34 protein-coding genes, 1 tRNA gene and 1 pseudogene are annotated in these 41,332 nt (G+C 63.8%); 14 read left to right on the forward strand and 22 right to left on the reverse strand.

The features are described 5' to 3' along the window. The first annotated feature begins 199 nt into the window (after nucleotides 1–199). Nucleotides 200–487, forward strand: a complete 288-nt coding sequence (locus BTO32_RS17245) for a hypothetical protein (RefSeq protein ID WP_076725906.1) — start codon at nucleotides 200–202, stop codon at nucleotides 485–487. Nucleotides 488–526: 39 nt separating this feature from the next. Here BTO32_RS17245 and BTO32_RS17250 read toward each other — a convergent pair. Both BTO32_RS17250 and BTO32_RS17255 read right to left on the reverse strand, forming a co-directional pair. Continuing rightward, nucleotides 527–766: pseudogene (locus BTO32_RS17250) on the reverse strand (integrase core domain-containing protein); the annotation flags it as partial. Nucleotides 767–885: 119 nt separating this feature from the next. Beyond that, nucleotides 886–962: transfer RNA gene (locus BTO32_RS17255), tRNA-Arg, on the reverse strand. Nucleotides 963–1,045: 83 nt separating this feature from the next. On the opposite strand from BTO32_RS17255, the gene BTO32_RS17260 reads away from it, so the two are divergent. Next, entirely contained in the window at nucleotides 1,046–1,756 is a 711-nt protein-coding gene (locus BTO32_RS17260; RefSeq protein WP_076725907.1) for a TIGR04283 family arsenosugar biosynthesis glycosyltransferase, read from the forward strand. Next, nucleotides 1,740–2,408, forward strand: a complete 669-nt coding sequence (locus BTO32_RS17265) for a TIGR04282 family arsenosugar biosynthesis glycosyltransferase (RefSeq protein ID WP_076725935.1) — start codon at nucleotides 1,740–1,742, stop codon at nucleotides 2,406–2,408. Before BTO32_RS17260 ends, BTO32_RS17265 begins: the two co-directional genes overlap by 17 nt. Here the strand turns inward: BTO32_RS17265 and BTO32_RS17270 are convergent. Both BTO32_RS17270 and BTO32_RS17275 read right to left on the reverse strand, forming a co-directional pair. Beyond that, nucleotides 2,384–5,203, reverse strand: coding sequence for an insulinase family protein (locus BTO32_RS17270; protein WP_076725936.1), 2,820 nt, complete (start codon nucleotides 5,201–5,203; stop codon nucleotides 2,384–2,386). The genes BTO32_RS17265 and BTO32_RS17270 overlap by 25 nt on opposite strands. A 38-nt stretch (nucleotides 5,204–5,241) precedes the next feature. Next, nucleotides 5,242–5,541: a hypothetical protein gene (locus BTO32_RS17275; RefSeq protein WP_076725908.1), complete on the reverse strand. Its 300-nt coding sequence runs from the start codon at nucleotides 5,539–5,541 to the stop codon at nucleotides 5,242–5,244. A gap of 382 nt (nucleotides 5,542–5,923) precedes the next feature. Between BTO32_RS17275 and BTO32_RS17280 the strand changes: the two genes are divergently transcribed. Then, entirely contained in the window at nucleotides 5,924–7,909 is a 1,986-nt protein-coding gene (locus BTO32_RS17280) for an SDR family oxidoreductase (RefSeq protein ID WP_076725909.1), read from the forward strand. A 50-nt stretch (nucleotides 7,910–7,959) separates the two neighbouring features. Here BTO32_RS17280 and rnt read toward each other — a convergent pair whose 3' ends face one another. After that, the gene (gene rnt / locus BTO32_RS17285; protein ID WP_076725910.1) at nucleotides 7,960–8,619 is read right to left on the reverse strand and encodes a ribonuclease T; all 660 of its coding nucleotides are present in this window, start codon (nucleotides 8,617–8,619) and stop codon (nucleotides 7,960–7,962) included. Nucleotides 8,620–8,630: 11 nt separating this feature from the next. Beyond that, nucleotides 8,631–9,689: a dihydroorotase gene (gene pyrC / locus BTO32_RS17290; protein ID WP_076725911.1), complete on the reverse strand. Its 1,059-nt coding sequence runs from the start codon at nucleotides 9,687–9,689 to the stop codon at nucleotides 8,631–8,633. Nucleotides 9,690–9,835: 146 nt separating this feature from the next. Here pyrC and BTO32_RS17295 point away from each other — a divergent pair, with 146 nt between their 5' ends. Continuing rightward, nucleotides 9,836–10,747 (forward strand): flagellar protein MotY, encoded by a 912-nt coding sequence (locus BTO32_RS17295; protein WP_076725912.1) that lies wholly within the window; start codon nucleotides 9,836–9,838, stop codon nucleotides 10,745–10,747. A 14-nt stretch (nucleotides 10,748–10,761) separates the two neighbouring features. Here the strand turns inward: BTO32_RS17295 and BTO32_RS17300 are convergent, their stop codons facing one another. Continuing rightward, complete coding sequence (locus BTO32_RS17300) at nucleotides 10,762–11,688, reverse strand: histone deacetylase family protein (protein WP_076725913.1); 927 nt, start codon at nucleotides 11,686–11,688, stop codon at nucleotides 10,762–10,764. 207 nt (nucleotides 11,689–11,895) lie between these two features. On the opposite strand from BTO32_RS17300, the gene BTO32_RS17305 reads away from it, so the two are divergent. Next, nucleotides 11,896–14,646 carry a bifunctional acetate--CoA ligase family protein/GNAT family N-acetyltransferase gene (locus BTO32_RS17305; RefSeq protein ID WP_076725914.1) on the forward strand — a complete coding sequence of 917 codons (2,751 nt, stop codon included), beginning with the start codon at nucleotides 11,896–11,898 and terminating at the stop codon, nucleotides 14,644–14,646. Nucleotides 14,647–14,648: 2 nt separating this feature from the next. Here the strand turns inward: BTO32_RS17305 and rdgC are convergent, their stop codons facing one another. The 8 genes from rdgC to BTO32_RS17345 form a co-directional block, all read right to left on the reverse strand. After that, nucleotides 14,649–15,575: a recombination-associated protein RdgC gene (gene rdgC, locus BTO32_RS17310; RefSeq protein WP_076725915.1), complete on the reverse strand. Its 927-nt coding sequence runs from the start codon at nucleotides 15,573–15,575 to the stop codon at nucleotides 14,649–14,651. Between the two features lie 99 nt (nucleotides 15,576–15,674). Further along, nucleotides 15,675–15,875, reverse strand: a complete 201-nt coding sequence (locus BTO32_RS17315) for a DUF2788 domain-containing protein (RefSeq protein WP_076725916.1) — start codon at nucleotides 15,873–15,875, stop codon at nucleotides 15,675–15,677. Between the two features lie 24 nt (nucleotides 15,876–15,899). After that, nucleotides 15,900–16,670 carry a peroxide stress protein YaaA gene (gene yaaA / locus BTO32_RS17320; RefSeq protein WP_076725917.1) on the reverse strand — a complete coding sequence of 257 codons (771 nt, stop codon included), beginning with the start codon at nucleotides 16,668–16,670 and terminating at the stop codon, nucleotides 15,900–15,902. A 12-nt stretch (nucleotides 16,671–16,682) separates the two neighbouring features. Next, nucleotides 16,683–16,916 (reverse strand): glutaredoxin family protein, encoded by a 234-nt coding sequence (locus tag BTO32_RS17325; RefSeq protein WP_076725918.1) that lies wholly within the window; start codon nucleotides 16,914–16,916, stop codon nucleotides 16,683–16,685. Further along, complete coding sequence (locus BTO32_RS17330; RefSeq protein ID WP_076725919.1) at nucleotides 16,916–17,668, reverse strand: YciK family oxidoreductase; 753 nt, start codon at nucleotides 17,666–17,668, stop codon at nucleotides 16,916–16,918. The genes BTO32_RS17325 and BTO32_RS17330 overlap by 1 nt, the downstream gene beginning before the upstream one ends. Before the next feature lie 59 nt (nucleotides 17,669–17,727). Next, complete coding sequence (gene gph, locus BTO32_RS17335; RefSeq protein ID WP_076725920.1) at nucleotides 17,728–18,402, reverse strand: phosphoglycolate phosphatase; 675 nt, start codon at nucleotides 18,400–18,402, stop codon at nucleotides 17,728–17,730. Then, on the reverse strand, nucleotides 18,383–19,102 hold the full coding sequence (ubiG, locus tag BTO32_RS17340; RefSeq protein WP_076725921.1) for a bifunctional 2-polyprenyl-6-hydroxyphenol methylase/3-demethylubiquinol 3-O-methyltransferase UbiG: 720 nt from the start codon (nucleotides 19,100–19,102) through the stop codon (nucleotides 18,383–18,385). The genes gph and ubiG overlap by 20 nt, the downstream gene beginning before the upstream one ends. A 32-nt stretch (nucleotides 19,103–19,134) precedes the next feature. Further along, nucleotides 19,135–20,478, reverse strand: a complete 1,344-nt coding sequence (locus BTO32_RS17345) for a TRZ/ATZ family hydrolase (RefSeq protein ID WP_076725922.1) — start codon at nucleotides 20,476–20,478, stop codon at nucleotides 19,135–19,137. 168 nt (nucleotides 20,479–20,646) lie between these two features. Here BTO32_RS17345 and mtnA point away from each other — a divergent pair, with 168 nt between their 5' ends. Further along, a complete protein-coding gene (gene mtnA, locus BTO32_RS17350; protein ID WP_084206899.1) occupies nucleotides 20,647–21,705 on the forward strand; it encodes an S-methyl-5-thioribose-1-phosphate isomerase in 1,059 nt (352 codons plus the stop codon). Here the strand turns inward: mtnA and BTO32_RS17355 are convergent. The 5 genes from BTO32_RS17355 to BTO32_RS17375 all read right to left on the reverse strand — a co-directional run bounded on the left by BTO32_RS17355 (nucleotide 21,694) and on the right by BTO32_RS17375 (nucleotide 30,853). Further along, nucleotides 21,694–22,458, reverse strand: coding sequence for a helix-turn-helix domain-containing protein (locus BTO32_RS17355; protein ID WP_139339140.1), 765 nt, complete (start codon nucleotides 22,456–22,458; stop codon nucleotides 21,694–21,696). The two genes, mtnA and BTO32_RS17355, sit on opposite strands and share 12 nt — an antisense overlap. A gap of 15 nt (nucleotides 22,459–22,473) precedes the next feature. Next, a complete protein-coding gene (locus BTO32_RS17360; protein WP_076725923.1) occupies nucleotides 22,474–24,660 on the reverse strand; it encodes a carboxy terminal-processing peptidase in 2,187 nt (728 codons plus the stop codon). A 218-nt stretch (nucleotides 24,661–24,878) separates the two neighbouring features. After that, nucleotides 24,879–27,029 (reverse strand): 3-hydroxyacyl-CoA dehydrogenase NAD-binding domain-containing protein, encoded by a 2,151-nt coding sequence (locus BTO32_RS17365; protein ID WP_076725924.1) that lies wholly within the window; start codon nucleotides 27,027–27,029, stop codon nucleotides 24,879–24,881. A gap of 27 nt (nucleotides 27,030–27,056) precedes the next feature. Then, nucleotides 27,057–28,265 (reverse strand): acetyl-CoA C-acetyltransferase, encoded by a 1,209-nt coding sequence (locus tag BTO32_RS17370; RefSeq protein ID WP_076725925.1) that lies wholly within the window; start codon nucleotides 28,263–28,265, stop codon nucleotides 27,057–27,059. A gap of 122 nt (nucleotides 28,266–28,387) precedes the next feature. Next, complete coding sequence (locus tag BTO32_RS17375) at nucleotides 28,388–30,853, reverse strand: DUF349 domain-containing protein (protein WP_076725926.1); 2,466 nt, start codon at nucleotides 30,851–30,853, stop codon at nucleotides 28,388–28,390. 190 nt (nucleotides 30,854–31,043) lie between these two features. Here BTO32_RS17375 and BTO32_RS17380 point away from each other — a divergent pair, with 190 nt between their 5' ends. Further along, complete coding sequence (locus BTO32_RS17380; RefSeq protein ID WP_076725927.1) at nucleotides 31,044–31,529, forward strand: regulatory protein RecX; 486 nt, start codon at nucleotides 31,044–31,046, stop codon at nucleotides 31,527–31,529. A 6-nt stretch (nucleotides 31,530–31,535) separates the two neighbouring features. Here BTO32_RS17380 and mltF read toward each other — a convergent pair whose 3' ends face one another. Continuing rightward, nucleotides 31,536–33,062: a membrane-bound lytic murein transglycosylase MltF gene (mltF, locus tag BTO32_RS17385; RefSeq protein WP_084206900.1), complete on the reverse strand. Its 1,527-nt coding sequence runs from the start codon at nucleotides 33,060–33,062 to the stop codon at nucleotides 31,536–31,538. 280 nt (nucleotides 33,063–33,342) lie between these two features. Between mltF and purL the strand changes: the two genes are divergently transcribed. Continuing rightward, on the forward strand, nucleotides 33,343–37,248 hold the full coding sequence (gene purL / locus BTO32_RS17390; RefSeq protein ID WP_076725928.1) for a phosphoribosylformylglycinamidine synthase: 3,906 nt from the start codon (nucleotides 33,343–33,345) through the stop codon (nucleotides 37,246–37,248). 427 nt (nucleotides 37,249–37,675) lie between these two features. Next, on the forward strand, nucleotides 37,676–37,987 hold the full coding sequence (locus BTO32_RS17395; protein ID WP_076725929.1) for a YqfO family protein: 312 nt from the start codon (nucleotides 37,676–37,678) through the stop codon (nucleotides 37,985–37,987). Here BTO32_RS17395 and BTO32_RS17400 read toward each other — a convergent pair. Beyond that, a complete protein-coding gene (locus BTO32_RS17400) occupies nucleotides 37,957–38,541 on the reverse strand; it encodes an NUDIX hydrolase (protein WP_076725930.1) in 585 nt (194 codons plus the stop codon). The two genes, BTO32_RS17395 and BTO32_RS17400, sit on opposite strands and share 31 nt — an antisense overlap. Before the next feature lie 95 nt (nucleotides 38,542–38,636). Between BTO32_RS17400 and BTO32_RS17405 the strand changes: the two genes are divergently transcribed. Genes BTO32_RS17405 through purT form a run of 4 tightly spaced genes read left to right on the forward strand, consistent with a single transcriptional unit; the run spans nucleotide 38,637 to nucleotide 41,135 of the window. After that, nucleotides 38,637–39,224 (forward strand): NUDIX hydrolase, encoded by a 588-nt coding sequence (locus BTO32_RS17405; protein ID WP_076725931.1) that lies wholly within the window; start codon nucleotides 38,637–38,639, stop codon nucleotides 39,222–39,224. A gap of 1 nt (nucleotide 39,225) precedes the next feature. Beyond that, nucleotides 39,226–39,753 carry a gamma carbonic anhydrase family protein gene (locus BTO32_RS17410; protein ID WP_076725932.1) on the forward strand — a complete coding sequence of 176 codons (528 nt, stop codon included), beginning with the start codon at nucleotides 39,226–39,228 and terminating at the stop codon, nucleotides 39,751–39,753. Between the two features lies 1 nt (nucleotide 39,754). After that, complete coding sequence (locus BTO32_RS17415; protein WP_076725933.1) at nucleotides 39,755–39,937, forward strand: DUF1289 domain-containing protein; 183 nt, start codon at nucleotides 39,755–39,757, stop codon at nucleotides 39,935–39,937. A 1-nt stretch (nucleotide 39,938) separates the two neighbouring features. Further along, a complete protein-coding gene (gene purT, locus BTO32_RS17420; RefSeq protein WP_076725934.1) occupies nucleotides 39,939–41,135 on the forward strand; it encodes a formate-dependent phosphoribosylglycinamide formyltransferase in 1,197 nt (398 codons plus the stop codon). The last annotated feature ends 197 nt before the right edge of the window (nucleotides 41,136–41,332 follow it).

Raw genomic sequence — 41,332 nt, forward strand, 5'->3', positions numbered from 1 at the left:
TGCTTTTATAACAGCCAACGGCTGCACAGTGGCCTTGGCTACCGGACTCCGATAGAGTTCGAGGGAATTAAATGATGGGGCGTGTCCAATTTATTGGGGGAAGTCCATTCCGGTCCTCGCGGACCTCCACCGGACCGGTTTGCTACGCTACGCTTCACAACCCGGCCGCTGAACATTGGCGTTAAATTTGAGGGAGCCTGTGCAAGACAATAGTTCGGGATTCGTCAGCACGCTGGAGTCACTTGCCCAAGCTTTTGTTGTTGCTTCGGTGCTGTGGATACTCTTTCTGGTCGTGGCTTGGCCCTTCATTCAAGTGTCGAGACTTGTTTTTTACGTAGTTTCCCTTGGAGCTATCAAACCGACGTATCGACAATCTCTGGAGCATCAGGGGATCGTGGGTTTGGCGATTCTGATTTTTGTGCCGCTTCTTTTCTATGTGCACATCGTTTACGGGGCAAGGCTCTATGGCAATCAGTCTGTACAGTGACAGTATTCACCTGACACATGCCCCCAGCGGGCACCCTATTTAAGCAGCTTTTTCGGCTGCTTTCGTGTTTCCAATTTTTGGCGGTTTCGGCAGGCCTTTTTTGAACACGGTGTAAGGCACGCGACCGTTCATATTCCGGCCCTGGTGTGGTCGCTTGGTGTTGTACTGGATGAGGTCGTCAGCCAGGTCTGCCTGCATCTCCTCGATGCTCTCATACCATTTCACGCGCCCCTGAACGCGGAAGTGTTCGTCCAGTAACGTCCGGTGAAGGCGTTCGATGATCAGCACCGTGGCGGAACCTGCCGCGATGGCTCGTGGGCGGGGCGGGTGTTTGGGCTTGGAGTGGGGGGGAGAATCCCTTGTACCCGAGGTGCCATCGCGGGTACTGGGCCACCCAATGGTACCCCCGGCAGGACTCGAACCTGCTACCTTCCCCTTAGGAGGGGGACGCTCTATCCAGATGAGCTACGGGGGCAAAACGACGGGAAGGCCGGTATCATAGCGGGCCTGGGCCTATGGCTCAAGTTGCGGCCTGGTGGGGTGTTTGCGGAGGGTGTTGTGTCCGAGACGGTGTCGTTGAGCATCATTGTGCCGGTGTGGCAGGAGGCCGCGGGAATCGTGGCTTCGCTGTCCGCGTTACAGCCCCTGCGCGAGGCGGGGCACGAGGTGATCGTGGTGGACGCCGGCAGTCCCGATGGCACGGCCGGGTTGGCGCGTCCGTTGTGTGACCGGGTGGTGACGTCGGGCCGGGGTCGGGCGGTGCAGATGAATGCCGGCGCCGGGGTGGCGCGGGGCAATGTGTTGCTGTTTCTGCACGCGGACACCCGGCTGCCGGCCTCGGCACCGGCCTGGCTGGCGCGTTTCGTGGCCAGTCCCCGGGCGTGGGGCCGGTTCGACGTGCGGCTCAGCGGCCGCCGGCCGCTGTTTCGGGTCATTGCCTGGTTTATGAACCGGCGGTCCCGGCTGACCGGCATTTGCACCGGTGATCAGGCCCTCTTTGTGCGCCGCGAGGTGTTCCAGGCGCAGGGTGGTTTTCAGCCCATTCCGCTGATGGAGGACATCGAGTTGTCCCGGCGCCTCAAGCGGGTGTCGCCACCGTTCTGCATCGCCGATCCCGTGGTCACGGACAGCCGCCGCTGGGAAACGTTGGGTCCCTGGCGTACGATCGTCCTGATGTGGCGGTTGCGCTGGCGTTACTGGCGCGGCGAATCGCCGGAGTCCCTGGCCCAGATTTACCGCTCGGATGTCCGTCATGCATCAAAATCCTGATACCGTCACCTCCGCCGTTTTTCTTCAGTTCGCGAAGTGGCCGGAGGCCGGCAGAGTGAAGACGCGCCTTGTTCCGGCGCTGGGCGTGGCGGGCGCGCTGCAGGCCCATGTGACCTTGGTGCGGGCGGTGCTCGACAATCTTTGCGCCACGGGCTACCCGGTGCAGTTCTGGTGGGACCGGGAGGTTCTGGACGCCGACCCCGGGGCGGAGCTCATCCTGGACGATGTGCGTGCGGCCGGTATCGGGCAGTGGGTGCAGCAGGGGGATACCCTGGGCGAGCGCATGACGGCGGCGCTGGGGGAGGCTCTGGCGACGTTCGAGCGGGCCGTGGTGGTGGGCAGCGACTGCCCGTCGGTGGATCCGGGCTATGCCCGGGATGCGGTATCGGCCCTGGCCACGCATGACGTGGTACTGGGCCCTTCGGACGATGGCGGATATGTGCTGATTGGCGCCCGCCGGGTGGTGCCGGACATGCTGGCGGGCATCGAGTGGGGGACCCCCGCCGTGCTGCGCCAGACCTGCGAGCGCCTGGAGCGTCTGGGGCTCCGTTACTGCCTGCTGGAGCCCCGCTGGGATGTGGACGAGCCCGAGGACTGGGCCCGCTTTCTGAAGATGGCGGGCGAAACTCAGCCCGCCGGCACCGCCGGCTGACGGGTCAGCTGCTCCAGGGCTGCCGTCTCGTCAAGCCCCTCGCCCCCGGTGGTGACCCGCAGGGCGTGCTGGCGTTCCAGCAGTGAACGACGCAGGGTATCGACCAGCTCGTCCCGGGTCACCGCCCGGATGGCTTCGGCCAGCCGCTGCCGCGAATCAAACCCGGTGGCCTGACGGTCGATTTCCCGCCAGTACCGGCCTGAGACGTCGCCCAGTTGCCGCTCCTTCTCCAAAAGTCGACTGATCACCGCCTGTTTTTCCCGTTGCAACTGAGCCTCGTCCAGATTCGACAGTCGGGCTTCGAACTGCTCCGCGAACGCCCGGACCGCGGCATCGATCTGTTCCGGGCCGGTGGCCGGTGATTGCACCACCAGTCCGAGTGCTGGTGTTTCCAACATTTCAAACGGAGTGGCGTAGACGATGTAGCCCAGCTGACGGTTGGTCCGGATGTCCTCGTAGAACGGGCTGCTGATCAGCTGTGCCAGTAACCGGAAGCGGGCCCGTTCCGCGAACCCGGTGTCGTCGCCCTGGAGATACAGGGTATAGCCGGTGTCCGGATGATCCACCGTCAGCGACACCCGGGTTTCACCCGGCGGCAGGCGCCGGACGTGGGACCGGGGAACGTCGGTTGTCCGGCTGCCCGACAGCGCCAGGGCGCGCACCTGTTGGGCTAGGTTCAGGGCCGAGGCTTCGGTGAGGTTGCCGTGGGCGAGGATCACCGGGTCTACCTCAGTCAGCAGGTTGTCGGCGAACGAGCGCAGCTCGTCGAAGGTGACCTCCCGGGCGGCCCTGAGTTTTTCCTCGGTACTCCAGGCGCCCTCGATCAGCGCGGTTTGCACGAACTCAGACGTCTGGTCCACGGGCTTGTCTTTGGCCCGGTTCTCGAGGCCGTCGATCAGGTTGCGCCGGGCGATCTCGAAACGCGATTCGGTCAGTCGCGGATGCGCCACCTGACCGAGGATGCGGGACACCAGGGTGTGCAGCTTGTCGCTGTAGCCGCCCACCCGGACGGTGATCCCCCGGAGGTGGGGGTACACGCTGTAGTTCAGGCCGGCCAGCCGTGCCGGATAGGCCCAGGCGTTGAGGTTGGTATTGATGGCATCGACCAGCAGCTGGGTGAGCACCGCGCTGCGGGCACTGGCCCGGGCCGCCGGTGTGCGCAGGCCGATGAAGACGTTGGCCTTGGGGGTGTCAAAACGGGTATCCCGGGCGAACCACAAGGCCAGGCCCTCGGGCGCGCCGAGGCGGACGGGATGGGGCATGCTGGCGCCGGCCACCAGATCCAGGTTGTCCGGGATGAATGGGTTTGCGTCGGGCAGATGGAGCTGTTCAGCCAGTGTTTCGGGGGCACCCTGCGTCAGTGCCGCTGGGTTCAGCGGCTCCCGTTGCCAACGGGTGTCGTACCAGCGGGTGACCTGGGGATCGGACAACGTTGGATTCGGCGCCAGCACGAACACCATGACGTTGTCGGGCGTGAGTCGGTCGAGGATGGCCCGGTACTGCTCCGGCGCGTACCGTTCCATCATCCAGGGAGCCCGGAGCAGGTCCCGTACCGGGTAGTCCTGGAGCTGGCTGGCCAGACGCATGGCTTCATTGACTGGCTCTCCCTTTTCCCGGAAACGGTAGTCGATCCTCGCCAGCTGCTGCATTTCCCGGAACCGCTGCTCGCTGATGCCCTCGGTTCGGATCCGGTCGATGTAGTCGAATACCAGGGCCAGGATGTCGTCCTGCCGCGACAGACCCTCGGGAGTCAGGGCCAGGCTCACCTCGAGGGTGGCGCCATAGCCGGTATCCATGCCCAGACCCGCGGACAGGCTTTCCGCCAGGCCGGCCCGCTTCAGCACGTCGAACAGGCTGCCCGGGCCTTCATGGCCCAGCAGATTGGCCACGTAGCTGGCGGGTTTAGTCTCGTACAGGGCCTTCTGGGAGGGAATGGGGAAGCTCAGGGTCAGCCTGCGGATGTCCCGGAGCGCTTCGGCGGTCACCTTGGACGGCAGCTGGTCGGGGCGGTACAGCGGCTGGTCGTGCCGCTTGGGCGCCAGGTGCCGGTTCGCGATGGCGCCAAACCGCGGGCGGACCATGGCTTCCAGTTCGTCCAGAGATTGCGGACCATAGACTGCCAGGGTCATGAGGTTGGCGGAGTAGTGGGTTTCCCAGAAGTGCACCAGGTCCGGGCGCAGCGGCCGTTCGTCGGTGTTGGCCAGGGTGGTGAGATTGCCCACCGCGAAGTGGCTGAAGGCGTGCTCCGGATTGCTGACGGCTTTCTCCACGGAGTAGAAGCGGCGGCCGTCGTCCCGTCGCTTGGCGGTGAATTCGGAATGCACAGCGTGACGCTCCCGGTCCACCAGCCCCGGGGTGAACCGGGGCGCGGCGAACTGCTGGGCGAAGCGGTCCAGGGCCGGTTCCAGGAAACGGGCGTCCACATCGAAGAAGTAGTTGGTGTCCTGGAATGCGGTAAAGGCGTTGTGGCTGCCGCCGTGGCTCTTGATGAACTGCTGATACTCCCCAGGTTCGGGGTACTTTTCGGTGCCCAGGAACAGCATGTGTTCCAGAAAGTGGGCCAGACCTTCCCGGTCCTCGGGGTCATCGCCGCTGCCGACGCTTACGTTCAGGGCGGCGGCCGCCTTATCGGCGGAGGGGTCGGACACCAGGATGGCCCTCAGGCCATTGTCCAGTTCCAGATAACGGTATTCGTTGGGGTCGTTCGGGCTTTTGACCGGCTGCTGGGCGGCTAGGACGATACCTGCGAACCACAACAGCAGCAGGCCAGTCAGAAGGCGCAGTGGTTGGGGCATGACAAAGTCCTCGGACATCGGGGCAATGAGCGGCCGGATCAGTGGATCCGAGCGTTACGGGTGCTTTCGGGTTGCTGGTCCAGGGTCTTCCTGGCCAGCTCCGCCGCCTGTTCGGCAGCCAACTGGCCGGAGGCGATGCGTTCGAGGACGGTCGCCATGATGGCCAGGGTCTGCCGGTAGTCGGCGAGTTCTGACTGAAAGGCCTGGTCGATGGCGTCGTAGACCGCCTGGATCTTTTGTTCCCGGGAGCCGGCGGCGCCGGCGGTGTCGTTGATGGCCTTCAGGCAGGCGCGGGCAATGGCGATGTAGCGTTCGGTGTTTGCGTTGTCTTTTGCCATGATGGTGTGTGTAACAAGCCTGTGTGAATGGTGACTGAGAGACTGCGGAACATGCGATAAGTTCCGGATTATGGCATTGCGCCGGCGGTCTTTCATGATTTTCGGGTTGCGACCGGCCGACCGCTCGCCCGTCGCCGTCTGTGCTAGTCTCTGACAAGGTGTGTCGTGACGCCTCCGGCCCCGCCGGAGTTGCCGGTTTTCGGGGGTTCTAGAGTAATAGCTCTATACAAAACAAAGAGTTACAGAGTAAAAGCTCTAAAAAAGTCCGATACATGAACGTTGCAATTAAGTACAATGCCAGCGTTTGCGAGACTCTACGACTTTAGTCGTAGATCGTTGGCATGGATAGATAACAACAGAGCAACAAGCAGGGTGACAATCAATGAACTACTTCCTTACGGGTGGCACGGGCTTCATTGGCCGTTTTCTGGTCGAAAAACTGCTGGCACGGGGCGGTACGGTCTACCTCCTGGTGCGGGAGCAGAGCCAGGACAAGTTGCGGAAACTGAGGGAACGGTGGCAGGCCGACGAGTCCCGGGTGATCGCGGTGCCCGGTGATCTGACCAGCAGCAATCTGGGCCTGGATGCCGACACGCTGGCGTCACTCAAGGGCCGGATCGATCATTTCTTCCACCTTGCCGCGGTTTACGACATGGGGGCCGACGCGGAAACCCAGCAGGCGGCCAATATCGAGGGCACCCGGGCCGCGGTGCAGGCGGCCGAGGCGATGGCCGCGAAGCGTTTCCATCATGTATCGTCGATTGCCGCCGCCGGCCTGTTCAAGGGCACCTTCCGGGAAGACATGTTCGAGGAGGCGGAAAAGCTCGATCATCCGTACCTGCGCACCAAGCACGAATCCGAGCGGGTGGTTCGGGAAAACTGCCGGATTCCGTTCCGTATCTACCGTCCGGGCATGGTCATTGGTCACTCCCGAACCGGCGAGATGGACAAGGTCGACGGCCCCTATTACTTCTTCAAGATGATCCAGAAGATCCGCCACGCGCTGCCCCAATGGGTCCCCACCATTGGCATCGAGGGCGGTCGTCTGAACATCGTTCCGGTGGATTACGTGGTGAATGCCATGGACCACATCGCCCACGCCGAGGGCGAGGACGGCAAGTGTTTCCACCTGGTCGACAGCGACCCCTACAAGGTGGGCGAAATCCTCAACATCTTCAGCGAGGCCGGGCATGCGCCGCGCATGGCCATGCGTATCGACTCGCGCATGTTCGGCTTCGTGCCGCCCTTCATTCGTCAGAGCCTGAAGAATCTGCCGCCGGTCAAGCGCATTGCCGGCGCGGTGCTGGATGACCTGGGTATTCCGCCGTCGGTGATGTCCTTCATCAACTATCCCACCCGCTTCGATGCCCGTGAAACCGAGCGGGTCCTGAAGGGGACCGGCATCGAAGTGCCCCGGCTACCGGACTATGCACCGGTGATCTGGGACTACTGGGAACGTCACCTGGACCCGGACCTGTTCAAGGACCGCACGCTCCGGGGCACGGTCGAGGGCAAGGTGTGCGTGGTGACCGGGGCGACCTCCGGGATCGGTCTGGCCACCGCCGAGAAGCTGGCCGAGGCGGGCGCCATCCTGGTGATCGGCGCCCGCACCAAGGAAAAGCTGGATGAAGTGGCGGCGGCGTTGGAAGCCAAGGGCGGCAACGTGCACGCCTATCCCTGCGATTTCTCCGATATGGACGACTGTGACCGTTTCGTGAAGACGGTGCTGGACAACCACGGCCATGTGGATGTGCTGGTCAACAACGCCGGCCGCTCGATTCGCCGCTCCTTGGCGCTGTCCTTCGACCGCTTCCATGATTTCGAACGTACCATGCAGCTCAACTACTTTGGCGCAGTGCGTCTGATTATGGGGTTCGCCCCGGCGATGCTGGAGCGGAAGCGGGGGCATGTGGTCAATATTTCCTCCATTGGGGTGCTGACCAATGCGCCGCGCTTCTCGGCCTATGTGGCCTCCAAGTCCGCCCTGGACGCGTTCAGCCGGTGCGCTGCGGCGGAATGGTCGGACCGGAACGTTACCTTCACCACCATCAACATGCCCTTGGTCCGCACGCCGATGATCGCCCCCACCAAGATCTATGACTCGGTGCCGACCCTGAGTCCGGAGGAGGCGGCGCAGATGGTGGCGGACGCTATCGTCTACCGGCCCAAGCGCATCGCCACCCGGTTGGGGATCTTTGCCCAGGTCCTGCATGCGCTGGCGCCGAAGTTTGGCGAAATTGTGATGAACACCGGTTACCGCATGTTTCCGGATTCGCCGGCGGCCGCAGGCAGCCAGTCCGGGGAGAAGCCCAAGGTATCCACGGAACAGGTGGCGTTTGCCGCGATCATGCGTGGAATCTACTGGTAAGCAATGGGCTTTCGGCCATGAAAAAACCCGCCTCGGCGGGTTTTTTTGGTTCAGGCTTCGTCCGGCTCGGGCACCGGCGGGGGCGGAAAACCGCCCAGGGCTTTCCAGCGGTTGACGATCTTGCAGAACAGGTCCGCGGTCTTTTCGGCATCGTAGGCCGCCGAGTGGGCTTCTTTGTTGCTGAAGGGAATGCCCGCGAGCTTACAGGCCTGGGCCAGTACCGTGTGGCCATAGGCCAGGCCGGCCAGGGTGGCGGTGTCGAAGGTGGAGAAGGGGTGGAAGGGATTGCGCTTGATGTCCGCCCGCAACGCAGCGGCAAACACGAAGCTGTGGTCGAAGGTGGCGTTGTGGCCCACCAGCACCGCGCGCTTGCAATCGTGCGTTTTCACGGCCTTGCGGATCGGGCTGAAAATCTCGCTCAGCCCTTCCCGTTCCGGCACCGCCTCGCGCTCCGGATTCCAGGGGTCGATGCCGGTAAAGTCCAGAGCGGACTGCTCCAGATTGGCTCCTTCGAACGGGTCGATCTGCTGCACATAGGTTTCGCCGCGATGCAGCCAGCCGTCGTCGTCCATGGTCAGCAGCACGGCGGCGATTTCGAGCAGGGCGTCCCGCTGCGGGTTGAAGCCGGCGGTCTCCACATCCACCACCACGGGCAGGAAGCCGCGGAAGCGCTTCGACATGGGGTGGGGTGCTTTGCTTTCGTCTGTCACTCGAACTCCGGTTATTGCGTTGGGAAATCGGTTGGCTGGCCTTCCAGGCGCCATTGGATGGTTTCGCCGGCCTTCAGGGGCACGATGGTGCCTCCTGCCAGCGGCAGTTCGGCGGGCATGGTCCAGGGCTCCCGAACCAGGGTGATGGTGTCTTGGTTGCGGGGCAGGCCGTAGAAGTCCGGGCCGTTGAAGCTGGCGAAGGCCTCCAGTCGGTCCAGGATGCCCAGTTCCTCGAAAACCTCCGCGTACAGCCCGATGGCACCGGGAGCGGAGTAGCAGCCGGCACAGCCGCAGTCGGATTCCTTGCGGTGCCGGGCGTGCGGTGCCGAGTCGGTGCCCAGGAAAAAGCGGGTGTCGCCACTGGCCACCGCGTCTCGCAGGGCCTGCTGGTGGCGGTTGCGCTTGAGCACCGGCAGGCAGTACAGATGGGGGCGGATCCCTCCCACCAGCATGTGGTTGCGGTTGTACATCAGGTGCTGTGGCGTCACCGTCGCCGCCAGGTTGCCGCCGTTGTGAGCGCGCACGAACTCGGCGGAGTCGGCGGTGGTGATGTGCTCCAGGACCACCTTCAGGGTCGGAAAACGGGCCAGGGTCGGGGCCAGGACCCGGTCCAGGAAGACTTTCTCCCGGTCGAAGATGTCGATGTCCGGATCGGTCACCTCGCCATGGACCAGCAGTCGCATATCGCACTCCGCCATGGCCTCGAGCACCGGGTAAATGTTGCGGATGTCGGTCACGCCGGATGCCGAGTTGGTGGTGGCTCCGGCGGGATAGAGCTTGGCGGCGACCACCCCGGCGGCATGGGCTTCGCGGATGGTTTCCGGCGTCATGGTTTCGGTCAGATACAGGGTCATCAGCGGCGAGAAGCCGGTGCCGGCTGCGGCCGCCAGGATCCGCTCCCGGTAGGCCAGGGCGGCGCTGGCGGTGGTTACCGGAGGCACCAGGTTCGGCATGATGATGGCGCGTCCGAAACAGGCGGCGGTTGCCGGGACAACGTCCTTGAGCACATCGCCGTCGCGTACGTGCAGATGCCAGTCGTCCGGGCGGGTTATGGTCAGTCGATCGGTCATGGGGACATCCGAAGGGCCAGGAAATTGGGCGGATTATACCAGAAGGCACCGCGTTGTTTTTGGCTACCGGCGCTAAAGAATTCGGCGAAGCGGCCGTTACCCGAGGCAAGTGAATGTAACTGTTGGGATTCCCTGGAAACCGGACTATGACCGACCGGCGTCGCAAATCGAGGTGGTGTACGGCACTGGCCCTGTGGGGGCTGGTGACGGCGGGTGCTCAGGCCGCCAGCTACGGTGCCGGCATCGAGAACAGCCAGTGGTACCTGTCCGAATCGGTGTTCGAGTGTACCCTGGTGCACGATGTGCCCGGTTATGGTCGCGCGTTGTTCCGGCACCGGGCCGGCGAGACGCTGTCGTTTCAGCTGGAGGCCCAGTCGGCCCTGATGAAACCGGGGCGTGGTCTGCTGATGGTGGAAGCACCGGCCTGGCGGCCGGGTGCGGCGCCACGGGAAGTGGGCATGGTGGAGGTCTCTGGGGAGCGCCGGCAGGTGTCGCTGGGGGCCCGTCAGGCCTGGCTGCTGGCCCAGGGGTTGCTGGATGGAATGCAGCCGACCCTCACCCGAACGTCCTGGTACGACGGCCGGCCGGTTCGGGTGCGGGTGTCCAACATTCATTTCGCGGCTGCGTTCCAGCGCTACCTTGATTGCAGCAATAACCTGCTGCCGGTCAACTATGATCAGATTCAGCGCTCCCGGATCCCCTTCGCCAGCGGCAGTACCCGCCTCTCCGAAGCCGACCGGAAACTGCTGGATGACATTGCCACCTACGTGCTGGCGGATTCGACCGTTGAACGGGTCTTCGTGGATGGTCACTCCGACCGTATCGGTAGCCGGATCGACAACCGGGCCCTGTCGGAGGAGCGCGCCAATGTGGTGGCGGAATACCTCAAGTCCCGGGGAGTCGACGAGGACATGATCACCGTACGCGCCCACGGCGACCGTTACCCCGTGTCCAATCGGCCCGCCGACAACCGCCGCACCACCATCCGCCTGCAGCGGGCAGGGGAGCGCCCGGAGTTCCAGCAGGCATCGGGCTACGGCGGCGGCAACGCGAGCTGAGCCGTCGCGGTGCGCTAGTAGACGGCGCTCAGCACCTCAAGATGGGCGGCCACGCTTTCCGCCAGGGCCCGCAGGTGATATCCCCCCTCCAGGGTTGAAATGACCCGGTCGTTGGCCGAATCGTGGGCCACGCTGACGATCATCTCCGTGAGCCAGCGGTAGTCCTCGACCTCCAGGTTGAGTTCCGCCATCGGGTCCAGCCTGTGGCCGTCGAATCCCGCCGATACCAGAACCACCTGTGGCTTGAAGTCCTGGAGTTTCTTCAGCCAGGCTGACTCGACGGCCTTGCGGTAGTCCGCCGCCGAACAGCCGGCCTCGATGGGGGCGTTGATGATGTTGGGGGCCTGCCGGTGGACGTGGGAGTGGGGGTAGAAGGGGTGCTGGAAGCTGGAGCACATCAGGATGCGTTCATCGCCGCTGACAATGTCCACGGTGCCGTTGCCCTGGTGCACGTCGAAATCAATGATGGCCACCCGCTCCAGGTGGTGGAAATTGAGGGCCCGCATCGCCGCCAGGGCAATGTTGTTGTAGAAACAGAAGCCCATGGACTTGCTGCGCTCGGCGTGGTGGCCCGGCGGGCGGGCGCAGATGAAGGCATTGGTGACCTGACTGCTCATGACCATGTCCACCGCCTGGATGTTGGCGCCGGCAGACAGGCGGGCGGCGCGGAGCGTGTCCGGCATCAGCGCGGTGTCCGGATCGGTGAACACCCGGCCCCGGGTCGGCGCCATCATCTCCAGCTGCTGCAGGTATTTCTCGGGGTGCACCGTCAGCAGTTGATCCCGGGTGGCTTCCTCCGGACGGACCCAGTCGAGCTTCTGTTCCAGGCCGGTGTCCGCCAGGTAGGCGAGGATGGTGGATATTCGCTCCGGGGATTCCGGATGTTCCGGCCCCATGTTGTGTTTCATGCAGTCATCGTGGGAAAAGAAAGCGGTGGTCATACGTCTCTGAATGCCCCGGGTGTGCTTGTATTTTATTCAATCTTATCAGGGAAACCCCGCGGGGGGCGTATTTCTTTGGTCTTATGGGCGCGATAGCCGATTTACATCAATCGCAGAACGCCTAAGATAAGATATACAGTGATAAGTAACCTGTTTTATTGACATTATCATCCGAGTCGCCCCGCGGCGCGCCCTGAGGAGTCGGCCTTGAGTACACGGTATCTGGAAAGCCTGTTCAACCCCAGCTCCATTGTCGTGATCGGGGCCTCCGAACGGGCCGACAACCTCGGCGGCATGGTGCTTCGCAATCTGCTGGGGGGCGGTTACCCGGGTCAGCTGCTGGTGGTGAACCAGAGCGGCTACGACAACGTTCACGGCGTGCATTGCGTGCCTCGGGTCTCGAAGATGGAGTTCACGCCGGAGCTGGCGATCATCTGTACGCCGCCGGATACGGTGCCGAAGCTGGTGAAGAAGCTGGGGGAACTGGGCGTGCGCACCGCCATCGTGATGACCGGGGGAATGTCCCGGACCCACAGCAAGACCGGCCAGCCGCTCATGTACTCGGTCCGGGAGGCCGCACGGGAGACGGGGCTGCGGGTGCTGGGGCCGAATACCATCGGCCTGATGGTCCCGGCGCGCAGCCTGAACGCTACCTATGCCCACATGGGGGCCATTCCCGGGCGCGTCGCCTTCATCGGTCAGAGCGGTACCATCGCCAGCTCGGTTCTGGACTGGGCTTTCGCCCGGGGCGTCGGTTTTTCCTACTTTCTGACCCTGGGCGACGGCATGGACATTGACCATGACGACCTGATCGATTATCTGGCCCAGGACTCCCAGACCCGCGCCATTCTTCTGCACATCGAGAATGTGCCCAACCCCCGGCGTTTCATCTCGGCTGTCCGGGTGGCGTCCCGGACCAAGCCGGTTATTGCCGTCAAGTCCGGCCGGGTGCCCGAGTCTGAATGGATTCCCCATGCCCTGCCGGCCGGCCTCAAACGCAGTGATCCCATCTACGATGCCATGTTGCGACGGGCCGGTGTGTTGCGGGTGGATGGCCTGGGGCAGATGTTCGATGCCTTGGAAACCCTGACCCGGATGCGCCCGCTGCGCCGGGAGTCGCTGGCCATCATGGCCAACGGTGTCGGCCCCGGCGTGCTGGCGGTGGACCGGCTGGCGGACCTGGGCGGAGAACTGGCCAAACTGTCGGAGCAGACCGTCGAATCGCTGGCCAAGCTGCTGCCGCCATACTGGACCCGGAAAAACCCCATCGACCTGAACTACGACGCCTCGCCGGAACTATACGCCAACGCCATCAAGATCCTGGCAAAGGACCCGGAAGTTGCCAACGTGTTGGTGATGTACGCCCCGAGTCTGACCGAGGACAGCCTCCGAATCGCCGATGCGGTGGTGCAGGCATCCAAGGGAACGCGGCTGAATGTGTTCACCTGCTGGCTGGGCCAGAGCACGGTGATGGACTCCCGGGAGGAGTTCTATCGGGCCGGTATCCCGTCCTTCTTCAACCCGGAGAAGGCGGTGATGGCGTTCATGCAGCACGTCCGGCACCAGCGGGTGCAGCGCCTGCTGACGGAAACCCCCGAATCCTTCACCGACCACTTTGCGGACCGGGTCCGGCCCCGGCGCCTGGTGGCCAATGCGCTGCGTTCCGGGCGCAGTTATCTGTCCAACCGGGAAGCCCGGGAAGTGGTGCGGGACTATGGCATCAACACCATCGATACCCTCTACTGTGACGATGTGGAGGAAGTCCTGGAGGTGTTCGCGGTGGAACGACGACCCGTGGACATCTCCATCATCCACGAGCAGGTGTGTCATCCGTTCCTGGACTTGAGTCCGAGCCAGCGGCGCTACAAGGGCACGGTGAAAAAACTGAACAGCGAAGCGGCCATCATCGACGGCTGTCGCTTTCTGATGGACGAGTATCAGGAGCATTTTCCCGACAGCGGTTTCATCGGTTTTGCGGTGCAGTATTCCTACCAGCACGTGGGCGGGGTCGAGTTCAGTGTCGGTATTACCCGGGACGAGCAGTTCGGCCCGCTGGTGGTGTGTGGTGCCTCCGGTGCGCAGATCAATGTCATGACCGACCGCCAAATCGCGCTGCCGCCTTTGAACATGGTGTTGGCCCGGGAACTGCTGCGGCGGACCTACATGTACAAGCTGCTCAAGGAGCACAGTCTCAAGCCCGAGGAGGATATCCGGGCGGTGGCGGAAACGCTGGTGACGCTGTCGCAGATCGTGATCGACATCCCCCGGATCAAGGGGCTGGAGATTTCGCCGCTGCTGTTTAACGAGAAGGGGGCGGTGGCGGTCAATGTTGCCATCGACCTGGACGAGAAACCCAGCAAGCCGATCATCCAGCCGTATCCCCGGGAGCTGGAAGAGTGGATTGTGCTGCCCAAGTCCGGGCGTCGTGTGATCATCCGTCCGGTGCTGGCGGAGGACGAGCCGACCCACCGAGCCTTTCACGAGCACCAGTCGCCGGAGTCCATCCGCTACCGTTTCTTCCAGTACCGTAAGCATTTTTCCCGGGAGGACGTGGCGCAGATGGTGCAGATCGACTACGACCGGGAGATGGTGTTCATCGCCAACGCGCCAAAGGAGGACGGCGAGGGGGAGGAAACTCTGGGGACCGTCCGTACCTGGACCGACGCCGACAACCTCCGCTGCGAATTCGCCGTGATGGTGGATGACAAGATGAAAGGCGAGGGCCTGGGGCTGGCGCTGATGCGCAAAATGATCGACTACTGCCGCTCCCGGGGCACGGTGGAAATGGTGGGCAATGTGCTGCCCGACAACCGCCCGATGTTGCGGCTGGCCGAGCAGCTGGGGTTCGAGATCAAGTACAACCCAGACGAGGAGGTCATGGACCTGCGCCTGGTGCTGAACGAGCCCGAGAAGGACTGGCAGAAGGAGCGCCTGCGCAGGGGCGGCGCTCACCTGTAGCCTCAGTCCTCTACAATGGCCGAGCGGTCCTCGCCGCCGAGAGCGTCGAGCAGGCCCGGAATCAGCCGCGACAGTTCCAGGGTCATTAGGGTGAAGGCGGTGTCGAAGCGGGCAACGGCGTCGTCACTGTCCACAGCCTCCAGCTGTTCCTGCAGAGTGTCCCCGAACTTCAGCCGGCGCAGCGCGAGTTCTTCGTCCACCACGAACGACACGGTGTCGTCCCAGGTCAGAGCCAGTTTGGTCACCTGCATGCCGGCTTCCAGGTGGTTGCGGATTTCATCGGCTTTCAGATCAAGGCCGCGGCAGCGCACCACGCCGCCATCTTCCGACGGATCCTTGAGTTCGCATTCGCTGCCCAGGCTGAGACTGGACGGCAACGGAAGGCTGCCATTGAGCCAGCCGGTGAAGGTGAAGGCCGGTGCCTGTTGCAGCGCGGGCGGGCGCACCGGCAGCGAACCGATGCTCTTGCGCAGGGCCGAAGCCAGGTCTTCCGCCTGCTTGGCGGAGCCGGCGTCCACCACCAGCACCCCGTCTTTGGGTGACAGGTAGGCGTAGCCGCGCCGGTTTCTGGAAAACGCCTTGGGCAGCATCTCCAGCATGACCTGCTCCTTGATCTCGTCCTTTTCCTTGCGCCGGACTTTGCGCCCCTGCTCCAGTTCGATGGCCTCGGCCCGTTCCTCCACCGCTTCCTTGACCACGGGGCCGGGCAGGATTTTCTCTTCCTTGCGCAGTGCGATCAGGAGGCAGCCGTTGGCGCTATGGACCAGTTGCTGGCCGTGCTTGCCCAGCGGCGGAACCCAACCCTGCCGGCTGGTTTCCTGAGGACCGCAGGGTTTGAAGGCGTCCGCCTGAAGCTGGGACTCCAGGGTCTCCGGATCAATGTCGAAGGGCTTGGTGAATCGGTAGACTCGGGCGTTTCGAAACCACATCGGGTAGGGTCCTTGCGTTGGATTGGTGTCGATCGGGTGTTAATGGGGGCGGGGATGATACGGCCATCGGACGATGGCCGTAAAGTGACGGGGATGGCGCTAGATCTGCAGGATCTCGACCAGAATGGTCTTGATGATAAAGCCCACCACGCCGGCGCCCAGTACGATGAACAGGGCGATGGTGCCAAAACGGCCCGCCTGGGATTTTTTGGCCAGATCCCAGACGATGAATCCCATCCAGGCGATGAGGCCGGTCAGCAGAACCAGCATGGCCACCTGGGAAAAGACAGCTTCGTTCATAGACAGCTCCGATACCAAAAGAACTTATGAGTGATCGCGTAGAAAAACCCAGTTGTCCCTGTCGGATTGTTCCTCGCTGAAGTAGTAGCCTTCCAGGTCAAAGCCCTTGAGATCGTCCGCCTGGGTGATGCGGTTCAGGATCGCGTATCGGCACATCAGGCCGCGGGCTTTCTTGGCGTAGAAACTGATCATTTTGTACTGGCCGTTCTTCCAGTCCTTGAACTGCGGCGTGATCAGTCGTCCCTTGAGGGCCCGTGTGTTCACGCTCTTGAAGTACTCGTTGGAGGCAAGGTTGACCAGCACGCCATCGTCCTCCGCCAGCAGACGGTTCAGTTCGTCGGTGATCCGGTTGCCCCAGAACGCGTACAGGTCCTTGCCCCGGCGGTTCTCGAACCGGGTGCCCATTTCCAGACGGTAGGGTTGCATCAGGTCCAGCGGCCGCAGGAGCCCGTACAGTCCGGACAGCATGCGCAGGTGTTGCTGGGCGAAGGTGAAATCGTCCTCCTGGAAGCTGCTGGCGTCCAGACCGGTATAGACGTCGCCCTTGAACGCCAGAATGGCTTGGCGGGCATTCTCCGGTGTGAATGGGGTGTGCCAGGTGCGGAAGCGCTCGGCGTTGAGCTGCCCCAGTGCGTCGCTGATGCCCATGAGGTTGCTGATCTGGTGCGGTTCCAGCGTCTTCAGCTGGTCCACCAGTTCGCAGGCGTCGTCCAGAAAGTCCGGTTGGGTGTAGGTCTCGGTGGCCCGCGGGCTCTCGTAGTCCAGGGTCTTGGCGGGGGAGATAACCATCAGCATGTCAGACAATCCTCATTGCAGAAAGGCCAGCAGCTGGTCCCGGGTGAACGGCCAGTCCAGCTCCGCCCCGGTGTCGTCCCGGCGCAGCACCGGGATGCGGGTGCCATAGCGGGCCACCAGCGCTTCCGACTGGGCGATATCCACCACATCCACCGGTAGGGGTTCCGGCATGGGCGTGTTCACCAGCAGGGCTTCGGCCAGTTCGCACAGGTGGCACTGGGCGGTGGTGTAGAAATACAGCTGCATCACGTTTTCGGTTGCGCGTCGAATTGCTGCCCGGTGATGCCCTTGCTGTCCGGCCCCATCAGGTAGAGGTAGATCGGCATCAGCGCTTCCGGCGCCGGGTTGCTATCCGGGTTTTCCGCCGGGTAGGCCCGGGCCCGCATGTTGGTCCGGGTGGCCCCCGGGTTCAGACTGTTGACGCGAATGTTGTTGCGTTCGTCGTCCAGCTCATCGGCCAGCAGCTGGCTCAGGCCCTCGATCGCGAATTTCGATACGGCATAGGCTCCCCAGTAGGCCTTGGCCTTGCGGCCCACACCGGAGGAGGTGAAGATCATCGAGGCATCCTCCGACTTGCGGAGCAGGGGAATCATGGCCCGGCTGAGCAGGAACGGCGCCGTCGCGTTCACCTGCATCACCTTGTTCCACATGTCCGGATCGTACAGCTCCACCGGGCTGCGGTTGCCCAGGATGGCGGCGTTGTGGAGCAGACCGTCGAGGCGGCCGAAATTGTCCTCGATGGTCATGGCCAGTTCTTCGTAATCCTTGGTGATGGCCCCCTCGAAGTTCATGGGCACGATCGCCGGTTGCGGATGGCCGGCCGCCTCGATTTCGTCGTAAACCTCTTCCAGGTGTGCCACCGTCCGGCCCACCAGAATCACGGTGGCGCCATGAGCGGCATAGGCCTTGGCGGCGGCCCGGCCGATACCGTTGCCGGCACCCGTCACCATGATGATACGGTCTTTCAGAAGGTCGGGCGGTGCCTGGTAGTCGTGCATAACCTGTCTCCGTTGTCGCTGTCGCCGGCTTGCCGCCGGGCACGGAAAATCGTTGGGCGCTATTGTAACAGCTTTGCCAGGTCGTTGACGGTGTCGGCAATGAAATCGGCCTGCCAGCTGTCCACCGCGGCCGGTTCCTCGATGTAGCCGTAGCGCACCGCCACGGTGTGCATGCCGGCCCGGCGCCCGGCCTCGATGTCCCGCTCGTGGTCGCCGACGTAGACGCTGGCATGGGCCGGCACGCCGAGGCGATCGCAGGCCAGCAGCAGTGGTTCGGGGTGGGGTTTGCGCTGGCGGACATGGTCCGGGCAAATCAAAGTGGCGCAGCGTTCGGACAGGCCCAGTGCCCGGACCAGGGGATCGGCAAAGCGGGCCGGTTTGTTGGTGACAATGCCCCAGGGAATGGCGTGGGCCTCGAGGCTGGCCAGCAGTGCGTCCATGCCCTCGAACAGGGTGGTTTCCTGGGTCATGCCCGCTTCGTAGAGGTCCAGGAAGGCAGTATGCCGTTCCTGATAGTCCGGATGATCCGGTTCTATCCCGAAACCGACCTGGATCATGGCGCGGGCGCCGTTAGAGACGGAGCGGCGGATGTGCGCCGCTGGCAAGGGCGGCAGGCCATGCCGCTGGCGCAGCTGGTTGAGGCAGCGGATGAAGTCCGGGGCCGTGTCGATCAGCGTGCCATCGAGATCGAACAGCACGGCCGCCGGGCGGCGGTCATCGGTCGTCACGGGCATCCTGGGCGTGCATCAGATAGTTCACGTCGACATCCCGGCCCAGCTTGTAGGAACGGGTGATCGGGTTGTAGGTCATGCCCGTCAGATCGCGGATTTCCAGCCCGGCCTGTCGCAGGTAGTCGGACATTTCCGAGGGGCGGATGAACTTGCGCCACTCGTGCGTACCCTTGGGCAGCATCTTCAATACGTACTCGGCGCCGACGATGGCAAACAGAAAGGATTTCGGGTTGCGGTTGATGGTGGATACAAACAGGTGGCCGCCGGGCTTGAGCATGGCGGCGCAGGACTGGATCACGGACGCGGGCTCGGGCACATGCTCCAGCATCTCCAGGCAGGTAACCACGTCATACTGTCCGGCGTGCTCCGGGTCCCGGGCCAGGGCCTCGACGGTGGTCCGGCGGTAGTCCACCTGGATGCCGCTTTCCAGGCCATGCAACCGGGCCACGGAAAGCGGAGCCTCGCCCATGTCGATACCGGTCACGTGGGCGCCACGCTGGGCCATGCCTTCGGACAGCAGGCCACCGCCACAGCCCACATCCAGGACACGTTTGCCGGCGAGGCTGGCCCGTTCATCAATGTAGTTCAGCCGCAGCGGGTTGATGTCGTGCAGGGGCTTGAATTCGCTGCTGGGGTCCCACCAGCGGCTGGCGAGGGCCTCGAACTTGGCGATTTCGTTACGGTCTACGTTCTGGTCGGTCATGGTTGTCTCTGCTCGAACATCGGGAAATTCAGTCAGCGGGCGTTGCGCTGGCGTATCCGGTCGCGCCACGCCCGCACCGCGGGCATCAGCGCTTCCAGGTCCAGTCGGGTCAGCTCGCCGTCCCGCAGTTGCGGTACCCCGTGAATCCAGCTGTGGCTCACCGCTCGGCCGTGATGGCTGTAGACGAGGTGGGACGCTGGATCATAGACCGGCTGTAGGAACGGGTCGCTGAGGTCGATGGCGATGAGGTCGGCGAGCTTACCGGCCTCCAGTGAACCCAACTCGTGCTCCCGGCCGAGGGCCCGGGCGCCGTGGAGGGTGGCCATGGCCAGGGCCCGGTGCGCGGACAGGGCGCTGGCGTCGCCGGCGACCACCTTGGCCAGCATGGCGGCGCTGGCCAGTTCGCCGAACAGGTCAAGGTCGTTGTTGCTGGCGGCACCGTCGGTGCCGATGGCGACATTGACTCCCCGGTCCATCAGCGCCTGAACCGGGCACAGGCCGCTGGCCAGCTTCAGGTTGGATTCGGGGCAGTGAATCACGTGGGCACCGGTGTTCGCCAGCAGTGCCAAGTCTGAGTCATCCACCTGGGTCATGTGTACGCATTGGCTGCGGGGGCCCAGCAGGCCGGCCCGGGCCAGTCTGGCGCTGGGGCGTTGCCCCAGGCGTTCGATGGCATCGCTGACTTCAAACGCGGTTTCGTGCAGATGGATCTGGATGCGGGCTCCGGTGGCCTCCGACAGTGCCCGTACCTCCGACAGGGGACCATCGGAAACGGTGTAGGGCGCGTGCGGACCAATGGCCGGCATGATGAAGTCGTCCCCCCGCCAGGCGTCGATCAGGTCGGCGCCCTTGCGCAGGTATTCTTCCGGTCCCGAGCCCCAGGCGGTCGGAAAGTCGATTACCGGGAAACAGATCTGGGCCCGCATGCCCAGGTCCCGGGCCGCCTGGGCGGCGACCTCGGGGAAGAAGTACATATCGGAGAAGGTGGTGGTGCCGGTGCGTAGCATTTCCGCCATGGCCAGGCGGGTACCGTCCAGGATGAAGGATTCGCCCACGAAGGCTTGCTCGGCGGGCCAAATGTGGTCGTTGAGCCAAGTCATCAGGGGCAGGTCGTCGGCCAGGCCACGGAACAGCGCCATGGCGGCATGGCCGTGCATGTTGATCAGGCCAGGCATGACCACATGCTGGTTCAGGTCCAGGGTTTCCCGGCACTGGTACTGCCGGTCGGCCTGGGCTCGGGGCAGCAGGTCCAGGATGTGGGAACCCTTCAGGATAAGCGCGTGGTCTTCCAGAACGGTGCCCTCGGGCACGATGGGGATGATCCAGCGGGCGTTGATTCGGGTATCGGCCTGGTTCTGGGAGCTTGCCGTGGTCATGGAACTGCCTGTCAGCTGAGGCGCCTGGGGCGCCGGGAAATGAAGCGTCGCGGGGAAGTATAACCAGCGGCCGGGGCAACGACTACCCTGGCAAAATAGTTGGTCACGGCCGGCAGCTTCGTCGGTATACTGCCGCTTTTCGGTGAACACGAACGGGAGTTGCCAAGCATGGCGAATGAATCTGAAGCAACCGGGCGCAACATCGGCACCGTGGCCCTGCGCTGGGATGGCCAGTCCCTGGCACTGCTTGACCAGCGTCTGCTGCCGGCGGAGGAACGCTGGATGACGGCGGAGGGTGCAGCCCGCGTGGCCCAGTGCATCCGTGACATGGTGGTGCGAGGCGCGCCGGCCATTGGTATCAGCGCCGCCTATGGAGTGGCGCTGGCGGCGCGTCATGCCGGGGCCGACTGGCGTGGCGAGATCCGGCACGCACTGCGGGCGCTGGCCGAGTCGCGGCCGACGGCGGTTAACCTGTTCTGGGCGTTACAGCGGATGGAGCGGGTATTTGAAGCCTGCGCCTCCCGGGAGGAGGCGGTGGCGCGCCTCGCCGCCGAGGCGGAGAGCATCCACCGGGAAGACCTGCAGGCCAATCTGACCATGGCCGACCAGGCGCTGGCGGTGATGGCCCCGGAGGCCCCGCTGGAGGTGCTGACCCACTGCAACACCGGCGCCCTGGCCACCGGTGGCTATGGTACCGCCCTGGGGGTGGTCCGCCGCCTCCATGAGGCTGGCAAGCTGGCCCGTGTCTACGCGGATGAAACCCGGCCCTGGCTGCAGGGCAGCCGGCTGACCGCCTGGGAGCTGGCGCGGGACGGCCTGCCCGTGGTGTTGAATGCCGACGGTGCCGCAGCCTCGATTCTGGCGCGCGGGCAGGTCAGCTGGGTGGTGGTGGGCGCGGACCGGATCACCGCCAACGGCGACGTGGCAAACAAGATCGGCACCTACAGCTTGGCGGTACTGGCGCGCCACCATGGTGTGCGGTTCATGGTGGTGGCCCCGTCGAGTACCGTGGACATGTCGCTGGCCCGTGGTTCGGACATTCCGATCGAGGAGCGGGAGGGCTCCGAGGTCCGGGAAATCCGGGGCATGGCCCTGGCGCCGGCGGACGTGCCGGTCTACAACCCGGTGTTCGATGTGACGCCGGCACACCTGATCGACGTCATCGTCACCGAGAAGGGTGTGGTCCGTCAGCCGGGGGAGGCTGGGATGCGGGCGCTATTTGGCTGATTTCCCGCCGGATTTTCGCGGGCTCCGTCCGGGGCCGGGTTCGAGGTCGGTGAGCTGTTGGCGCAGTTCCCGCACCTGCCGCTCCTGTTCCTCAACGAAGTGCAGTGACATCTCGAAGCTCTGGCGGGTGAACTCCAGCACCCGCCGGAATCCCTCATCCGACAGGTTCCGGGCGTCGTCGTGGCTGCGGAAAATGTTGATGAACTCCCGCTCCCGCTCGAACTGCAGCGGCAGCTTGCCGATGCCCCAGTCGTCCAGGATCCGCCACACGTCCGGGTTGTAGTTGCGGGTGGTACGAAGAATGAACGGAATGGGATCATTGCGGGCGATCAGCGCCGCCAGCCGGAGGATCAGTTCGAAGGAAAGGGTGGCGGTGCCGTTTTCGATGGCCTCCAGCACCGATTTATCCTTCAGGTTCAGCGCCTCGCTCATTTCTGCCAGGGTCAACCCGGCCACTTCGCGGATGTCCTTCAGGGACTGGCCCGCGAGCAGCATGGCGCGCAACTGATCCTGGGATCGGACCAGCGCGCGGCCGACCCGTAACGAGGTATCGGTGGCTCGCAGGCCCAGGCGCCACATGGAGCCGGGGAGCTGGAGCAGGCGTTCGACCAGAGACTCCGGAGCCTCACCGGAGGTCGTTGCCCGTTCGGCCATATCCAGAGACTGCATCGCGTGCAGGGCATCCAGCAGCATTGCCCGGATTTCTCGGGCATTGGCCGGTTCGGTGCTGCCCGGCTCCCGGGACGCGGTCATGGTGGCCGTGGCCGGTTATTGGGGGCTGGCCTGGGCCGCCAGTTGCCGGGGCTCGAGAATCGATGCCATGCGCTTGTCCAGGTCCAGCATGTCAGCCATGATCTGACCCCCCTCACGGATGATGAAGTCCAGTTCCTCGTCGGTGGTGTTCAGGTCCGCTGCCTGGGCGTCCTGCCACTCATCCAGCTCCTCCAGGGACTTGAACGGTGGCTCGCCCCGCAGTTCCCGGCGGGCGTTGGCGATGCTGAGGCGGACCGTTTCGATGCGGTCGTGCTCGGCCTTACGTTTTTCGTAGTTGAGGCTGACGGTTTCCATCTGCCGCTGCTGTTCCAAGAACTCGATCTCCCGCTGCAACAGCCGGAATTCCGGGCTGGCGGCAAAACGTTCTTCGTGACGCTTGCGCAGCTCGCCAATGATCGCGCTGAAATCGAAATAACGGGTGTGGGGCACGGCCTCGATCTGGTCCCAGGGCAGGGCGTGCTCCAGGGCATCCTCGCCGATGCGTGTCTTGTCGATGCGGGAGGGAATTTCGATGTCGGGAATCACGCCTTTGTGCTGGGTGGAGCCGCCGGATACCCGATAGAACTTGGACTGGGTGATCTTCAGCTGGCCATGGTTCAGCGGTCGCACTGCCTGTACCGTGCCCTTGCCGAAGGTCTGGGAGCCCACCACCAGGCCCCGGCCATAGTCCTGGATCGCGCCGGCGAAGATTTCGGAGGCCGAGGCGCTCATGCGGTTGACCAGTACCACCAGCGGTCCGTCGTAGGCCACCGAGGGGTCGTCGTCATTCAGGACCTGCACGTCGTTGTTGGCGTTGCGGATCTGGACCGTGGGGCCGTCCTCGATGAACAGGCCTACCAGGTCATTGGCTTCATGCAGGGCACCCCCCCCGTTGTTGCGCAGGTCGATCACCAGGCCCTGAATGCCTTCCTGTTTCAGCTCCGCAATGAGTTTGCGTACGTCCCGGGTGGTGCTCTTGTAGTTGGGGTCGCCCGCCTGCATGGCCTGGAAATCGGCGTAGAAGGTGGGAATGGTGATTACGCCGATGGTGTAATCCCGGCCGTTCCGGTCAATGTGAATGACGTCCTTGGAGGCGCTCTGCTCCTCGAGTTTGACCTCGTCACGCTTGATGGCGATGGTCTTGGTCATGGTTTCGTCGGAGGCATTGGCGGGAATCACCTCCAGGGTCACCGTGGAATCCCTCGGGCCCCGGATCAGGTCCACCACCTCGTCCAGGCGCCAGCCGATCACGTTGACCGGAGCCTCGCCTTCCTGGCCGACGGCGACAATGCGGTCCGCCGGTTGCAGCTGGCCTTGTTTGGCGGCCGGTCCGCCGGGCACCAGGCGCACCACCTTGGTGTATTCGTTGTCCGATTGCAGGACCGCGCCGATGCCCTCCAGGGACAGACTCATGTTGATGTTGAAGTTTTCCGAGGTGCGGGGCGAGAAATAGGAGGTGTGCGGATCCCACATGCCGGCGAAGGCGTTCATGTAGGCCTGGAAGGCGTCCTCGCTGCGGGCCTGGTAGGCTCGCTTGAGCTGCCCCTCGTAGCGCCGGCGCAGGTTCTCGGTGATGGTGTCGTCATCGGTGCCGTTGAGGCGCTGGGCAAGCACGGCATTCTTGATGCGGCGAATCCACAGCTGGTCGAGGGCGGCGGTATCCGGCTCCCAATCCGCCTTGGATCGGTCCAGCAGAATGCTCTCGTCCTTGGAAAAATCGAGAGTGTCAATGCCCTGATCGATCACCGACAGGGCGAACTCCAGGCGTTCGATGATGCGCTGCTGCACCAGATTGTAGATGTCGAACGCGGGTTGCAGTTGCCCGGTTTTCAGTGCCGAGCCCAGCTGGTGCTTGATGCGGTCGAAGCGCTTGATGTCCTGTTGGGTCAGGTAGATCCGCTGGCCGTCCAGGTAATCCAGATAGGTGTAGAACACGTCGCTCGACAGTTCGTCATTGATCTGGAGATCCCGAAAATGAGTGAACTGCAGCTGTCGGGCGATCAGAATGTTGGCCGGGGCCTGCTCGATGGTGGGGGCCACCGGTTCATAGTGCAGGGTGTCGTCGATCTTGGCCTGCAGCCCCATGGGTGTGGTGAACAGCAAGGCGACGGTGAGAGCCCGGCACAGGACGCCGGCTCGGGGGCTGGAAACTCGGGGGCTGGAGAGGGAGCGACGGGACATCATTCTTTCCGCAATGGACATACGTGATTACCTGAGGGTGCTGGGGAAGCGGAAGGGACCGTACGACCGTGGGCTTCCCGTGAGCGATGAAATTATTGTAGGCAAGCGTACCAGCCGTTGCCATAGGCTGGACGTATCGCTTCGTGACAATCTGTCCATGATAGTGTCAGGTCGAACCGGCGCCGAAACCACGCGGAAAGAGGGCGGGAACGGAGGCGTGGGAACGCCTCCGGCCGGGGTCAGACGAACGGTTCGGAGCGTTCGGCCTGCGCCAGCAGCAGGGCTGGCGGGGTGAAGCGTTCGCCATGGCGCTCAGCCAGTTCCCGGGCACGCTCGGCGAAGGCCCGGACGCCGTACTGGTTGACAAACTGCACGGCGCCGCCGGTCCAGGGGGCGAAACCGAGGCCGAAAATGGAGCCGATGTTGGCGTCTTCGACGCTCCGCAGCACCCCCTCTTCCAGGCAGCGGAGTGTTTCGATGGCCTGGATGAACAGCAGCCGGTCCTTCAGATCAGCCAGTGCCGCCGCCCGGGCTTTTCCGGGGTTCACGAAATGGGCCGCCAGTTCCGGCCACAAAAACTTGCGACCGTTGTTCGGGTACTCGTAGAACCCGCCCCCGGCGGCTTTGCCCTTGCGGCCGAAGCCATCCACCATCCGGTCGATGAGGGGTTCGGCCGGGTGGGGGTGCCAGCGTTGTCCGTTGCGTTCGAGGTCCTTTCGGCTCTGGTTCCGTACATGCTGCAGTAGGGTCAGGCTGACTTCATCGGAGACCGCCAGCGGCCCCACCGGCATGCCCGCCAGCTGGCCGGCGTGCTCGATGCTGGCGGGGTGCAGTCCCTCGCCCAGCATGGCGATGCCTTCGTTCACGTAGGTGCCGAACACCCGGGAGGTAAAGAAGCCGCGGCTGTCGTTCACCACAATGGGGATTTTGCCGATCTGCTGAACGAAATCGAATGCCCGGGCCAGGGTTTCCTCGGACGTTTGTTCACCGACGATGATCTCCACCAGCTGCATCTTGTCCACCGGCGAGAAGAAATGCAGCCCGATGAAGTGGTCGGGGCGGGCGGATGCCCGAGCCAGCTGGGTGATGGGAATGGTGGAGGTGTTGGAGGCGAACAGGCCACCGCTCGCCAGGTAGGGTTCGGCTTCCCGGGTGACCGACGCTTTCAGATCACCGTCTTCGAACACCGCTTCGATGATCAGCTCGCAACCGCTCAGGTCCTCCGCGGTGTCGGTCGGCTGGATCCGGCTGAGTACCTCGGCCTTGCCGGCCTCGTCCAGGCGCCCCCGGCGGACGGCGTGGTCCAGTAGGGCGCCGGAGTGCGCCTTGCCCCGTTCGGCCTGAGCCAGGCTGAGGTCCTTCAGCACCACCTCGATGCCTTGGGTCGCGGTGGCATGGGCGATACCGGCGCCCATCATGCCGGCCCCGAGAATGCCAACCTTGGCGAGCCGGGCCCGGGGGATGTCCCGCGGGCGGCTGTGGCCCGCCTTGAGGGCGTTGAGCTGGAACCAGAAAGTACCGGTCATGTTCTTGGCTACCTGGCCGGTCACCAGCTCGGTGAAATACCGGGTCTCGATCCGGCTGCCATTGTCGAAGTCCACCTGGGCCCCTTCCACGGCGGCGGCCAGGATGCGTTCCGGCGCCGGGTAGCAACCGTGGGTTTTTTGCCGCAGCATGGCCGGGGCGATGGCCAGTTTCTGGGCCATGGCCGGGTGCCCCGGCCCGCCCCCCGGGAATCTGAAATCCTTGCGGTCCCAGGGCTGCCGGCATTCGGGAGTGGCCTCGATAAAGGCCCGGGCCTGCGTCACCAGGGCTTCGGGTGTGGCGGCCAGGGCATCCACGAGGCCGGCTTTGTGTGCCGCTTTGGGGCTGACCTTCCGGCCTTCCATCAGGTATGGGAAAGCCGCTTCCAGGCCGATCATCCTCGGCAGCCGCTGGGTGCCTCCGCCTCCGGGCAGCAGCCCGAGGGTGACTTCTGGCAGGCCCAGCTGGATGCGGTCATCGTCCAGGGCTACCCGGTGATGGCAGGCCAGGGCGAGCTCAAGGCCGCCGCCCAGGGCGCTGCCGTTGATGGCGGCAACCACGGGTTTGCCACAGGTTTCCAGGGCGCGCAGGTCGGCCTTGAGGGCATTGACCATAGCCTCGAACGCCTCGGCCTGATCCCGGGTGACCCGATGCAGTTCGTTCAGATCGCCGCCGGCGAAAAACGTCGCCTTGGCGGAGGTGAGGATGATGCCCCGGATCTCCGCCAAGTCGTCCCGGATACGGCGCACGGTGTCGCTCAGCGCGGCCCGGAACTCGGCGTTCATGGTGTTGGTGGATTGTCCGGGCATGTCTAGGGTGAGGGTCAGGATCTGGTCGGAACCCAGGGTGTAACGGATCGCGCTCATGGGGGTGCTCCTTGTCTGGGGGTGGGTTCAGACCCGTTCGATGAGGGTGGCGATACCCATGCCGCCACCGACACACAGGGTGGCCAGGCCGTAGCGCAGCTGTCGCCGCTCCAGCTCATCCAGCAAGGTGCCCAGGATCATGGCGCCGGTGGCGCCCAGCGGGTGGCCCATGGCAATGGCACCGCCGTTGACGTTCACTTTCTCGTCCGGCACCTGGAGTTCCCGCTGAAAGCGCATCACCACGGAGGCGAAGGCTTCGTTGACCTCGAACAGGTCGATCTGGTCAACGGTTAGGCCGGCTTTGTCCAGTGCCTTGCGGGTGGCGGGCGCCGGGCCGGTAAGCATGATGGTCGGATCGGTACCCGTGACCGCGCTGGCCACGATACGGGCGCGGGGCGTCAGGCCCAGGGCTCGGCCCTTGGCCGCACTGCCGATCAGCAGTGCGGTCGCGCCGTCGACAATGCCGGAGGAATTGCCGGCGTGGTGCACGTGGTGGATCTTTTCCACGTAGTGGTATTTTTCCCGGGCAACGCCGTCGAATCCCATGTCGCCGATGGCTTGGAAGGACGGTTTGAGGGTGGCCAGGGTCGCCAGCGTGGTGTCCCCCCGCACATGCTCGTCCCGCTCCAGGATGGTCACGCCGTTCTGGTCCTTCACCGGCACGATGGAACGGGCGAACAGGCCCTGTTCCCAAGCATGGGCAGCCTTCTGCTGGGAGCGGACGGCGAACCGGTCCACATCTTCCCGGCTGAAACCTTCCAGTGTGGCGATCAGGTCCGCGCCAATGCCCTGGGGCATGAAGCCGGTGTGCAGGTTGGTGGCTGGATCGGTGGCCCAGGCACCGCCGTCTGAGCCCATGGGTACCCGTGACATGGACTCGACGCCCCCGGCCACCACCAGATCCTCCCAGCCGGAGCGGATTTTCATGGCGGCCAGATTCACCGCTTCCAGTCCGGAGGCGCAGAACCGGTTCAGGGTTACGCCCGCCACCGATTCGTCCCAGTCCGCCGCCAGTGCCGCCGTCTTGGCGATGTCAGCGCCCTGGTCGCCAACGGCGGTGACGCAGCCCATGACAATGTCGTCCACGTCCGCGGTGTTCAGATGGTTGCGTTCGCGCAGGGCGCCGAGCACCGTGGTGAGCAGGGTGATGGGTTTGACGCTGTGCAGCGCGCCGTCCTTCTTGCCGCGTCCGCGCGGGGTACGGACCGCATCGAAGATGAAGGCTTCGGTGGCCATGGCTGTCCTCGGGTTGTTGTTGCTATGGATACGAGGACTTAACCTTAGCCCCGAAGGCGGTACGGGGGTAATGACGCGGCCTGCCAATCGGATTGACGAAACTGCTCAGGCCGCGGGTGGGGTCAGCCGCGGGCTTTGCCGAGGGCCGAAGCCAGACGGTCCGCGAGTCCAGGTTCCGCGGTGGTGTGGGCGTTCAGGCACCATTGCGCTACCAGCAGTTCCAGTTCCGCCAGGGGATCGTCGCGTTTCTCCCCCTGCCCAAGCCCTTCGGCCAGGCGTTTGACCTGGATTTCCATGCGTTGCTGCTGGTCGCTCTCCGGGGAGTCGACCCCGGCCAGGATTTCCGCGCGGATAACCAGTTCCCGGCCGGAGAAGGCTGGCTGGCCGTCGATCCGCTCACGCCAGTGATCCGGAATCTGCTCCGGCGCGATACCGCCATTGGCGCTGGCGGCAATTAGGGTGCGCCAGTGGTCGACGGTGTCCGCCAGTTGGCGTTGCCGCTGAGCCTTGGCCAGCCGCTGTTTCTCGGCTACGACGCGTTCCCGGACCGGGGCGGAAAGCTGGCTCAGATCCAGGCTGTCCAGTCTGGCCAAGGCCTCGGCCAGGGTCGGGGCGGCGGCCGTCTCGGTGATTCCGGCGCTTTCCCGGAGCCGTTCGCCGGCGGCCCGGTCCGCCGCCTCGGTGGCTTGCTGACGGGCTTGGTTCCGGGCGTCCCGGCGGGCAAAAATCTGGTCACAGGCCTGTCGGAAAGCCTGCCACAATTTGCGGTCTTCCCGGTGTCGCGTGATGCCGATGGACTTCCACTCCGCCTGCAGTGACTTGGCCTCGTTCATGGCCTCCTGCAGAGGCTCGTGATCAATGAGCGCCCGGGCCCGTTCGACGATGGCCCGTTTCTGAGCCTCGTTACGGGCACGCTCTTCGTCCAGCGGTTTCTCCAGCGCCCGCAGCAGGGCATCGAAGCGTTTCTGCAGGGGGCGGTTTTCCCGGAAGTCGACCGGCCAGGCCTCCTTCCACTCTTGGCGGGCGGTCTGGTGGATGCGCTCGACACCTTTCCAGTCGATGCTGTTCCAGTCTGCGTTGTCCAGAAACGTCTGGAGCTGCTGGCAGATCGCCTGGCGCTTGTCCAGGTTGGCCTGCTTCAGGTCGGTCTTGGCCTCGAAATAGGCTTTGCAGGGCTCGAAGGCCCGGTCCGACGCGGTCTTGAATCGGGTCCACAGGGTCCGGTCGGAGGAACCGCCCAGTGCCCGCCATTCGTTCTGCAACTCCTTGATGCGTTCGGCCTTGGCTTCGGGTTCCATGGGTTGTTCCGCCAGGTATTCCATCTGTTCGCACAGGGCAATTTGCTTGGGCTCGGTCACGAAGCCCTGCCAGTCGCTGAGCTCCCGGAACTGGCCGGTGAGCAGTTGCAGCCGGGCCTGGAAGCGTTTGCCGTGGGATTCGTCCAGAGCCTTGAACAGGTGCTGGGCCGTTTTCAGCAGCTGTTTGGACTCCCGGAACTGCTTGGCGTCGAGTGCAGACTGGAGCTGGTCCAGGGTGGTCTTCAGTGCCGCCGCGCTCTGGGCCTGCTCGGCCTGATCGGCACGGTCCCGCAGCTGGGGCTCCGGACGCTTGCCGGTCAGTTTCCGGAGTTGGGTCAGCTGCGGCGGCAGCGGGAAGGGGGCCGGCCAGGCCAGCTCTTGAAGCAGGGTGCGGGCCTGTTCGTGTCGGTCTACGGTGTCCGAGGCGGCGGCCTCGGCCGCCAGCAGCTGTTCGATGGACTCCCTGGCCTGGGCCAGGCGACGCAGGGCGGCCAGGTAGTTGCGCAGGGCCAGCATGCGGGCTTCGTAGGATTTCTGTTCCTGACGCGTGACGTCGGTGTCCCGGGTGGCCTCCAGCCAGCGGTTTTCCTGGGTCCGGAGCAGGGCGTCGAGGGCGGAGACGGACGGTTGGGGAGTGTCGCCGGGAGCGGTCAGTCCGTCCAGGGTTTCGGCCAAAAGGGCGAGGGTTTCTTGGCGCTGCCGCCGCTGCTCGTCGTGGCGCAGGGCTTCCTGCTGCTCGGCCTCAATGTCCTGGAGGCGCTGCCGGCACCGGTGAACGGCTTCGAGGAAGCGTTGGGACTGCTCCGCGCTGGCCTGAGCTTCGACCGCATGCCATTGGTTGAGCAGAGCGTCCAGGCGCGCCTGGTAGAGTGTGGTGTCTTCGCTTCGGGCTTGGTCTTCGGCGCTGGCGATGAGGGTGCGGATGGTGTTTGCGATGGCTTCCTGGCGTTGCGCTTCTTCCTTGAGGGTCTGGAGGGCGTGTTTGACGATCTGATAGACCCCTTTGTCGCGACCCTTGCTGTGTTTCATCACGTCCGTCAGCACCCCCTGAGACGTCAGGCGTCTGGCGGCTTCCAGTCGAATCTCCGCGGTGATGCCCTCAATGGCCAGTTGTGCCAGTGTCTGCTCCGGTGCCTCGCCGGCCAGGACCCGGCGCTGTCGTTCCCGCTGCTCGGCCCGGGGATCTTCCCCGCTTTCCTCACCGTCGTGGGCAGGGGGTTGGTGGCGAGGCAGGTCCTGAGTTGGGGACGACTTGCGGGATTTGAACAGTTTCTGGATAAATGCGGCCATGAACGATGTCCTTTGGGATTGAACCAGTCCTCGGTGTCGGGCACAGTGCGCGCCGTTGCCACCGGTCGTCGGCTGCGGGCAGCCGGGTACGGGCTTCGGCGGTGGCGGCGGGATGGCCGGCGACACTGCCGTCGTGTGAAAAAAACGGGGCTAGTCTAGCGTTTTGAATACGTTTGCGGAAAGGGGCGGAATGTCAAAACAGGAAAATCATGACGACCAGGGGCAGAAACTCGAGGCCACGGCCCTGCGCCTGTTGGCGCGACGCGAACACAGTCGCCTGGAACTGACCCTCAAGCTTCGCCAGCGGCGCTTCGATCCGGAGCGGATCGAGCAGGTACTGGATGACTGCGAGGCCCGCGGCTGGCTGGACGACCGCCGCTTCGCTGACATGTATGCCCGGCAGCGGCTGGAACAGGGGTACGGTCCGGTGCGGATTCTGGGAGAATTGCAGCAGCGGGGGGTGCATCATAGCCCCGACTGCCTGGCGGCGATGACGGAGGCGGATTGGCGGCGGCGGGCCGTGGCACTGCGCGAGCGCCGTTTTGGCCTGTCGGACCTCGGTGACGACTGGCCGGAGAAAACGCGCCAGGCCCGCTTTCTGAGTCGCCGCGGATTCAGTCATGAGCAGATCGAGCAGGCGCTGTCGGTGGTTCGTCGGGACGAAACCGACGGCTGATCACGGCTAGAGTGTCGGTGGGATGAAGCTGAGGTCGTCTGGCAGCGGGCTGCCGAGGCTGGGGGCTTCCGCCAGCTGCTCCGGTGCCGCTTCGGTGTCGGCGGCGGCTGAGGTCTCGGTTTCCAGGCTGGCGAACTGGGGCAGCTCCCCGGTGTCGTCCGGGGCGGTTTCCGTGATCCGGGACAGGACATCGTAGTAACGGCGGATGTTCTGCACGTAGATCACCGGCTCGTGGCCCCGGGCGTAGCCGAACCGGGTCCGGCTGTACCACTCCTTTTGGGCCAGCAACGGCAGGAACTCTTTCACGTCCATCCAGCGGTCCGGATCCTTGCCCGCCTGTTCGGTGAGCCGACGGGCATCTTCGAGGTGACCGAATCCCACGTTGTAGGACGCCAGGGCAAACCAAGTGCGGTCGGGTTCCGGGATTCGCTTGGGAATTTTCCGATACACCATTTGCAGGTACTTGGCGCCCCCCAGAATGCTTTCACTGGCGTCCAACCGGTTGTTGATGCCGATGTGGCTGGCGGTGGTCCGGGTCAGCATCATCAGCCCCCGCACGCCAGTGGGCGATACTGCGTTCGGGCGCCAGTGGGACTCCTGATAGCCGATGGCGGCCAACAGCCGCCAGTCCATGCCAAAACGCGCGGCGTGCTCCTTGAACAGGGCCTCGTACTTGGGTAGGCGATTCCGGACATGGTGCATGAAGGTGCGGGCACCAACGTAGTTGAGCTGGTCCAGATGGCCGTAAAAGCGTTCGGACAGCTGTGCCAGGACGCCGTCGTCCTTGAGTCGGGCCAAAAGAGAGGCGGCGGCGCGGTACAGGGTCGGGTCCTGCTGCTTCGGGAACAGCCACACCAGCTCCCTGGGCTCGCCAAGGGCGAAGGCTTCTTTGACGTGGGGGTAGAAGACGTGGTTGAGTTCCAGCTCATTGGAGGACACCACGGCGTAGGAGAATTCGCCGCTTTCGACCCGAGCCAGGATGCCGGCGGCGTCCAGCCGGGGATGGACTTCCCAGGTCAGAGCGTGCCCCTGCTGGACCAAACTGGACAACGGGGACTCGTGATCGCTGTCTGCCACCAGGTGAAGCACCTGGCCCGACAGGGCGTCGATGGACTCAGGACGCGCCAGATCGCGGTGATAGACCACCACCGACTGAGCCTCGATGCCGGTGGGAAGGGCTCGGTAGCGCTCCTCGAACCCGGGCTGCAGGGAGAGCCCCGCCATGCCAATGTGGGCGTAGTTGCGGTCCAGTACGGACAGGATCTCGGTGTTGTCCTCGGCTACCCGGACGCGCAGTTCCACGCCCAGCTCATCCGCCAAGTGCTGGGCCAGCTCGTAGTCATAACCGGTGGGCCCGTCCCGGCCCTCGTGATAGATGGAGGGAGCCAGCCGGGCGATGACGTGCAGGACGCCTTCGTTGCGGATTTCCTGTAGAGTGCTGGGGCGCGAACATCCGGTCAGGACCAGGGCCGTGCCAAGAAACAGCGCCGCCCGCCAGGGCCGGACGCAGGAACGAAACACTTTTTTCGACAAATCCCTGATCTCCGTAGACAGCTGGGTCAGCCAGGCACGCTCATGTACTTCCCGCGTGATCCTTCGTCATGCTGGCGCGGCCTCCCTTGCCGGCGCTTTCCTATGATCTCCGGGCATGCCGCCCCGGTCAATAAATCTGCTCAATTAATGTGCAAAACAATGTCAATTGGTCCGGGCGGCGGTCCCCGTCCGGCTGTATCCCGGCTCCGCTTTCAAGTATCATTGCGGCTTTTCAAAGCACCCGGATTTCCTCCTTTCGCGCGATTACAGGTTTGATAGCATGCTTGAACTTCGCGGCGCACCCGCGCTCTCGCCCTTCCGCTCCCGCAAACTGCATTCCCGCCTTCAGGACGCGGTTCCTGAAGTAGAGCATGTGTATGCAGAGTTCATGCACTTTGTGGATTTGGAGTCCGGCCTTTCCGACGCGGAACAGGCCACTCTGGACCGTTTGCTGACCTACGGCCCCAGCGTGCCGGTGGAAGAGCCGGACGGCGTCCTGTTCCTGGTGGTGCCACGGCCCGGTACCTTGTCGCCCTGGTCGAGCAAGGCGACGGATATCGCCCGTAACTGCGGGCTCAAGCAGATTCAACGCATTGAGCGCGGCATCGCCTACTACGTGCGTGCCAGCAAGAAGCTGGGCCTGGAACAGCGGGAGCGCATCGCTTCCCTGCTGCATGACCGGATGACCCAGAAGGTGTTCCACGAAATGGGGGGAGCCGAGCTCCTGTTTCGCCATGAGGAACCGCGCCCCCTGGGCCGTGTGCCGGTGCTGGAGGGCGGCCGTGATGCCCTGGTGGCGGCCAACCGTTCCCTGGGGCTGGCCCTGGCCGACGACGAGATCGACTACCTGGTGAAGGCGTTCACGGACCTCCGGCGCGATCCCACCGACGTTGAGCTGATGATGTTCGCCCAGGCCAACTCCGAACACTGCCGGCACAAGATTTTCAACGCCAGCTGGGATATCGACGGCGAAGGCCAGGATAAGTCGCTGTTCGCGATGATCCGCAATACCTACGAGATGCACAACGAGGGCATCCTGTCCGCCTACAAGGACAATGCTGCGGTGATTCGCGGCAGCCGGGGCGGTCGTTTCTTCCCGGACCCGGAAACGGGGGTCTACCGATACAATGAGGAAGACATCCATATCCTCATGAAGGTGGAAACCCACAACCACCCGACCGCGATTGCACCCGCCGAAGGTTCCTCGACCGGCGCCGGTGGCGAGATCCGCGACGAGGGTGCCACCGGCCGTGGCGCCAAACCGAAAGCGGGCCTTACCGGGTTCACCGTTTCCAACCTGAAGCTGCCCGACGATCCGCAGCCCTGGGAAATCGATTACGGCAAGCCCGAGCGGATTGCCTCCGCCCTGGACATCATGATCGAGGGTCCGATCGGCGGTGCATCCTTTAACAACGAGTTCGGCCGGCCCAACCTGGCCGGCTATTTCCGGACCTTTGAGGCGAAAGTGCCCGGCCCGGCCGGCGAGGAAGTGCGCGGCTATCATAAGCCGATCATGATCGCCGGCGGCATGGGCAATATCCGTGAGCAGCACGTCGAGAAAGGCAACATTCCGGTGGGCGCTAAGCTGATCGTGCTGGGTGGCCCGTCAATGCTGATTGGCCTTGGCGGTGGCGCTGCGTCGTCCATGGACTCCGGGTCCAGCCACGAGGACCTGGATTTTGCCTCGGTCCAGCGGGACAATCCGGAGATGGAGCGCCGTTGCCAGGAGGTGATCGACCGCTGTTGGCAGATGGGGGACCGGAACCCGATTTGCTTCATCCATGATGTCGGTGCCGGCGGTCTGTCCAATGCCATGCCGGAGCTGGTCAAGGATGGCGGCCGTGGCGGCAAGTTCGAGCTGCGGGACATTCCCTGTGACGAGCCCGGCATGTCGCCGCTGGAGATTTGGTGTAACGAGTCCCAGGAGCGGTATGTGCTGGCGGTCGCCCCGGAAAACATGGAACGGTTCGACGCGCTGTGCCGCCGTGAGCGCTGCCCCTATGCGGTGATCGGCGAGGCGACGGAAAGTCATCATCTGGAACTGAGCGATTCCTACTTCAACGACAAACCGGTGGATCTGCCGATGGATGTCCTGTTCGGCAAGCCGCCGCGCATGCATCGCAGCATACACCGGGCGTCGTTCACCAAGCCCATCTTCGACTCCACCCAGGTTGATCTGAACGATGCCATCCGCCGAGTGCTGCGGTTGCCGTCGGTGGGTTCCAAGAGTTTCCTGATCACCATCGGCGACCGGACCATCACCGGCCTGGTGGCCCGGGATCAGATGGTGGGCCCCTGGCAGGTGCCGGTCAGTGACGTGGCGGTGACCGCCACGTCGTTTGACGTGCGTACCGGTGAGGCCATGGCCATGGGCGAGCGGACACCGGTGGCGGTCATCGATGCGCCGGCGTCCGGTCGTATGGCGGTTGGTGAAGTGATTACCAACCTGGCCGCCGCGCCGATCGCCAGCCTGTCCGATATCCGCCTGTCCGCCAACTGGATGGCTGCGGCCGGCCACCCGGGGGAGGACGAGAATCTGTACGAGACCGTTCGTGCCGTAGGCATGGAGCTGTGTCCGGCGCTGGGAATCACCATTCCGGTGGGCAAGGACTCGATGTCCATGAAAACCACCTGGGAAGAGGACAACGGCGAGCAGAAGAGCGTCACTGCGCCGTTGTCGCTGATTGTCAGCGGTTTCGCGCCGGTGACCGACGTGGCCCGGACACTCACGCCGCAGCTGCGGACCGACGCCGGTGACACCGATCTGATCCTGATCGATCTGGCCGCCGGCCAGAACCGCCTGGGTGGTTCGGCGCTGGCCCAGGTGTATGGTCAGGTGGGGGCCGTGGCGCCGGATCTGGACGACCCCGAGGACATCAAGGCGTTCTTCGCAGTCATCCAGGGCCTGAATGGCGACGGCAAGCTGCTGGCCTATCACGATCGTTCCGATGGCGGTCTGTTTGTCACCCTGGTGGAAATGTGCTTTGCCGGTCGCACCGGCGTCGACATCAAGCTTGACGTGCTGGCTGAAGACCCGTCGCAGTTCGCCCGGGAGCTGTTCAATGAGGAGCTGGGCGCGGTGATCCAAGTTCGCCAGGAAGACACCGGTTTCGTGCTGGGCCAGTTCTCCGCTGCCGGACTTGGTGACCACATCAGCGTAATCGGAACCCTGAACGACGACGATCGCCTGCGCCTGACTTTCGACGGCCGCACCGTGGTGGACGAATCCCGGACCGATCTGCAGCGCCTGTGGGCGGAAACCAGCTACCGTATCCAGTCGCTGCGGGACAACGCCGATTGTGCCCAGGAGGAATTCGACAACCTGCTGGATCAGGATGACCCGGGGCTGCATGCGGCACTGACCTTCGATCTGAACGAGGATGTGGCGGCTCCGTTCATCCACACCGGAGCCCGGCCCAGGGTCGCGGTGCTGAGGGAGCAGGGCGTCAATGGTCAGGTGGAAATGGCCGCGGCCTTCGACCGCGCCGGCTTCGAGGCGGTGGACGTGCACATGAGCGATCTGTTGTCCGGGCGAGTGACCCTCGACAGCTTCCAGACCCTGGTGGCCTGTGGCGGCTTCTCCTATGGCGATGTGCTCGGGGCTGGCGAGGGCTGGGCTAAGACCATACTGTTCAGTGATCGCCTGCGTGATCAGTTCGCCGGCTTCTTCAACCGCCAGGACACATTGGCTCTGGGTGTGTGCAACGGCTGCCAGATGCTGTCCAACCTCCATGAGCTGATTCCGGGCAGCGAAGGCTGGCCGCGGTTCGTCCGCAATCAGTCCGAACAGTTCGAGGCCCGGTTGGTGATGGTGGAGGTGACGTCGTCGCCATCGGCCTTCCTGGACGGCATGGCCGGATCCCGGATGCCGATTGCGGTTGCCCATGGTGAGGGGCGTGTGGAGTTCGGTGCCGGTGCCTCCGCCGCGGCCCTGGCGGAAAATGAGCTGGTGGCGCTGCGCTACGTCGACAACCGGGGGCGGGTGACCACTCGGTATCCTTACAACCCCAACGGATCGGAGGCCGGTATTACGGGTGTGACCACCCGCGATGGCCGGGTCACCATCATGATGCCCCATCCGGAGCGGGTGTTCCGGGCGGTGCAGTATTCGTGGCGTCCGGATGAGTGGCAGGAGGATGGCCCCTGGATGCGGATGTTCCGGAACGCCCGGCGCTGGCTGGGCTGATCCGGTCCGGCCCTGATGGCATGAGAAACCGGTGTCGGGACGTACGGGTGGCTCCGTGGTTCCCGACGCCGGTTTTTTTCAATCCCGAGTGCGTTCTTTCGGGGCAGCGGAGGGTGTCAGACGGGTGGAATTATTCCCTGTGTTTCCTTGAAGCAGCGATTTTATGCACACTTATTGTGCTTCCCTGGCTGCGCTATGCGCAAAAACCGGGATGTCAGTTCAGTATTTGCTGGACATTTTTATCTTGTTGATTATTAAAGAAAAAAATGATCGGGTGAATTTGTCGTCAATTTGAGTAAAGTGCTGTAACCACGGGGCCTGGCAGCGGGTTCCCAAAAAATTTCCCCAGACTTATCCACAGAATCTGTGGGTAAGTTTCTAACCCCTTGGCAGGGGCAAAAAAGATCGAGCGACGAGGAGGTTGAGCGTGTACAAGCTGTGCTACTTCGTTCCCGAATCCCACCTTGAGCAGACCAAGCAGGCCCTGTTCGACGCCGGCGCCGGTCGCATTGGCGACTACGACAGTTGCGCTTGGCAGTGCCTGGGTCAGGGGCAGTTCCGACCCCTGGCGGGCAGCACCCCGTACCTTGGGAAAACCGGGCAGGTCGAGTCGGTGGCGGAATACAAGGTGGAGATGGTCTGCCAGGACAGCCGAATCGCCGAGGCGGTGCGGGCCCTGAAGCAGGCTCATCCCTACGAGGAGCCGGCCTACGAGGTGTTCCGCATCGAGGCGTTCTGATCGCCGCTGCGGATGGACGCGGTCGGCGGGCGGATGTCCTTGAGATGGACCTGGAAGTTGTCTGTCTTCAGGTCTTCGAGGAACAGTTCCAGCGTTTTGCGCACGGTCGGAAACGACAGTTCGTCCCAGGGGATGTCCTCAATGGCGAACAGTCGGGACTCTAGGGATTCCTCGCCCGCGCCAAAGCGCCCGTCGACCAGGGTGGCACGGTAGAACATGTGCACCTGGTTGATGTGTGGCACGTCGATGATGGAAAACAGCCCTTCGATGTTTACCTCGGCCAGGGCTTCTTCCCGGGTTTCCCTGGCCGCGGCCTCGACGGTGGTTTCGGCGTTTTCCATGAAACCCGCCGGTAGGGTCCAATAGCCGTATCTGGGTTCAATGGCGCGCCGGCAGAGTAGGATCTTGCCGTCCCATAGGGGAACGGTACCAGCGACAATCCGGGGGTTCTGGTAATGTATGGTGTTGCAGTTGACACAGACGTAGCGATACCGGTTGTCGCCGTCCGGGATCCGCTGCTCCACCGGATGGCCGCAGGCGCTGCAGTACTTCATGGTTCTCCCCGTGTGTTCTGTAGTTTTCCGACCAGTTTAACGTTACCGGCAGTCGCTGTCCCATCCGACATTGTATCCTGTGCAGGAGGCGAGGTTTGCGCGACTTTCTCAGTGAGCGGTTGACGGGTTATGCACCAAGACAGCTGGCCCTGGATTATCCGGAGGCGGGGGTTCTGGTGCCGGTCACCGACAACGCCGCCCATCCGGAGATGGTGTTCACCCTGCGCTCCTCGAACCTGAAGATGCACCGGGGGCAGGTGGCCTATCCGGGCGGCAAGCGGGATCCGGGCGACCCGTCGCTGGTGGCGACGGCGTTGCGGGAAACCCACGAGGAAATTGGATTGCCGCCTGAGCAAGTGGATGTGGTTGCCCCCCTGAGTCAGGTCATGTCCCGTTACGGCATTCTGGTGACGCCCTATGTGGGCGTGATTCCACCGGACTATCCGCTGACGCCGAATCCCGACGAAATCGAAAGCGTGTTCCGGGTGCCCATCGCCTTTTTTCTGGAGGATCGGCGCGAGCGGACCGACGCCCTGCCGTTTCTCAATCATACCTTCTATGTGCCCTGTTACCGGTGGGAGCGCTACCAGATCTGGGGGCTGTCCGCGGTGGTTCTGGTGGATTTTCTGAACGCTGTGTACGATGCGGGCATTGACCTGCTGGAACCCCCTCAAGGAGCCTGACATGTTTTACGAGCTGGATGGCCGTACCCCCGAAACGGTTGGGGAAGACGGTTTCGTCGCCCACAACGCCACCGTCATTGGCTGCGTGAAGCTGATGGAGAGCGTCAGCATCTGGTACAACGTGGTGATCCGTGGTGACAACGACCTGATTACCATCGGCCCGGAAAGCAATGTCCAGGACGGTGCGATCCTGCACACCGACCCCGGTATTCCCCTGACGCTGGGGCGGGGGGTTACCGTGGGGCATAAGGCCATGTTGCACGGGTGTGAGATTGGCGACTATTCCCTGATTGGGATCAACGCCGTGGTGTTGAATGGCGCGAAAATCGGCAAGCATTGCCTTATAGGCGCCAATGCCTTGATCCCCGAGGGGATGGAGATCCCTGACGGCTCGCTGGTGGTTGGGTCGCCTGGCCGGATCAAGCGGACCCTGAATGACGCTCAGCGGAAAATGCTGGAAATGAGCGCCGGGCACTACGTTCAGAACGCCGCCCGTTACCGGCAGCAGCTACGGAGGTGTGAACCCTGATATGAGTGTTTCCGAACGGGTCCGGTCGCCCTGTGTCAGTATTTGCGCCCTGGACCAACAGGATGTGTGCATCGGCTGCCACCGAACCGCGGATGAAATTCTGCGTTGGCGCCAAATGACCGATGAAGAACGTCGGCAGGTGTTGCGCGAGGTGGCGAAACGGGAAGAAAAGGTGGCTCTCTGACATGACAACCTCATCGACAGTCCGAATTGGAACCCCCCTGAAAGGCAACGCGTTCCGGGTGCTTTTTTGCGGCTCGGGCGAACTGGGCAAGGAAGTGGTGATTGAACTCCAGCGTTATGGCGTCGAGGTGATTGCCGTTGATCGCTACGCCGATGCGCCGGCCATGCAGGTGGCGCACCGGTCTCACGTTATCGACATGCTGGATCCGGCGGCTCTGCGAGAGGTCATCGAGCGGGAACGGCCCGATCTGGTGGTGCCGGAGATCGAAGCCATCGCCACTGCGGAGCTGCTCAAGCTCGAGGACGAGGGGTACCGGATTGTGCCCACCGCACGGGCGGTTAATCTCACCATGGACCGGGAAGGTATCCGGCGCCTGGCCGCGGAAGAGCTGGGTCTGCCGACGTCGCCCTACCGGTTTGCCGGTACCCGGGAAGAATACCTGGAGGCGGTGGCGGCCATCGGCCTGCCACTGGTGGTCAAGCCGGTCATGAGTTCGTCTGGCAAGGGGCAGAGCTTGGTTCGTTCGAACACCGGGATCGAGGCAGCCTGGGAGTATGCGCAGACCGGCGGTCGAGCCGGCAAGGGGCGCGTCATCGTCGAGGGGTTCGTGGACTTTGATTATGAAATCACCCTGCTGACGGTGCGCCACCGAGGAGGCATTTCCTTCTGTGAACCGATTGGTCATCGTCAGGAAGACGGCGACTACCGAGAATCCTGGCAGCCTCAGCCGATGGCGCCAAAGGCGCTTGAGCGCGCCCGGGAGATCGCACGTGCGGTGGTCGACAACCTGGGCGGGTTCGGAGTATTCGGCGTGGAGCTGTTTGTGAAGGGCGAGGATGTCTGGTTCTCCGAAGTCTCACCCAGGCCCCACGATACTGGCCTGGTTACCCTGGTCTCCCAGGATCTTTCCGAGTTCGCGCTGCACGCGCGTGCCATCCTTGGGCTGCCCATTCCCGCTATTCGGCAAATGGGGCCCTCGGCCTCCGCGGTGATTCTGCCGGAGGGGGACTCCAGTGAAGTGGCTTATACCGGCCTTGAGCATGCGCTGGCGGAGCTGGACACCCAGCTGAGGCTGTTCGGCAAACCGGAACTGAAAGGCCGGCGGCGCATGGGCGTGGCCCTGGCCAAGGCGGATACGCTGGAAGAGGCGAGAGCGAAAGCCCGGGCGGCGGCCGCGGCGGTCAAGATCGAGCTTTAACGAGGGTGACAGCACAATCTGCTGCTTGTTTGAACAAACAGCTACGTGGAAACCGAAGATTTTGAATTTTTTTCCCGCAGGCCGTTGACAGTTTTCCGTGGGGCTGTAGAATGCGCACCACTTCTGACGGGGACGGTCCTGAGGGCCGGAGCCGGGGGAGGTAACTGCTTGAACTTTCTTGGGAAACGGTTGATAAA

Origin of the sequence: Marinobacter lutaoensis (assembly GCF_001981305.1) — a bacterium.
In the GTDB taxonomy this organism is placed as follows: Bacteria; Pseudomonadota; Gammaproteobacteria; order Pseudomonadales; family Oleiphilaceae; genus Marinobacter; species Marinobacter lutaoensis.

Excerpts from the sequence above, each read along its gene's own strand:
- BTO32_RS17300 (WP_076725913.1), bottom strand. The coding sequence starts at position 11,688 with ATGACCACCGCTTTCTTTTCCCACGATGACTGCATGAAACACAACATG.
- BTO32_RS17265 (WP_076725935.1), top strand. The coding sequence starts at position 1,740 with ATGCATCAAAATCCTGATACCGTCACCTCCGCCGTTTTTCTTCAGTTC.
- purL (WP_076725928.1), top strand. The coding sequence starts at position 33,343 with ATGCTTGAACTTCGCGGCGCACCCGCGCTCTCGCCCTTCCGCTCCCGC.
- purT (WP_076725934.1), top strand. The coding sequence starts at position 39,939 with ATGACAACCTCATCGACAGTCCGAATTGGAACCCCCCTGAAAGGCAAC.
- BTO32_RS17400 (WP_076725930.1), bottom strand. The coding sequence starts at position 38,541 with ATGAAGTACTGCAGCGCCTGCGGCCATCCGGTGGAGCAGCGGATCCCG.
- BTO32_RS17375 (WP_076725926.1), bottom strand. The coding sequence starts at position 30,853 with ATGGCCGCATTTATCCAGAAACTGTTCAAATCCCGCAAGTCGTCCCCA.
- BTO32_RS17415 (WP_076725933.1), top strand. The coding sequence starts at position 39,755 with ATGAGTGTTTCCGAACGGGTCCGGTCGCCCTGTGTCAGTATTTGCGCC.
- BTO32_RS17295 (WP_076725912.1), top strand. The coding sequence starts at position 9,836 with ATGACCGACCGGCGTCGCAAATCGAGGTGGTGTACGGCACTGGCCCTG.
- mtnA (WP_084206899.1), top strand. The coding sequence starts at position 20,647 with ATGGCGAATGAATCTGAAGCAACCGGGCGCAACATCGGCACCGTGGCC.
- rdgC (WP_076725915.1), bottom strand. The coding sequence starts at position 15,575 with ATGTGGTTTCGAAACGCCCGAGTCTACCGATTCACCAAGCCCTTCGAC.
- BTO32_RS17275 (WP_076725908.1), bottom strand. The coding sequence starts at position 5,541 with ATGGCAAAAGACAACGCAAACACCGAACGCTACATCGCCATTGCCCGC.
- BTO32_RS17410 (WP_076725932.1), top strand. The coding sequence starts at position 39,226 with ATGTTTTACGAGCTGGATGGCCGTACCCCCGAAACGGTTGGGGAAGAC.
- BTO32_RS17355 (WP_139339140.1), bottom strand. The coding sequence starts at position 22,458 with ATGACCGCGTCCCGGGAGCCGGGCAGCACCGAACCGGCCAATGCCCGA.
- pyrC (WP_076725911.1), bottom strand. The coding sequence starts at position 9,689 with ATGACCGATCGACTGACCATAACCCGCCCGGACGACTGGCATCTGCAC.
- BTO32_RS17330 (WP_076725919.1), bottom strand. The coding sequence starts at position 17,668 with ATGCACGACTACCAGGCACCGCCCGACCTTCTGAAAGACCGTATCATC.
- yaaA (WP_076725917.1), bottom strand. The coding sequence starts at position 16,670 with ATGCTGATGGTTATCTCCCCCGCCAAGACCCTGGACTACGAGAGCCCG.
- BTO32_RS17380 (WP_076725927.1), top strand. The coding sequence starts at position 31,044 with ATGTCAAAACAGGAAAATCATGACGACCAGGGGCAGAAACTCGAGGCC.
- BTO32_RS17365 (WP_076725924.1), bottom strand. The coding sequence starts at position 27,029 with ATGAGCGCGATCCGTTACACCCTGGGTTCCGACCAGATCCTGACCCTC.
- BTO32_RS17280 (WP_076725909.1), top strand. The coding sequence starts at position 5,924 with ATGAACTACTTCCTTACGGGTGGCACGGGCTTCATTGGCCGTTTTCTG.
- ubiG (WP_076725921.1), bottom strand. The coding sequence starts at position 19,102 with ATGACCGACCAGAACGTAGACCGTAACGAAATCGCCAAGTTCGAGGCC.
- BTO32_RS17360 (WP_076725923.1), bottom strand. The coding sequence starts at position 24,660 with ATGTCCATTGCGGAAAGAATGATGTCCCGTCGCTCCCTCTCCAGCCCC.
- gph (WP_076725920.1), bottom strand. The coding sequence starts at position 18,402 with ATGCCCGTGACGACCGATGACCGCCGCCCGGCGGCCGTGCTGTTCGAT.
- BTO32_RS17345 (WP_076725922.1), bottom strand. The coding sequence starts at position 20,478 with ATGACCACGGCAAGCTCCCAGAACCAGGCCGATACCCGAATCAACGCC.
- BTO32_RS17325 (WP_076725918.1), bottom strand. The coding sequence starts at position 16,916 with ATGCAGCTGTATTTCTACACCACCGCCCAGTGCCACCTGTGCGAACTG.
- BTO32_RS17270 (WP_076725936.1), bottom strand. The coding sequence starts at position 5,203 with ATGCCCCAACCACTGCGCCTTCTGACTGGCCTGCTGCTGTTGTGGTTC.
- BTO32_RS17315 (WP_076725916.1), bottom strand. The coding sequence starts at position 15,875 with ATGAACGAAGCTGTCTTTTCCCAGGTGGCCATGCTGGTTCTGCTGACC.
- BTO32_RS17370 (WP_076725925.1), bottom strand. The coding sequence starts at position 28,265 with ATGGCCACCGAAGCCTTCATCTTCGATGCGGTCCGTACCCCGCGCGGA.